This is a genomic window from Rhizobium sp. AG207R, assembly GCF_027109195.1.
GTDB classification, from domain to species: domain Bacteria; phylum Pseudomonadota; class Alphaproteobacteria; order Rhizobiales; family Rhizobiaceae; genus Rhizobium; species Rhizobium dioscoreae.
In genome coordinates this window covers 334,392-392,062 of sequence record NZ_JAEPVT010000002.1, presented here as the reverse complement: position 1 = coordinate 392,062, position 57,671 = coordinate 334,392, and the positions used below count along the sequence as shown (strand labels likewise).

Below are 57,671 nucleotides of genomic sequence, written 5' to 3'. Positions count from 1 at the left end.
TTCAACGATGCCAGCGACCGGTTGACGCCCGACGCCTTGAAGGCAGAGGCACATGCCATGACGGACGGACTGTTCGAGAAATGGATTCGCACGGCAGGTGCGATCATGATCCCTGGTGGGCAGCTGTCGCTGATCGCCCGGCCGGAGTCGATCGGCGAGATCATCGCCGCCTGCGGTCGCCGCTTCGGCGGCATTGAAATCACACCGATCCATCCCCGCGAAGGCGAGAGTGCGGTGCGCATCCTGGTGACGGCGATCAAGGGTTCGAGGGCGAGGCTGGCGCTGCGCGCACCTCTGATCATGCATGGCGAAGGGACGCATAAATTCACCGATTTCGTCGATGATATGAACAACGGCCGCGCTTCGTATCCGCGCCGATAGCCATTCGGCTGCCCTCAGCGTCAGAGCATCAAATACAATCCGCAATATTGCGTTTGCCATTTCCATGCATACATCACGGGCAACAAACATCATGAAACAGGGATGACGAATGGTTGGGTTCTTGAGACGCATGCTTCCGAAGCGCTTCCGCAAGGAGGAGGTGATCGTCCCCGTCGTCCGCCTGAGCGGCGTCATCTCTTCCGGGGGAGGGCCGCTGCGGCAATCGCTGAATCTGGCAGGCTCATCCCAGGCTCTTGAAAAAGCCTTCGGTATGAAGCCGGCGCCGGCTGTCGCCATTATCGTCAATTCGCCGGGCGGCTCTCCGGTGCAGTCGCGGATGATCTACAATCGTATCCGCGATCTGGCCGCCGAGAAAAACAAGAAGGTTCTGGTCTTCGTCGAGGACGTTGCGGCCTCCGGTGGCTACATGATTGCATTGGCCGGCGATGAAATCATTGCCGATGCCACCTCGATCGTCGGTTCGATCGGCGTCGTTTCCGGCGGGTTCGGATTTCCGGAGCTCCTGAAGAAGATCGGCGTCGAGCGCCGCGTCTATACCGCCGGCGAGAACAAGGTGATCCTCGATCCCTTCAAGCCGGAGAAGGAAAAGGACATTGAATATCTAAAGAGCCTGCAGCTGGAGATCCACAAGGTCTTCATCGAAATGGTGCTCGAGCGTCGTACAGGAAAACTCTCGGCTGACGAAACGGTGTTCTCCGGCCTGTTCTGGACCGGCAGCCGCGGGCTGGAGCTCGGCCTGATCGATGGTCTCGGCGACATGCGCCAGGAGCTGAGGAAGCGCTTCGGCGACAAGGTCAAGCCTATGTTGATCACCACGCCGCGCAGCCTTTTCGGCCGCAAGGCTCCGGGCATCTCGCTTGGGAGCATGGATGGCCTCGGCGCCGGGCTTGCATCCGGGCTTGCGGAAGCGGCAGAGGAAAGGGCATTGTGGAGCCGGTACGGATTGTAAGCGGGAGCGCTGGGTAATGCCCCAGATCATCTTCTTTGTCGTCGCCGTCGGCGGCCTCTGGCTGCTCTATCGGCGTTTCGTGCGCGATGCACAGAAGCTCGCCGAAAAATCCCATCGCGCCGAAACGGAACGCCGTACCGGCGCGATGGGAACCTTGGTCAAGGACCCGAAGACCGGCGAGTATCACGTGAAGCGCGAGGATGAATAAAACTCATATGCCTCGATGAGGTAGGCTGCAGCGCCGTTTGTGCTGCAAAGCCTTGACCCGTTCGTCCCGCCGTGGCACCTGTCCGCCAAACCATTCGCTAGCGGAAGAAATCAGTTCCCATGACTGCCAACGTGCCCGACCATATGAACCCGAAGCGCTCCTTTCAGGCGCTGATCCTGACGCTGCACAATTACTGGGCCGATAAGGGTTGCGCGGTTCTGCAGCCGTACGACATGGAGGTCGGCGCCGGCACGTTCCATCCGGCGACCACGCTGCGCTCGCTCGGTCCCAAGCCGTGGCGCGCTGCCTATGTCCAGCCGTCGCGCCGCCCGTCCGATGGCCGCTATGGCGAGAATCCGAACCGCCTGCAGCACTATTATCAGTATCAGGTCATCCTGAAGCCTAATCCGCCTAATCTGCAGGAGCTCTATCTCGGCTCGTTGAAGGCGATCGGCCTCGATCCGCTTCTGCACGATATCCGCTTCGTCGAGGACGATTGGGAAAGCCCGACGCTCGGCGCATGGGGCCTCGGCTGGGAATGCTGGTGCGATGGCATGGAAGTCTCACAGTTCACCTATTTCCAGCAGGTCTGCGGCATCGAATGCGCTCCCGTCGCCGGTGAGCTGACCTACGGCTTAGAGCGTCTTGCGACCTATGTTCAGGGCGTCGACAGCGTCTATGACCTGAACTTCAACGGCCTCGAAGGCGAAGACAAGATCACCTACGGCGATGTCTTTCTCCAGGCCGAGCAGGAATACTCCCGGCATAATTTCGAATATGCCAATACCGAGACGCTGCATCGCCATTTCATCGATGCCGAAAAGGAATGCCAGGCATTGCTGGCTGCCGGCGCCCCCGGCGACAGCGAAAACCATCGCCTGCACAAATGCGTCTTCCCGGCTTACGACCAGTGCATCAAGGCGAGCCACGTCTTCAACCTGCTCGACGCCCGTGGCGTCATCTCGGTGACGGAACGCCAGAGCTACATCCTGCGCGTGCGCACGCTCGCCAAGGCTTGCGGCGAAGCCTTCCTGCTGACGGATGCCGGCGGCGTCAACTGGAACCAGCAGGCCGCTTGAGGCAAGCTCCCCAGGATTGGGCATTGCGGCCCTATCTTGGCTCTGCGCTACCGTTAAAGCCGGGTGACATTGGCGTGAAATCTGCCTAGTGTCCCTTGGGTTGTAGTCGCCACGGGGGATTTCAGATGCTTATTCTTCTCGCGATCATAGTGCTGGCCGCGCTCTATGTCGTGTTCGCCTATAACGGGCTCGTCCGCGCACGTCAGGTGGCTGAGGAGGCCTGGTCAGGCATCGACGTGCAGTTGAAGCGCCGCGCCGACCTCATTCCCAATCTGGTCGAGACGGTCAAAGGCTATGCCGGGCATGAGCGCCAAACCTTGGAAGAGGTTGTTGAACTGCGGAACAAGGCGCAGGCGGTGCCAGCAGGGGATGTCGCGGCACGTGGTCAAGTGGAGGGCTTGTTGTCGCAGGCGCTTGGCCGGGTGATCGCGCTCGCCGAAGCCTATCCCGACCTCAAGGCCAATACCAACTTCCTGGAACTGCAGCGCTCACTCGAGGGCGTGGAAGGCGAGATCCAGATGTCCCGCCGCTATTACAATGGCGCTGCGCGCGATCTGAACGTCAAGGTCGAGACCTTCCCAAACAATCTCATCGCCGGCCCCTTCGGATTTACCAAGAAGGCCTATTTCGAGATCACCAACGAAGCCGACCGCGCCGTTCCTACGGTAAAGTTCTGAGATTCCCGCTATCGGTTTTTCATGCGAGGCGGTAAAGGATGCCGACCGCCGGCCATCGGCCGGCTTCCTGACTGACCAAAGAGAATGATGATGGGTAGAGCCAAACTCACGATTATCCCGCCGGGCAAGCCTTTGACCGGACGCGCCATGCCGCCCGGATCGAAGTCGATTACCAATCGCGCACTGCTGCTGGCTGGCCTTGCCAAGGGCACGAGCCGGCTGACCGGCGCGCTAAAGAGCGACGATACCCGCTATATGGCCGAAGCGTTGCGCGCCATGGACGTTGTCATCGACGAGCCCGACGACACGACCTTCATCGTGACCGGTAGCGGCAAGCTGAAGGCGCCTGCTGCCCCTCTCTTTCTCGGCAATGCCGGCACCGCGACGCGCTTCCTGACGGCCGCTGCTGCGCTGGTCGAGGGCAAGGTCGTCGTCGACGGCGACGCTCACATGCGCAAGCGGCCGATCGGCCCGCTCGTCGACGCGCTGCGCTCGCTCGGCATCGATGCCTCCACGGAAACCGGCTGCCCGCCTGTCACCATCAACGGCACCGGCCGCTTCGAAGCAAGCCGTGTGCAGATCGATGGCGGCCTGTCCAGCCAGTATGTCTCTGCGCTTCTGATGATGGCCGCCGGCGGCGACCGGCCCGTCGACGTCGAGCTGCTGGGCGAGGATATCGGCGCTCTCGGCTATATCGATCTGACTGTGGCCGCCATGCGCGCCTTCGGCGCCAGGGTCGAACGCGTCAGCCCGGTCGCCTGGCGGGTGGAGCCGACCGGTTATCACGCGGCGGACTTCCTCATCGAGCCGGACGCCTCGGCCGCGACCTATCTCTGGGCGGCGGAAGTGCTGACCGGCGGCAAGATCGATCTCGGCACGCCGGCAAGCGAATTTTCGCAGCCGGATGCGCGCGCCTATGAGGTGATTTCGCAATTCCCGCACCTGCCCGCCGTCATCGACGGATCGCAGATGCAGGACGCCATTCCGACGCTTGCTGTTCTCGCCGCCTTCAACGAGACGCCGGTGCGCTTCGTCGGCATCGCCAATCTCCGCGTCAAGGAATGCGACCGCGTCCGGGCGCTGTCGAGCGGCCTGTCGCGCATCGTGCCCGGCCTCGGCACGGAAGAGGGGGATGATCTGATCGTCGCCTCCGATCCGAGCCTTGCCGGCAAGCTGCTGCCGGCGGAGATCGACAGTTTCGCCGATCATCGCATTGCCATGAGCTTCGCGCTTGCCGGCCTGAAGATCGGCGGCATCACCATTCTCGACCCCGATTGCGTCGCCAAGACTTTCCCCTCCTATTGGAACGTGCTGGCTTCGCTGGGGGTCACCTACGAAGACTGACGCTCCGCCATCTCAAGGGAGGCTGAGCGCGGAATAATCATGACGCAAAGCGGCGCCGGCAGCAGCGGCGCCGCGGCCATCCTTTGGGGGAGTGATGACACGGCTTTGCGGATTCTTTCTGGCTCTGTGCCTGCTGCTCTGTGCGACGGCGGTAACGGCAGCCGAGCTCATCACCAATTTCGATCAGGCAATCGCGCTGCATCGCGACGGCTCCATGCGGGTCGTCGAAACGATCTCCGTAAATGCAGAGGGGCGTGATATCCGCCGCGGCATCTTCCGGGATTTCCCGCTGACGATGACAGATGCCAACGGCCGCGAAATCGAGGTGGATTTCAAGGTCGTCGCCGTCGAGCGTGACGGCGAGCCGGAGGATTGGCGTAGCGAGCGTATCAGCGGCGGCGAACGCATCTATATCGGCAAGGCCGATCGTATCCTGAACCCAGGCCCGCATATATTTCGCCTGACGTATGACACCAACAGGCAGATGCGCTATTTCGGCGATCACGACGAACTTTATTGGAACGTGACGGGCAATGGCTGGTTGTTCCCGATCATCAACGCGAAGGCAATCGTCACCTTGCCCGATGGCGTGCAGCCGCAGCAGCTTGCCTTCTTTACGGGGCCGCTCGGCGCTACGGGCAAGAACGCAAGTGCGAGCCAACAGGGCAATATTGTTACCTTCGCGACAACCAGGCCGCTCGCCACCGCCGAGGGCCTGACGATCGCCATCAAGCTGGCCAAAGGAGCGATCGCGCCGCCGAGCGACAGCCAGCAATGGGGCTGGTTCCTTCGGGATCATCTCGATACGATCATCGCCCTCGGCGGGTTGATCCTGCTGTTTGCCTATTACATGCGAAGCTGGATCGCAGTCGGGCGAGATCCGCCTGCAGGTGTCATGGTCCCGCGCTGGGATCCGCCTGACGGCATTTCGCCAGCGCTCGTGAACTATATCGATAACAGGGGCTTCGCCAGTTCCGGCTGGACGGCATTCTCTGCGACGGCAATCGACCTTGCCGTGCGCGGCTATGTCATTCTCGATGATCTGAAGGAAAAGGTCGTTGTCCGCCCGACCGGCAAGGCCGGCGGCGATCTCAGCGGCGGCGACAAGGTGCTGATGCAGGCCGTCGGACCATTTTCTCCACTCGTCATAGACAAGGAAAACGGCGAGGCGGTGCAGGGTTTGGGTGCGAAGTTTCGCAGCGCGATCGAGCGCGATCATCGCGGCGAGTATTACAAGGCCAACTCGCTCTATGTCGTGGTCGGTGTTGCTCTCTCGGTTTTGATCCTGGCATCCATCATCATCTTCGGGCGGTTGCATGAAAATGCGGTGCCGCTGATCGTCATGCCCGGTGTCCTGTCGATTTTCGTGACCATCTTTACCAATATCATCGGTCGACGATTTCGGCGTCGCAACGCCAGTCTCGGCCAGCGAATTCTTTCCGTTCTGATCTGCGCCTTCTTCGGCTTCGTGTTGGTATCCGTCGCGGTCAACGGCTTTGCCGCTGCGGTCATGCCACTGTGGGAAGCGGGCCTGCTGCCGCTAGTGGCGGGCATCGTCGGCATTTTTGCGCTCAACGTCGTCTTCTATTTCCTGATGGGCGCGCCGACACCGCTTGGACGCAAGATGATGGATGGCATCGCCGGCCTCCGGCAATATCTGACGCTCGCCGAACGAGACCGGATGAACATGCAGGGCGCGCCGCAGATGTCGCCGCAGCACTTCGAAAAACTGCTGCCCTATGCGGTCGCGCTCGGTGTCGAAAAGCCCTGGTCGAGCGCTTTCGAGACCTGGCTTGCGACCGCCGCAGGTGCAGCCGCGGCAGCCTACGCACCGGTCTGGTATTCCGGCGATTTCCGCCCTGGTAATATCGGCGGCACGATCGGCGACTTTTCCTCTTCCATGGCGTCGACCATAGCCTCGACGATTCCTGCACCGGCATCGAATTCATCCTCCGCTTTCGGCGGTGGAGGCGGCGATGGTGGATCTTCCGGTGGTGGAGGAGGCGGTGGAGGCGGAGGAGGGTGGTAAATTCGCCGTTTGCCTTGGTGACTTTTGCCGCCGGGCTTGCTAAGTCCGCCCGGATCATTTCTGCCTCAACGTAAAGACAGCTCCCATGCCCGATCTCCTTCTCGAACTCCGCTCCGAGGAAATTCCCGCCCGTATGCAGCGCAAGGCTGCCGGCGACCTGAAGAAGCTGGTGACCGATGCGCTGGTCGAGGCTGGTCTGTCCTATGAGGGCGCCAGGGAATATTGGACGCCGCGGCGCCTCACGCTCGACATTCGCGGGCTGACGGCGCGCTCCGCCGACGTGCGCGAGGAGCGCAAGGGTCCGCGCACCGATGCCAATGAAAAGGCGATCGAAGGCTTCCTGCGCGGCGCCGGCCTGTCCTCCATTGCCGAGGCACAGGTGCAAAGCGACCCGAAGAAGGGCGATTTCTACGTTGCGGTGATTTCCAAGCCCGGCCGCGCCGCGGAAGAGATTGTCGCTTCCGTGATGCCCGATATCATCCGCAACTTCCCTTGGCCGAAATCGATGCGCTGGGGTAAGGCATCAGTAAAGCCCGGCTCGCTGCGCTGGGTGCGCCCGCTGCAATCGATCGTCTGCGTCTACGGCACCGAGCATGAGGAAACCGTCGTCATCCCCTTCGAGATCGACGGCATCGTCGCCTCGAATGTGACCTATGGCCATCGCTTCCATGCGCCAGGCCCGATCACGGTCAAGCGCTTCGATGATTATGTCGCGAGCCTGGAAAAGGCTTATGTCGTTCTCGATGCCGAGCGCCGCAAGGACATCATCCTGCACGATGCCCGCGACATCGCCTTTGCCAACGGCCTGGAACTGGTCGAGGATGAAGGCCTGCTGGAGGAAGTTTCCGGCCTCGTCGAATGGCCGCAGGTGCTGATGGGCTCCTTCGAGGAGGATTATCTCTCGATCCCGTCGGAAATCATCCGCCTGACCATCAAGACCAATCAGAAGTGTTTCGTCACGCGGCCACCGGCCGGCGAGACGCTGTCCAACCGCTTCATTCTCGTCGCCAATATCCAGGCGACGGATGGCGGCAAGGAAATCATCCACGGCAACGGCAAGGTCGTGCGCGCTCGTCTGTCCGACGCGCTGCACTTTTGGAAGCGCGACCAGGGCGATCTGCCCGATCTCGAGATGCTGGAAGCCTCCGCCAAAAAGTTCGGCCTCGATCTAAAGAAGCCGCTCGATCAGCGCATGGCCAAGCTCGATGCCCTGAACGTCACCTTCCATGCCAAGCTTGGCAGCCAGGGCGAGCGCGTCGCCCGCATCCGCGCGCTGGCCGCTGACCTCGCCAAGATCACCGGCGCCGATGCCGCTCTGGTCGACCGCGCCGTCGTGCTCGCCAAGGCCGATCTGCGCACCGAAGCCGTCGGCGAATTCCCCGAGCTGCAAGGCGTCATGGGCCGCAAATACGCATCGCTACAGGGCGAGAGCGCTTCTGTGGCAACGGCTATCGAAGACCACTACAAGCCGCAAGGTCCGTCCGACCGTGTCCCCGAGGACAAGGTTGCGATCACGGTTGCGCTTGCCGACAAGCTGGATACGCTCGTCGGCTTCTGGGCGATCGATGAAAAGCCCACGGGCTCGAAGGACCCTTATGCACTGCGCCGCGCAGCCCTCGGTGTCGTCCGTATCCTATTGGAGCGCGGCGTGCGCCTGCCGCTGCTGGCGACCACCAGGGATGCCGATCTGCTTGCCTTCTTCCATGACCGCCTGAAGGTTTATCTGCGCGATCTCGGTGCTCGCCATGATCTCATCGACGCCGTGCTGACGCCGGAGGCCGACGATCTGCTGATGATCGCCCGCCGCGTCGAGGCGCTGACCGCTTTCATCACCTCCGAGGATGGCAAGAACCTGCTCGCCGGCACCAAGCGCGCCACGCAGCTTCTCGCCGCTGAGGAGAAGAAGGGCACCGTCGTTGCCGATGGCGTTTCGGAAGCCTTGCTGAAGCTCGATGCCGAAAAGGATCTCTTTGCTGCCGTGAAGGCCGCCTCCTCCGAGGCTTCCGCTGCGATCGCCAAGGAAGATTTTCGCTCGGCCATGGCAGCTCTTTCCAAGCTGCGCGCGCCCGTAGACCGCTTCTTCGAGGACGTACTCGTGAACGATGAAGACGCCGCCATTCGCGCTAACAGGCTGGCGCTGCTGCGCCTGATTCGCGAAGCAACCGGCACCGTCGCCGACTTCTCGAAGATCGCGGGATAAGACATGGGGGCGCGATGACCGGAAAGATCCTCGTCAGCGCCTGCCTCATGGGCCATGCCGTCCGCTATGACGGCCGCTCCAAGCCTCTTGTCCATCCGGCGATCGATCGCTGGCGGGAGGAGGGGCGGTTGGTGACCATCTGCCCGGAAATGTCCGCCGGCATGGCCGTTCCAAGACCTCCCGCCGAAATCGCAGGCGGTGCCACGGGCGAGGATGTGCTTGCCGGCACCGCACGGGTAATGGAAATCACCGGCGGCGATGTCACGGCGAAATTCCGTCAGGCGGCGGAAAATGCGCTGGCGCTCGCAACGGAAACCGGCTGTCGCTACGCTCTGCTGATCGACGGCAGCCCGTCCTGCGGCTCGGGCTTCATCTATGACGGTACATTTTCCGGCGGCAAGCAGAACGGCCGCGGCGTCACGGCGGCGCTGCTCAAGCAGGCCGGCATCGAGGTCTATTCCGATCGCGAGATCGACAGGTTGGTCGAGCGGTTGAAGGTCGCAGACTAACGCAGCAAAAGCTTTTCTCAAAAGAAAACCGCCGGATGCGAGACCGGCGGTTTCTCATTTTATGACCTGGCCCACTTAGGCGGCGCGACGATGATCCATGGCCGAGCGACCTTCGTTGACGCGGAAGCCACGGATGAGCGCGAGGAGATCTTCCGTGTCGGCGGCGAGCGTCTCGGCCGATGCGGTGGTTTCCTCAGCCATGGCGGCGTTCTGCTGCGTGGCGGCATCGAGCTGGTTCATCGAGGACGAGATCGAGCGCAGCGTCGTATCCTGCTCGGAGGCGCTGTGGGCGATCTTCGAGACGATCTCATTGGCTGCCTTGATCTGACCGGAGATGCGTTTCAGCGCTTCGCCTGCCTCACCGACAAGGCGAACGCCCTGGTCGACCTGACCGGAAGAGCGGGCGATCTGGTCCTTGATCTCCTTCGCGGCTGCGGCGGAGCGCTGGGCGAGTTCACGCACTTCCTGGGCGACGACCGCAAAGCCCTTGCCGGATTCGCCGGCACGAGCCGCTTCCACACCGGCGTTGAGCGCCAACAGGTTGGTCTGGAAGGCGATCTCGTCGATGACGCCGATGATCTTTCCGATTTCGGCCGAAGACTTCTCGATGCCGCTCATCGCTTCGATCGCCTGAGCAACCACGGCATCGCTGCGCGATGCTTCGGCGCTGACGGCATGGACGCGCTTGCTGGCCTCATCGGCGCCTTCCGCGGTCTGACGGACGGCGACAGTGAGTTCGTCGAGCGCTGCCGAGGTTTCTTCCAGGCTTGCGGCCTGTCGCTCGGTGCGCTGCGACAGCTCGTTGGAGGCGCGACGGATTTCTTCCTTGCTGAGGCCGATGTCGTTGCCCTTGGCGTTGACGCGACCCATGGCGGCTTCGAGGTGCGACAGTGCCTCATTGAAGTTGTTGCGAAGGCCGGCATAGCTGGCGCCGAGATCGCCGCAGCGCACCGTCAGATCGCCGCGAGCAAGCTCTTCGAGCGACTTGCCGATGACCGCAACGACGCGGGCCTGTTCGCGGGCCTCGTCCTGCTGCTGGCGCAGGTTCTGTTCGCGTTCGTTGCTGATTTCCAGCTCCTGTGCCGCCTGACGGTCGGCAAGCGCATGACGTTCGCGAACCTTTTCCTGCAGCGCCTGGGTCGCCTTCGCCATCAGGCCGATTTCATTGCGCATCTCGGTATGCGGGATGGCGGTCTTCACGTCTTCGTCCGCGACGGCCTTAAGGGCTGCATGGACGTCGGTCAGCGGCTTCGTGATGCCGCGGATGAAGTAGAAGGCGGCGCCGATACCGATCAGGAAGACGATGCCGCAGATCATGAGAGCACGCCACATCGTGGCATTGATCTGTGCCTCGAGGTCATCCATGTAGACACCGCAGCCGAGCACGATCTGCCAGGGAGCGAAAGCTGCCGAATAGCTGCCCTTCAGGAAGAACTCGCTGTCGGAGTGACCCGGCTTGTTCCAGTAATAGATGGTGCGGCCGCCGCCCTTGATGCCCTTCTCGACCATTTCCTTGCTGAAATGGGTGCCATTCTTGTCGACTTGGCCGGACATGTCCTTGCCGATATTGACGGGGCTCGGATGAATGCGCTGGATCACATTGTAATCGAAACCGAAGAGATAGCCTGCCGGCGCGAAGGTCACATGCGACAGAACCTTGAAGGCTTCGGCCTGGGCCGCCTCATGGGTCATCTCGCCGGATTTTTCGCGCTGATAATACTGGTTCAAAACCGAGATGCCGGATTCGACCTGCGTGCGCAGCATGTCGAAGCGGTCGTCGTAAATGGAATCGGCCTGGGACCGGATCTGGAAATAAGTGGCCACCGCGAAGGCGGCCATCAGGACGCCAAGCAGGGCAAACAATTGATGCGATATCTTGAGATTCTTCATGGTGCCTCCCACAGGGGTGAATACCGGTGCGGTTTCCTACCGCCTGTGCGATCGCCTGAGAGAATCCCAATACGCTTGCCGCCGCTTAAATGACATGCTGCTGTCCGGTGACAGTAAAATCGCTGTTTATGTCTAAAAAAGCTTTAATTGCTGGGTTTGGTTGTATTTAATTTCGAATTAAACCGCAGATATGCGCAATCATTGTAAGTAATACGTAATTATATTTGAAGATCACACAAGTGAAACTTAGGTTTTGTGAAGGATTATTTAATTCTGCCGAATATGAAAATGATATATTTCGAAGTATGAATATAGTCGGCATTTCGCACACGCCCAAACGCGGGAACGCCTTGTGAAGATTATTGGCGAAGCTGGAAGCCGGAGATATCGAGCGGCGCAGGTTCGCGAGCTGCGGAGGAATTGGACAAGGCCGCCGTCTGAGCGGTCATGTCGATGCCGTCGACGGGCTCACCGGCCGCAGCAAGCGCTTCTGGCGTCGGTTTGCTGACGAAGTTAACAGGCGAGCCGCCCATCCACGCTTCGGTGCGGACGACCCTTTTCTGACCATCGATATCACGCACGACCACGGATTGGGTGCCAGGCTCCAGCGCCGGCACGGTATATTCCTTTTCCGTGACCGGCGGCTTCAGCGGAGGGCATTCGGCACAGCTCTTGTCGATAATGCTGCCTTTGCCGCCGATCATCGTGCCGTTGATCGGCTGAATCGACGAAGCCATGGCGGAGCCGCCGGCTAGTACGCACGCCAAGGTCAGAAAAAAGGAACGCATAACCAAGAACTCCGCCTTGAGCAATTCCAGGAAAAGTGCGCAGCGGTTTTCCGTCCGGAATTGCGTAAAAACAAAGGGATAGAGCATTTTCGCGTTTCGAAGAAAAGCGCAATGGCTCTATAGTGACGAAGACATTAGTGTCGCTTTATTTCCATCCCGTCAGGAGATTAGGTAAAAATTTAATGGACTTGCAATTGCAGAGCCGCAGGGATGTTTACTTTTCGCGCTCCACTGCACGCCAGCCGATATCATTGCGATAGAAGCCGTTATCCCATTTCACCTTGCTGGCCAGGGCATAGGCGCGTTCCTTTGCTTCGCCCACTGTCTTGCCCGTTGCGGTAATATTCAGCACCCGACCACCGGTTGCAACCAGCGCCCCGTCCTTCAGGGCTGTGCCGGCATGGAACACCTTCTCGTTTTCACCATCCGCGGGCAGCGCTGTGATCGGCGTGTTCTTGGCATAGGAACCGGGATAGCCCTTCGAGGCCATGACGACGGTCAGCGCCGGGTCGTCGCTCCATTCGGCCGTCATCTGATCCAGGGTGCCGTTGGCGCAGGCATAAAGCAGCGGCAGCAGATCGCTCTTCAGCCGTATCATCAGCACCTGGCATTCGGGATCGCCGAAGCGGACATTGTATTCGATCAGTTCTGGCCCCTTGGCGGTGATCATCAGCCCGGCGAAGAAGACGCCGCTGAAGGGATGGCCGCTTTCCGCCATGCCGCGCATCGTCGGCTCGATGATTTCCTTCATGGTGCGCTCGACCATGTCTGGCGTCATCACGGGAGCAGGGGAGTACGCGCCCATGCCGCCAGTGTTCGGGCCGGTATCGCCATCGCCGACGCGCTTGTGGTCTTGGGCGGTCGCAAGCGCCAGCGCATGCTTGCCGTCGCAAAGGCAGAAGAAGCTTGCCTCCTCGCCGTCGAGATAGGCCTCGATCACCACTTCCGCCCCGGCCTCGCCGAAAGCGCCCTCGAAGCAATCGTCGATCGCAGCAAGCGCCTCGTCGATGGTCATGGCGACAGTGACGCCCTTGCCCGCCGCAAGACCGTCCGCCTTCACCACGATCGGCGCCCCTTGCGCGCGGACATAGGCTTTCGCCTTCGGTGCATTGTTGAAGCGCTGATAGGCCCCTGTGGGAATATCGTAGCGGGCGCAGATATCCTTCGTGAAACCCTTGGACCCTTCGAGCTGGGCTGCCGCCGCGGAAGGGCCGAAGACGGCTATGCCGGCGGCGCGCAGCGCATCGGCAATGCCGGCGACCAGAGGCGCTTCCGGGCCGACCACGACGAAGTCGATGGCCTTGTCCTTGCAGAAGGCGACAACGGCGTCATGATTGTCGATGTCGAGCGCCGCAAGCGTCGCGTGCTCGGCAATGCCGGGATTGCCGGGTGCGGCGTAGAATTCCGTCATCAGGGGCGATTGCGCCAGTTTCCAGGCCAGTGCGTGCTCGCGTCCGCCCGATCCGATCAACAGAACTCTCATGGCTTGCCCTTTCGTTGCGTCCTTTTGCGCGGTTAAGCGGGGTTGAGCCAAAGGTCAAGCGGCAAATCCTGTGGAGGCAGGGCCGGCAACATTGCCATGCCTTTTTATCCCGCTAAAGCGGAAACGGCTTTCGCCCTCCACGCCATCTCCGCGCCGGGATTAGCGTGTTGCGTGGCGAAAACCGCTTCTTATGTCCGCGGGATCATGCTTATGGTCCCATCACGCTCGTTCAGTTCAGAGAGACACATGGCCGCTGATATCCGTTCCCTTGCCGCAACCATCGCCGCCGAGATCAATGCCCGCCCGGATCAAGCCAAGGCCGCCATCGAACTCCTGGACGAAGGCGCGACCGTGCCCTTCATCGCGCGCTACCGCAAGGAAGTAACCGGTGGCCTCGACGATACCCAGCTTCGCACGCTCTCGGAACGTCTCGTCTATCTGCGTGAACTCGAGGCTCGCCGTGCGGCCATCATTGAATCCATCACCAGCCAGGGCAAGATGACCGACGAGTTGATGGCCAAGATCGGCACCGTCGCCACCAAGTCCGAGCTGGAAGACCTCTATCTGCCCTACAAGCCGAAGCGCCGCACGCGCGCCGAGATTGCCAGGGAGCGCGGCCTCGGCCCCTTGGCCGACACGATCCTCGGTGATCGCTCCAAGGATCCCACGGTGCTGGCCGAGGGCTTTATCACGGCCGATGTGCCTGACGTGAAGACGGCGCTGGAAGGCGCGCGCGATATCATCGCCGAAGGCATTGCTGAAAATGCCGATCTGCTCGGTAAGCTGCGCAATTATATGAAGACCCATGCCACGCTGAAGGCCGCTGTCGTCGACGGCAAGCAGGAGGCAGGCGCCAAGTTCTCCGACTATTTCGCCCATCAGGAGCGTTGGGCGACAGCGCCCGGTCATCGGGCGCTCGCCATGCTGCGCGGCTGGAACGAAGAGGTGCTGACGCTGACCATTGAGGTTGATACGGATGCCGTCTCGCCCAACAAGCCGGTCGAGCGCATGATAACTGCGGCCTATGATATCGGCGCCAGCCTGCCCGGCGACCGCTGGCTGACGGAAGTCGCAAGCTGGACCTGGCGCGTCAAACTTTCGATGTCGCTGTCGCTCGACCTGATGCGCGAACTGCGCGAACGTGCCGAAGAAGAAGCGATCCACGTCTTCGCCCGCAATTTGAAGGATCTGCTACTGGCAGCGCCGGCGGGTTCCCGCGCCACCATGGGCCTCGATCCCGGCATCCGCACCGGCGTCAAGGTCGCCGTGGTGGACGGTACGGGCAAGCTGCTAGAGACGACGACGGTCTATCCCTTTCCGCCGAAGAACGACGTGCGCGGCACACAGGCCGCACTTGCCTCGCTCATCCGCAAGCACAAGGTCGAACTGATCGCGATCGGCAACGGCACCGGCAGCCGCGAAACCGAAAAGCTGGTGGCCGACATGCTGGCCGAACTGCCGGCGCCGAAGCCGACCAAGGTCATCGTCTCCGAAGCCGGCGCATCGGTTTACTCTGCCTCGGAAACGGCTGCGCTTGAATTCCCCGGTCTCGACGTCTCGCTGCGCGGCGCCGTCTCCATCGCCCGCCGCCTGCAGGATCCGCTGGCCGAGTTGGTGAAGATCGAACCGAAGTCGATCGGCGTCGGCCAGTACCAGCACGATGTCGACCAGCAGAAGCTGTCGCGTTCGCTGGATGCCGTGGTCGAAGATGCGGTGAATGCCGTTGGTGTCGACCTGAACACGGCCTCGGCGCCGCTGCTTTCCCGTGTCTCCGGCCTCGGGCCATCGATCGCCGACGCCATCGTTAAGCATCGCGATGTCGAAGGCGCATTCGAGACACGGCGTGATCTCCTGAAGGTCGCCCGTCTCGGCCAGCGCACCTTTGAGCAATGCGCCGGCTTCCTGCGCATCCCGAATGGTAAGGAGCCGCTCGACGCTTCCTCGGTGCACCCGGAGGCCTATGGTGTGGCCAAGAAGATCGTCGCTGCCTGCGGCCGTGATCTCCGCACGCTGATGGGCGATACGGCAACGCTGAAGGCTATCGACCCCCGGCAATTCATCGACGACAAATTCGGCCTGCCGACCGTGCGTGACATCATCGCCGAGCTGGAAAAGCCGGGCCGAGACCCGCGTCCGAGCTTCAAGACCGCAACCTTTGCGGAGGGCGTCAACGAGATCAGCGACCTCAAGCCGGGAATGCTGCTGGAAGGAACCGTGACCAATGTCGCTGCCTTTGGCGCCTTCGTCGACATAGGCGTCCACCAGGACGGTTTGGTGCATGTCTCGCAGCTGGCGGACCGTTTCATCAAGGACCCGCATGAGGTCGTGAAGGCCGGCGACGTCGTCAAGGTCAGGGTCGTGGAAGTCGACGCAAAGCGTAAGCGAATCGGCCTCTCCATGCGCAAAAATGGCAGCACTGTGGCGGCCCCGTCCGGGCGGGATACACGCGAACAGGGTGGTGCGCGCAACGCTGGCGTTAAGGGAAATACCCGTCCCAAGGCCGAGCAGCAGGGTAGTTTTGGCGCCGCCTTGGCCGATGCACTCAAACGAAAATAAGGACTTAGCGGAACTTCGTGCAAGAATGTCACACTCTGGCAGCGTTGTTGCCAGAGTGCCAATGACTGTGGAAAGGTGCGCTTGCCACAACGCTGTGAGGCGTTAAAGTTGCCTTAATGTCATGTCATAACATTCGAGGCGTCCATGGCGTCGACCCTTTTTCCTCTCGTCCAGAAAATCATCCGTAAAGGTTCACTCAGGCTTACGCTCGCATCCGGCGAGACCCATGTGGTCGGCGACGGAACCGGAGAGACGGTAGCCGTCCGGTTTGCCGATCAGCAGGCTGAAGATGCCGTCGCGCGCGATCCGACGCTCAAGCTCGGCGAAATGTATATGGAAGGCCGCTTCATCCTGGAGCAGGGCGACATTTACGAATTCCTGTCGCTGGTGAAGCAGAATACCACCAATGAGGTCTTCGACTTCCGCATGGCGGCGCTGCTGATCGGTCGTATCGCCTGGCAGCAGATCAAGAGCCGCTCGCCGATCAATCGCAACAAGCACAATGTTGCGCATCACTACGATCTCTCAGCGAAGCTCTTCGACCTCTTCCTCGATGAGGACTGGCAATATTCCTGCGCCTATTTCAATCCGCCTGGCATCAGCCTGGATGAAGCGCAGGTCGCCAAGAAACGGCACATCGCTGCCAAACTGCTGGTCGAGCCCGGCCAGAAGGTATTGGAAATCGGCTCCGGCTGGGGCGGTATGGCCATGTATCTCGCCGAGGCCTATCCCGGCCTCGACGTGACCGGTATCACGCTCAGCGAAGAGCAGCTCAAGGTATCGCGTGAGCGGGCGGCCAAGCGTGGCCTCTCCGATCGCGTCCGCTTCGAACTGCAGGACTATCGCTACATGTCCGGCAAGAAATTCGACCGTATCGTCTCGGTTGGCATGTTCGAGCATGTCGGCATCGGCGATTACGGCAAGTTCTTCCGCAAGGTTTCGGAGCTGCTTGATGATAACGGCGTCATGCTGCTGCACTCCATTGCCCGCCCGAAGCCGAGCTTTGCCACCAACGCCTTCATCGAAAAGTATATTTTCCCCGGCGGCTACATTCCGTCGATCGGCGAGACCACGCCGCCGCTGGAAAAGGCCGGCTTGCTCACGCGGGATGTCGAGACCCTGCCGATGCACTATGCCTATACGCTAAGGCACTGGCGCAACCGCTTCGTGGCGCGCAAGGCCGATGCCGTCGCGCTTTACGACGAGAAGTTCTTCCGCATGTGGGAGTTCTATCTGGCCGGCTCCGAAATGGGCTTCCGCTGGGATGAGCTCTTCATCATGCAGCTCCAGATCACCAAGAACCAGTTCGCCGTCCCCGACAACCGCAATTACATCGCGGAACGCGAGGCGAAGCTGAAGGAATTCGAGGCGGGGCGCGCACCTTTGGAGAAGGTGACGTTCTGAGCCTCCGTCATCGCGCCGTTTGACGGGGCCGGACCGCGGAAAGCCACGGTTCGGCCTTTTCTATTCATGCCTGCACGTCATCAAAGTTGCTACTTGCCGACATGGACGGTGAAGGTGCCGTCTTGCACCGTACCATCCGTATTCAGTCCCGCAAGGCGCAGGGTGAATTGGTCGGTGCCCGAGAAACCGGGATTCGGCGTGTAGTAGACAATGTTCCCCTGGACCGTCTTGCCCGAGCACAGATAGGCATTGCTGTCTTTCGGGAACTTTGCCGCGACCGGGCCATGCTCGACGTCAACCTTGCCGTGGGCAGGCTGCTTGATGACGCCCGTATAGGGAAATCCCGCAAAGGTGCAGTCCTGTTTCACGAGCGAAGTACTCGTAATCTTCGTCTTCTTGCCGGGGGCGACGCTTCCCGAAAAATGACTTTGTTTCGCCCCGCCGATCGGAGTGCCGACGCAGCCGGAAAGCGCCACGCCGGCAGTCAGGATCAGACCTAAGGAGATCAGGGATATGTTCTTCATTCGTTTCTCATCTTTTGAAATTGGGGGCTATGAGATGGCAGGCACTTGGCAATTGCGACCATTACCCACGATTGAGTATCTATACAGAAATTAAATCAGCACGATAGGCCTGCGCATGTCGAATGGCATCCGGTTAGAGCAACCTGAATTTGATGTTCTGACTGGATTCGGCGTCTTGTGGTTAAGGGAGCGGTAACGCGATCCGCATAATTTGAGGCAACTCTCGGGTCCTCAGGCCCTTTGTATTGCGTATCATGGAGTTTCGTTGTGTTTGCAAAGTTAAGGTTCCTTTTCATTGGCGGCCTCTCCGCTATCGCCTACGCCGGCGCTGCTGAGGCGGGCGACGGCCAGCATTTGTGGTCGGGTGACTGGTACCTAAGCGTCGGTGCGGCCGGTTTCTCTGCACCGAAATTCGAAGGCGGCAAGCACAACAAGCTGCAATGGTCGCCGTTGGTATCCATCGGCCGGCAGGGTCCTGGCCCTCGCTTTTCCTCGCGCAACGACAATCCCTCCTTCGCCCTGATCGAAAGCGATGCATTCCGCGTCGGCATCGTCGGCAAGTTCGTACCGAGCCGCGACAGCAGCGATGGGCACGAGCTGAGGGGATTGAAGAAGGTCAAGTGGGGTGTGGAAGCTGGCGGCTTTGCCGAGGCCTATCCCACGGATTGGCTGCGCGCCCGCGTCGAAGTTCGCCAGGGCATTCGCGCCCATAGCGGCGTCGTCGCCGATGCCGCGGTGGATGCCTTTACCGACATCACACCGGAGCTTCGCGCTTCGGCCGGTCCACGCATGACGCTCGCCAGCAGCGACTATTTCGACACCTATTATGGCGTCAATGCGCGCGAATCGGCTGCCTCCGGCCTCAGCGGCTACAAGCCCGGCGGCGGCGTCAAATCGGTCGGTTTCGGCGGCGCACTGACCTGGAAGGCCTCGCAGAACTGGACCACCAGCACCTTCCTCGAATATACCCGGCTCACCGGCCCGGCTGCCGACAGCAGCCTCGTGCGCGAGCGTGGCGACCGTAACCAGCTGCTGATCGGGGTTTCCGCCAGCTACAAGTTCAATTTCACGATGAACTGAGCAACGGACGAGGTCATGTCTCGTTATGGCCTCGCCGCTTGACCTCGGGTGCCGGATATCACTACTACTCGCCTATGCAAAACACAGGCGACATCAACGGGCGCGTCGCTGACGCGCCATCCGGCAACTGGGTCTACCGCGTTCTGCCCCCGACGCTTTGGCCATACGCCCAGCTTGCACGCTGGGACAGGCCGATCGGCTGGCAGCTCCTGATGTGGCCATGTTTCTGGTCCGTCGCGCTTGCGGCCAATGCCTCCGTCGCCCTGGGACATGGCTCCCCCGGCTTCGTGGTGATCTACCATCTCTCCCTCTATTTCATCGGCGCCGTCGCGATGCGCGGTGCCGGCTGTACCTACAACGATCTGGTCGACCACGAGATCGACATGTCGGTGGCGCGCACCCGCTCGCGCCCGCTGCCCTCGGGCCGCGTAACGCGCCTTCAGGCCAAAGTGTTCATCGCATTGCAGGCTCTCGTCGGCTTGCTGGTGCTCCTGCAGTTCAATTGGTTTGCCGTCGTGCTCGGTGTCCTGTCGCTCGGCATCGTTGCGCTCTATCCCTTTGCAAAGCGCTTTACCGACTGGCCGCAATTCTTCCTTGGCCTTGCCTTTTCCTGGGGCGCCCTGATGGGCTGGGCCGGCCTCTTCAGCAGCCTGTCGCTTGCCCCGATCGTGCTCTATCTCGCCGCCATCCTCTGGACCATCGGTTACGATACGATCTACGCGCATCAGGACAAAGAGGATGATGAGCTGATTGGTGTGCGCTCGACCGCCCGGCTTTTCGGCGATCAGACGCGCCTCTGGCTGGTCGGGCTCTATGGGGCGACGCTGCTTCTGATGCTGCTATCCTTTGCGCTTGCAGGTACAAGCTGGCTGGCCTATCTCGGCCTGGCCGTCGCCGGCGGCATGTTCGCCTATCAGATCGCCGTGCTCGATATCAACGACGGCGCACAATGCCTGGCCCTCTTCAAATCAAACAATCGGGTCGGGCTGATCATCTTCGCCGGTCTTTTCCTGTCGTTCCTGTTTCTTGCTCCCTGAAGGAAGGGATGCGCCGCATCAGGTTCCAGAGGAGGGCGTCATGGCATGCGAAATCCGTCTGGCCTCAGAGGCGGACACCGAGGCGATCAGCGGCGTAATCCTGACCGCACTTCACGAGAGCAACGCACAGGACTATTCTCCCGATATCATCGCGCGCGTTGCCGAAAGCTTTAGTCCCGCTGGCGTGCGCAGGCTCATGAGCAGCAGAACGGTCTTCGTGGCGGTCGAAGATGGAAGCATTGTCGGCACCGCGAGCCTTGACCGCGCCGTCGTGCGCACGGTGTTCGTCTCTCCCTCCGCGCAGCGACGTGGCATTGGCGCCTACCTGATGGCGGCAATCGAACGGGCGGCGAGGGCAGGTGGCAATACCACCCTGTCCGTCCCCTCGTCGATCACTGCGCAGGGCTTTTACGAAAAGCTCGGCTTCCATGCTGTCGGCGAGAGTTTCCATGGCGATGAACGAACGATCATCATGGAGCGCTCGCTGATACCATAAGATTTCGGCCGCGGAATCGGTTTTCCCGCGGCCGGTTTCTGGCGATATTCGATTTCAAGCCTTATCGGCTTAATGTCTGGCGATGATCTCGCGACCCTGAATTTTCATCTTGATGCCGAGCTTGCCGGTCGTGCGGCGCACGAGGAAGCGTGGGCGGCGATTTGCGAAGTAGGAATGGCGGCGACGCGGCTGGCTGTCCTGCGAGCGGACACCGCCGAGATGTTCTTCCAGCGGACGGGCCACGCCGTCGGCTTCGATCATCAGCATCGGAATACGGAAGGCTTCCGACCAGGAGCGCCAGTCGGCGGCGATGTCGCTCAAATCGTGGGCCACGAGAAGGGGGATGCAGAGGTCCGGATCGGAGTGATGTAGTTCCAGCGTGACGGTGACTTCGCCGTCGCCGTGATCTATGGCGCGGGCGGCTACACCCTGGAATGCACGCTTGGGCAAGGCAACGGACAGCGGCAGGCCGCTGGACGGCAGGATCTTGCGCAGCACTGCGCCGCGCTCGTCGATCGTAATGGTGACATCACCTTCGGCACCTCGCATGGCGTAGCTGACCTGTTGCGGGAAGCGCGCCGGATCAAGCCGCAGTGTGGTTCCAGCCCAGTCGGGCTTCAGGACGGTATTAGTCATCGATTTTTCTACCCTTGCTTTACCTGAGAGCCGGTTGTTCCGGTCTTCTCTCGGAGAACTTTTGTCCTCTCGTTGTTGGGCAGATTAGGCGCCGTCCCTTCCAGACAGCTTAAAAATCGAGGTTAAGAAAACTTTGCGTCCTCAAATGGTTAGCAAACTCGAATGCATCAGGGTTTCCATAAGGTGAACACAGGGCAGGGTGGTGCGTCAGTATAGTGCACGCATAAGGTGAGCGCGTGTAAGTCTCAGGTAAGGTTTGTATGAAATAATGTCAGCCAGATTCGCCCCCTTTATTAGAGATCTATTGGGATTCTGCTGATGATTTCCACTTATCTTGGTTATACGATCGCAACCAGAGATATGGCGACCTCACTCAACCAGGTGGCGCAGCAGTCGCAAAACAAGCGTTTGATCGACTATTACAACGCCAATATCGGCAAAGTAACTGACGTCGACAGCTTCCTGAATGACTATCAATTATACAGTTACGCAATGGAAGCCTACGGGCTTTCCGACATGACTTATGCCAAGGCCTTTATGAAACAGGTCCTGACCAGCGACCTCAGCGACTCCAGCAGTTTCGCCAATAAGCTCACCGATCCGCGCTACAAAGAATTCGCTGCGGCGTTCAATTTCGGCACGAGCGCGACGGGTACGACGAATACGGCACAAACCAGCACGCAGGAAGACGACCTCATCGGGCTTTACCAACAGTCCTTTACGAATGAGGAGACGTCGGCGGCGACCGAAACGACCTATTACAGCCAGAATATCAGCTCGGTTAAGACGGTCGATGATCTCCTCGGTAATACCCGCCTGCGTAATTATGTGCTGCAGGCGTACGGTATCGACCCGACCTATGTGTCGAATTCGGCTCTGAAGCAGATGCTGACGAGCGATCTCAGCGATCCGAACAGCTACGTCAACCAGAATGGCGGTACCGCAGACAAGGCTCTGGTGGCGGAATTCAATTTCAATGCCGATGGCACGGTCAAGACATCGACGCCGGACGGCGACACGGCCTATTACGAGGCCAATATCGGCAGCGTCACCTCGGTCGATCAGCTGACGTCCAATCCGCAGCTGTTCCAATACGTCAAGACGGCATTCAATATCCCATCCTATATTACGGCGGATCAGTTCAATGCTTCGGCCAAGGATGCCAGCACCGCAAGTTCGAACGGGCTGACCGCCGTCATGGCGGAATTCAACTTCCAGAGCGACGGCACCGTCGCATCCGGTTCACAAGCACAGACATCTGACCAGATAAGCGCCACCACGGGAGGCTATACCGCGAACTATCCCGGAGGGCCGCAGACGCTCAGTCAGCAGGCCGATGTGATGAGCGCCTACAATTCCACCGTGCCTTCGTTCACGACGAGCGTCGGCGCAGCCGACAACGATCTCTATTACAAGAATCATATCGGCTCCATCACGTCGGTCGACCAGCTGACATCGGACACGCGCCTTTTCGATTACATCAAGACGGCTTACGGCATCGATCCGACGACGCCAGCCGTCGTCTTCAAGAACGCCTTCGGCGATTCGACGACCGCCGCCATCTTCGGTTTGACCGACGTCGTCTCCCAATTCAATTTCCAGTCGGACGGGACGCTTGCTTCCGGTCAGACGGCGCAGTCCCAGTCTGAGATCGACGCGGCCTCAAAGGCCTATATGAACAACTACCAGTCGTCGCAATCGACCCTGACCACGGATGCGGTCAACAACTACAAGAACCGCATCGCTGACGTGAAGACCATCAAGGATTTCTTTGCGAGCAATACGTCCGACAGTGATACCTCCAACGACAGTGCGCCGGAACTCTATCAGATGGCGCTGCGTGCCTATGGCATCGGCGAGAACGAAGTCACGAAGTCTCAGCTGACGAAGATTCTCGAAAGCGATCCTTACGATCCGAAGAGCTATGTCAACTCGCTCAAGGACTCTCGTTTTACCGCGCTTGCCAAGGCCTTCAATTTCGACAGTAAAGGCAATCTGAAGCCTCCGGTGCAGTCTTTGTCGCAAACGCAAATCAACAGCTATATCTCGGAATATTCCAGCCGCACCACGGCGGGGCTGTCGGGCGCCGAACTGACCAAAGCCACCAGCGATGCCAAGACCGCAGGCACCTATTTCGCCACCAATATCGTCAAGGTGACCAGCGTCACGGATCTCCTGGCCGACAGCAAGCTTACGAATTTCATCCTGACGGCCAATGGCATCGATCCGAAGACGGTCGATACGGCGACGCTGAAGAAGGCTTTCGCCTCCGATCCGTCCGATTCGAAGAGCTTCATCAACACGACCGATGGCGCCAAGTTCAAGAGCATCGTCGAGGCGTTCAATTTCGGCACCGACGGCAACCTGACCGACAGCAAGCTCGGCACCGCGCAAAACCAGGGCGCCCTTGCGGCGACCAATGATCTCTTTCTGCATCAAACGTTGGAAGATCAGCAAGGCGAGACCAATCCCGGCGTGCGACTGGCGCTCTACTTCCAGCGCAAGGCGCCCGATATCAACTCGATCTATGACATCATGGGCGATTCGGCGCTTTATGAGGTCATCACCACCACCTACAACCTGCCAAGCTCGATCTCCAATATGGATGTCGATACCCAGGCCAGCATGCTGAGCAAGTTCGTCAATGTGAGCGATCTGCAGGACCCGGATAAGGTCAATCAGCTGCTACAGCGATTCTCCGCGATGTATGACATGGAGAACAATACGACCTCCTCGACATCGCCGGCGCTATCGATTCTCACGGGCTCGTCGTCGAGCTCCGGCATCAGCGCCGATACGCTGCTTTCCATCGCGCAGCTGTCCTCGTCGCGGTAAAAGGTTCCCGCAAAAAATCTAACCTGTCTCCCCGTTGCGCTTCCGCGCGGCAGGGGCTTGCCATACCCTTGTTTTCGCAGGGTTTCTGAGCATATTCGGACGTGTTTTTCGGGTGTGGAATGGCAGCTTTCCACAACGGCAGGAAGGAACTTATTAACCATCCTTGCCCTATTCGATTTGAGAAGCCAACGGCAATATCAATGACTGGGTTGCAGGTCTCATGCGTCTTTCCCGAACGACACTTTCCAATGCCTCGCAAGGCGTCCAGCCGGAGGGGGATCTCGACCCGGAGCAGGCGGCCGAAGAGGCCCGCCGGGCCGAGCAGATCGCTGCTCGCCGCGCGTTTCTGGAAGAGAAGATTCGCAATGCCCGCGAAGCCAAGCGCAAGGCGGAAGAGCAGCGCCAAGCCGAGGAAAAGCGCCTTGCCGACGAGGTGAGGAAGCGCACCGCCGCTGCGCCACCGCCCGTTGTAGAGGCGTTGCAAGCCGCTGCGGTTACGAGCGAACAGGAAATGCCGGTTCTGCCGCAGGGGATCTCTGCGGAAGATCTCGCGTCTCCAGGTTGGCAGAATGCCTTCCTGATGGGGCCGAACGTGCGCTTTACCCGCACGCGTGAAAACGAAATCATCAGCCGCCGTCCGCCTGCCGAGCCGAAGCCCGAGATCCGGCCGCAAGCTTCCGCGCATGCCGCGATGCGGGTGATGGAGCCGCCTGTTGTGGCCGAAGCACCTGCTGCAGCCATTGTCGTCCCGCCCGTGCGGCAGGACGAGTTCCATCTGCCACCGCTCGAAGACATGCCGCTGGTGGTGGAAGGCTATATTCCGACAGTAATTCAGAATTCCCCGGCAACCGAGCCGGACGCATTGGAGATGACCGTTATCGCTACCGCATTCTCGAAAGCTCCCGCGATCGCGCTGGATGCTTCCCCTGTACAGTCAAGTGTTCCCGAGTCCGTAGCCGCGCCTGTGGTCGAGTCGCGTCTTGCCCATCTTTCCGATTTCGCTTTCTGGGACGCGATGCCGTTCGACGGCGAGTTCGTTTCTGCCCTCAGGGGTGAGCCGAAGCAGCCCGCGCCGTCCAGGCCGGAAGTCGATGCCGAATCGATCATCGCAAAGTTCCGCGTCGTCGAGTGCCGCCGCCCGGCAGCGGCCATCGAGCCGCAGCCCGTTGCCGTGCAGCCTCCGTCAGTAGAGGTCCCAGCACCAGTCGAAACCATTTCCAGCCAGCCGGCGGCAGATCTGAGCAACCCTGCCATGGACGAGCTCGCAGCGCTGGAGGCTGCCATTCTGGCTCCGGTCATCGAAGTTGTGGCAGCTTCTGAGGAAGCGCCGCAGCCGGAGCCGCAGCCTGTCGTTGAGGCCTCAGCCGAGACATTCGTTCCGCCTGCCTTCGTCACCGCCGTTTATGGTGCTGAAAGCGCTCCGGCCGTCGAAACGCGCCCCGCTCCCGTCATGGTCGTGGCACCGATGCCGGCGAAGGTCGCCGCTCCGGCTGCTGCTGAACCAGTTGCCAAGGCTATATCCACCATTCCCGCCGTCGAGGCCGCTGCTCAGCGTTTGATCGACGCGCCGCCTTCGCCGATCTCGCCGCGCCGTCCCGTCTCCCTGACGCCGCCCGAATGGCGCCCGATTGCCCGCACCGCCGATGGAGAATACGAGCTGCCGCCGCGTGAATTGCTGCAGGAGCCTGTTGCTCGTTCCGGTGTGATCATGACGCAGGAAACGCTTGAGCAGAATGCCGGCCTGCTGGAAAGCGTGCTGGAGGATTTCGGCGTCAAGGGCGAGATCATCCATGTTCGTCCAGGCCCGGTCGTCACCCTTTATGAATTCGAGCCGGCGCCCGGCGTCAAATCCTCGCGCGTCATCAACCTTGCGGACGATATCGCCCGTTCGATGTCGGCCCTCTCGGCTCGCGTTGCTGTCGTTCCGGGCCGCAACGTCATTGGCATCGAACTGCCGAACGTCAACCGCGAGACGGTTTATTTCCGCGAGATGATCGATTCGCCCGATTTCGAGAAGAGCGGCTACAAGCTGGCGCTCGGCCTCGGCAAGACGATCGGCGGCGAGCCTGTTATCGCAGAACTCGCGAAGATGCCGCATCTGCTCGTGGCCGGCACCACCGGCTCGGGCAAGTCCGTCGCCATCAACACCATGATCCTGTCGCTGCTCTATCGCATGACCCCGGAACAGTGCCGCCTGATTATGGTCGATCCGAAGATGCTGGAACTCTCCGTCTATGACGGCATTCCGCACCTGCTGACCCCGGTCGTGACCGATCCCAAGAAAGCCGTCATGGCGCTGAAATGGGCCGTGCGCGAAATGGAGGATCGCTACAAGAAGATGTCGCGCCTCGGCGTGCGCAACATCGACGGCTACAACAGCCGCGTTGCCTCCGCCAAGGAAAAGGGCGAGACGATCCACGTCATGGTTCAGACTGGCTTCGACAAGGGCACTGGTGCCCCGATCGAAGAGCAACAGGAAATGGACCTGACGCCGATGCCCTATATCGTGGTCATCGTCGACGAAATGGCCGATCTGATGATGGTTGCCGGCAAGGAGATCGAAGGTGCGATCCAGCGCCTGGCGCAGATGGCGCGTGCCGCAGGTATCCATCTGATCATGGCGACGCAGCGTCCGTCCGTCGACGTCATCACCGGCACGATCAAGGCGAACTTCCCGACGCGTATCTCCTTCCAGGTGACGTCGAAAATCGACAGCCGCACCATTCTCGGTGAGCAGGGGGCGGAACAGCTCCTCGGCCAGGGCGACATGCTGCACATGGCAGGCGGCGGCCGCATCTCCCGCGTCCACGGTCCCTTCGTCTCCGACGAGGAAGTCGAGAAGGTCGTGGCACATCTGAAGCTGCAGGGCCGTCCGGAATATCTCGACACGGTGACCGCCGACGAGGATGAGGAAGACGAGGAAGAAGACACAGCCGTCTTCGACAAGGGCGCGATTGCCTCGGAAGACGGCGACGATCTCTACGAGCAGGCGATCAAGGTGGTCATGCGCGACAAGAAGTGCTCGACCTCTTACATCCAGCGCCGCCTCGGCATCGGCTACAACCGCGCGGCATCGCTGGTCGAGCGCATGGAAAAGGACGGTCTCGTCGGCCCCGCCAACCATGTCGGCAAACGCGAGATCATCTCCGGCAACCGCAATGGTGGCGGCAATTCGGGCAATGAGGATTTCGATTGATATAGTTGGGGGATGACGCTTGCCGCGGTTGTTGCGGAGAGTGCGCACCCCCCTCTGTCCCTATCGGGACATCTCCCCCACAAGGGGGGAGATTGGCGGCCCGTAGCACTTTGTCGCCGCAAACGAACCTCCCGCCCGCAGAAACCAAAGCACGATGATTTGGCAAAGCGGTGCGACATACTCCCAACAATCTCCCCCCTTGTGGGGGAGATGTCACGTAAGTGACAGAGGGGGGTATCATAGGCTCGGCGCACTCAGAACCGACTTCTCGCTGTGCGGAGCATCAGCTCGATTTGTTATCAAACCCGCTCAAGCTTCACATGCGGCAGCGGCGGCAACTCGATACGGATCTCGTCATCGCGCTGCACACGGCCGCCCTGCACGACGATGCCCATGATGCCCGCCTTGCGGATCAGCCCACCATCGGCATCCTTGTCGAGCACCGCATGCAGCAGGCCTTTCTGAAAATTGTCGATCTGCTTGCAGGGATTGCGCAAGCCCGTCACCTCGACGATCGCTTCAGCGCCGATATGCAGGCGCGTGCCTTGCGGCAGAGAAAGCAGATCGATCCCTCGGGTGGCAATATTCTCGCCCATGTCGCCCGGCGAAACGGAGAAACCCTTTCCGGTGAGCTCGTCGAACAGTTCTTCCTGGATGAGGTGTATCTGGCGCAGATTCGGCTGGGTTGGATCGACCGCGACGCGAGAGCGGTGTTTCACCGTCACCCCCATATGCGCATCGCCTTCCACGCCAAGTCCGGCCAACAATTGAATATGATCCTTGGTCTGCTTGCTGAACTCGTGAACACCGCTGCTGCTAACTGACGTGACATATATCCGCTTGTCGCCCATGCCGAACCCTTCCATAAACGAGCTGGATCTTTATAAATTGGTATATACCAATTTCAAGGCAATAGATTGGTGATGGAAGAGAAAAATCGACAGGACAAAGGCGTAAGGGCCGCGGGAGGCTGGGCGGCCGTTGCCGCGAAGCTGAGAAATGCCATCGATGCGGGCACGCATGCGCCCGGCAGCCGGCTGCCGGGCGAGCGCGCTTTGTCCGAACAATTCGGTGTCTCCCGGGTGACGATGCGGCGCGCGATCGCAGAGCTGGAAGGGGAGGGCTTGTTGCGCGTGGCGCGCGGCAGCGGCGCCTATGTCCGTGCCGATATGCCCGTTCGTTTCCAGTTGGGCGACAAGGTACGGTTCACCAAGGATCTGACCGCGACGGATGCGAACCTCACGCGCAAGGTTGTCTCGGCCAGGGAAGTTCCGGCAATTGCCGATATCGCCACGCGGCTCAATCTTCAGCCGGGCGAGGCGGTGCTGGAAATGTGCCTGGTAGCCTATGCCGATGCGCTTCCCGTCTCGGTCGTGATGCGCAGCTGCTCGGCCAAGCGCTTCCCCGGTTTGGCAGAGAAATTCACCGTAATGGGCTCATTCACGGCGGCGCTGAAGGATTATGGCGTGGCCGACTATTGGCGACGCTCCACCGACATCACCGCGCGCATGCCGACTGAAGCGGAAGCCCGTCTGCTGCAGCAATCGCGCCTCGCGCCAGTGCTTGCCTATGCCGGCGAAGACATCGATGCCGATGGCAATGTGATTTCCTGCCAGATTGGCTGCTTTGCTTCGGAGCGGGTCGTCGTGACGGTTTGAGCCTCAGACCTTGAGGACCTTGCCCGGATTCATGATGCCTGCCGGATCGAAAGCCGTCTTGATCCGGCGCATCAGGTCGATTTCGATCTCCGAGCGGATGGAAGCAAGCTCGTCGCGCTTCAGCTGGCCGATGCCGTGCTCGGCCGAGATCGAGCCGCCATGCTGTAGCACCAGACCATGCACGATCTTGTTCATCTCGCGCCACCGGCCGATGAACTCCGCCTTGTCGGCGCCGACGGGCTGCGAGATGTTGTAGTGAATATTGCCGTCGCCCATATGGCCGAAGGCGCAGACACGCGCGCCCGGCATGGCACCGACAACGGCCTTTTCGGCTTCCGCCATGAATTGCGGGATTTGCGCCACCGGCACGGAAACATCGTGCTTGATCGAGCCGCCTTCCGGCTTCTGTGCGTCCGACATGCTCTCACGCATATGCCAGATGGCCTTCTGCTGCGCTTCCGAGCTGGCAATGGTCGCATCCTGGATCAGTCCGGCCTCATAGCCTTGCTCGAGCAGCGCCGTCATCATCCGCTCGGCGGTCTCAGCCGAATCCGAGGTGGAAATATCGATCAGGACATACCAGGGATGGGCTGTGTCGAGCGGGTCGCGCACGCCCGGAATATGCCGCGTGGTGAACTCGACGCCGATGCGCGGCATCAGCTCGAAACCAGTCAGTGCCGTGCCGCAGAGGCTGGAGGCATTCTTGAATAAAGTCAGCGCGTCATCGACCGATTGCAGGCCGGCAAAGGCCACCTGATGGCCAAGCGGCTGCGGGAAAAGCTTCAGCACCGCGCCGGTGATGACGCCGAGCGTGCCTTCCGCGCCGATAAAAAGATCGCGCAGGTCGTAGCCGGTATTGTCCTTCTTAAGACGGCGCAGGCCGTTCCAGATCTCGCCCGTGGGCAGCACGACTTCGAGGCCGAGGCAAAGCTGGCGCATGTTGCCATAGGCGAGAACGGCCGTACCCCCGGCATTGGTGGAAAGATTGCCGGCGACACGGCAGGAACCCTCGGAGCCAAGCGAAAGCGGAAACATGCGGCCATGCTCGGCCGCAGCCTTATGGACATCCGCGAGAATGCAGCCACCGTCGACGATCATGGTGTTGCCGACCGGATCGATATCGCGGATGCGGTTCATGCGCTCCAGCGACAGGATGATGTCGGAACCACCCTCGCGCGGCGTCTGCCCGCCGACAAGGCCGGTATTGCCGGTCTGGGGAACGATGGCCGTGCCGGTTTCACTAGCAAGCTTGAGGATGGCCGAAACCTCTTCCACCGAGCTGGGCTTCAGCAACATGGGCGAGGCGCCGTGATAGAGCCCGCGGTTTTCCACCAGATGCGGCGCAATTTCCGCCGGGTCACGTACGGCGTGTTTCTCGCCGACGATGGCGGCGAAGCGATCGAGAAGGTCGGAAGAGGGGACGGAGCTGCTCATGGCGTGTCCTTTGCCTGATGATGTCGGGCTGATTTATTCTCTGGGCGCGGCGGCGCGGCGCAGCCGGTCGTTGATGGCCTCACCGAGGCCCTCGTCGGGAATATGCGAAAAGGCAATGGTCGCAGCACCCGTAGCATCGGCGCGCTTCATGAAGTCAAAGAGGTTTGCTGCGGCTTCGGCGAGATCGCCGCTGACGCTCAGGTCCAGCACGGCAATGGCCTTTTCGCTGCCGGGAATATCTGGTGTCCCAAAGCGGATCAGCGCTTCGTTCGCGGAAACCTCAGTCGCGTCGAGGCGCACGGCTGCGCCCGGTGCATAATGCGAAGCCATCATCCCCGGAGCCTCGATGGCAGCCGAGGCTTTCTTCTTGCGCTTCAGCGCCTTGCCGGCCACCCGCTCGATCTCGCTGGCCGCCAGCCCGCCGGGCCGCAGCAGGCGCATCTCTTCATCTTCGACCTTGACGATGGTCGACTCCACGCCGACGACCGAGGCCCCGGCATCGAGGATGAGCGTGATCCGCTCCCCAAGGTCGTCATCGACATGATCGGCGCTTGTGGCGCTGATCTTGCCCGAAGTATTGGCGCTCGGCGCAGCAAGCGGTCTGTCGAAGGCGCGGATCAGATCGCCGGCAAAGCCTTGCGGCACGCGGATGCCGACCGTGTCGAGCCCGGCAGTCGCCAGCGGATGGATGCCGCTGTCGGGTTTGAGCGGTAGCACCAGCGTCAGCGGGCCGGGCCAGAAAGCTTCCGCCAATTTACGGGAGATAGGATCGAAGACCGCATAGCGTTCGGCCATGGCGAGATCGCTCATATGGCAGATCAGCGGATTGAAACGCGGACGACCCTTCGTCTCGTAGATCCGGGTAATCGCGGCGGGATTGGTGGCATCGGCGGCAAGACCATAGACCGTCTCCGTCGGCAGCCCGATCGGCAGACCCTCTGCGAGAGTCGCTGTCGCGACTTCGATCGCCGTTTGCGGATGTTCGAGAATGTCTATGTGTCGTGCCATGGCCTGCCTGCTTGCAGTTCAGGCCGTTTCTTATGCTCTTCGAGTTTTCGGATCAATCGTCAAAGCTGGCGAATAATGTCGCGAAGCTGCTCGTTGCGCGCGCCGAGGAGAAGAACATTGCGGATGGCGATCTGCGGATCGTGGGTATGGAACAGCACGCCGTTGCCTCTGACGTCGCGATTGATCGTCAGCTTCTTGTCTTCCGCTTGCCTGTCCGGATGGATGGCGACGGCGAAATACATCCGCGAATATTTGAGGCTGATGTCCTCGAAGAAATTCTCTTCCTGGCCGATGCGGGCAAAGAAATTGGCGATATAGAAAGCCCAGTTCACGTCCTCATAATGCGCGAACTGCGTCCGCGCCGCGGTGACGTGACAATAGCCGAGATGCGGCGTGTCCTTCAGCGTGTGGTGAAAGATGAGCTTCGGAAAGCGAATGGACTTGTGGAAGCTGTTGAGCCGGTCATGGGTCTTTTCGCCGGCATCCCTGAGCTTCTGTGCCGTGCGCACAGCCACCTGCTCATGGGTAAGATATTCCCGCTCTTCCGCCAGCCAATGTGGCCTGTTGCGGTTGATGCGGCCGGTGCGCAGGAATTCGCTGTAGCCCGTCGTCGATACCGGTGGCGCCGGTTCGGGCTCGGCGGGCTTCCCAGCGTCGAAATATCTGAGTTTGGCCATGCCGGATCTCGCTATAAAACTCTTCGCGACATGATGGACTATGGAGCTTGAGCCGAGCTTGATCGCGCGCTGGACCGAAGGCCCCCGATGGCGGCTCTGCGGCGCTCTCCGCCGCGCAACTAGTCTTCCGATTATCGGCCGTTTGCGGACCTGTCGCAATCAGGATAAAGCGTCATTGGTCGAACGCACATGCGATGCTCGCAGCATCTCCAATGCAAGCGCCCAAGCGATTGAATTGCCAGTCAATATTCTCACGGCACGCAACCGTCCCGGCGTCCCGTTTCGCCTGTCGTCAATTTCGGAGCCGATGTCGCATTGCAGCGCAGCGGCTGGCGGAGCCGGGAGCTATGATGCCATCAATCTCAAGGTGCCGTCCGCTAGGGAGACGGAGAATTGGGAAGCCGGTCAAAATCCGGCGCTGCCCCCGCAACGGTGGTGGAGTGAGGCATGGCGGATAAAGCCACTGGGTCGATCGACCTGGGAAGGTGCCATGGGGCTCTGGAAACAGGGCCGCTCCAGAGCCCGGAAACCAGCCTTGGGCACATAGGTTTACTGACCGCGGCGGGTGGTCGGGACATTGCTTTTGGCCGCTCCCAATCGGCCGTGCATGTCCTTTGCCCGCCTCCTGGTACTGCTAAGGATAGGCAAATGGACATCGGCAGCAAAGTTCTGCGGCAACTGAAGAACCACCGGACGGGTTTCAGTCTGGAGCAACCCTTCTACACCGATCCGGATTACTTCATGCTCGACATGGAGACGATCTACTATCGCGATTGGCTCTTCATCGGCCATGATTGCGAAGTGCCGCGTGCGGGCAATTACTTCACCGTCCAGATCGGCGATTATCCCGTCGTCATCGTCCGCGGCCGCGATCAGGTCATCCGCGCCTTCCACAATAGCTGTCGCCATCGCGGCTCACGCGTCTGCACGACGGAGCGCGGCTCCTCGGCAAAGCTCGTCTGCCCCTATCACCAGTGGACCTACGAACTTGACGGCTCGCTGCTCTTTGCCCGCCAGATGGCGGAGGATTTCGACAAGAGCCAGTATTCGCTGAAGCCGGTTCACTGCGAAAGCGTCGGCGGCTACATCTTCATCTGCCTCGCGCAGAACGCTCCCGATTTTGCCCCGGTTCGCGCGACGATCGAGCCCTACATGGCGCCGCACCGCATCAGCGAAGCCAAGGTCGCCTTCCAGAGCACCATTATCGAAAAGGGCAATTGGAAGCTCGTCTGGGAAAACAACCGCGAATGCTACCATTGCGCGGCCAATCACCCGGAACTTTGCCGCACCTTCCCGGAGGCTCCGACCGTCACCGGCGTGCAGGGCGCGATGAACGACCCCGTTATCGCTGAACACTGGCAGCGCTGCGAAGCTGCCGGCCTGCCGAGCGAGTTCAAGATCTCGCCGGATGGACAGTTCCGCGCCGCCCGCATGCCGCTGATCGAAGGGGCCGAGAGCTACACCATGTCCGGCCAGAATGCCGTCAGGCGGCCGCTTTCATCTGACGTGACGATCAACGGCATCGGCACCATGCTGCTGTTCCACTACCCGACGACGTGGAACCACATGCTCGGCGACCACGCGATTTCCTTCCGTGTCCTGCCGATCAGCGCCGAGGAAACCGCCGTCACCACGAAGTGGCTCGTCCATAAGGATGCCGTCGAAGGTGTCGACTACAATCTGGAAGAGCTGACCCACGTCTGGACCGAAACCAACGATCAGGACCGCCGCATCGTCGAGGAAAACGCCTTCGGCATCCGCTCGCCGGCCTATGAGCCCGGTCCCTATTCGGAGGTCCATGAAGGGGGAGTCATGCAGTTCGTCGAATGGTACACGACGTTCATGATCAACCGGCTGCAGGGCGACCAGGCTAAGCTGTCTGCGGTTGCCTGAGTATGAACATGACCGTCTCCTACCCGCATCGACACCTCGACCAGATGCAGCCCTGGAACGACAGGCAGCATGTGCTCGAATGCCTCTCGGCAACGCCCGAAGCGCCCGATGTGATGACCTTCACTTTCGGGTCCGACAAGGACAACTGGTTCCGCTATCTGCCGGGCCAGTTCGTGACGCTGGAGCTGCCGACGGCTCCGGAGCCGGTCATGCGCACCTATACGCTGTCGTCCACGCCGTCGCGGCCCTTCTCGGTCGCCGTGACGGTGAAAGCGCAGAAGGATAGCATCGGCACGCGCTGGATGTTCGAGAACCTGAAGCCCGGCATGCGCATCAAGGCTTTCGGCCCGCTCGGCGATTTCAGCCATATCCGCCATCCCGGCGAGAAATATCTCTTCGTCTCGGCCGGCTCCGGGATCACGCCGATGATGGCGATGACGCGGTATATGTCCGATATCGCACCATTGTCTGATATTACCTTTGTCAACTGTTCGCGCAGCCCGACGGATATCATCTTCCGTTCCGAGCTCGAATATCTCGCCCGCTTCATGCCGAACCTCAACCTCGGCTTCATCGTCGAGGGCTGCGGCCGCACCGATCTCTGGTCGGGTTTGAAGGGCCGCATCGACAAGGCGAAGATCGGTCTGCTGGCGCCGGATTTCATGGACCGGACGATCTTCTGCTGCGGCCCGGAAGTCTTCATGGACGCCGTGCGCTCCATGCTCGAAGCCCATGGCTTCGACATGTCGCGCTACCATCAGGAAAGCTTCCAGCCGGCCAATGCCGCGACACCGCTCGCAGAAGTTTCCGATGATGCATCGGGCGAGGCCGCAACCACGATCCGTTTCACCATGGCCGGCAAGGATGTCGTCTGCGCAGCGGGCCAGACCGTGCTTCAGGCAGCGCGCGGCGCCGGCGTGCGCATCGGTGCCGCCTGCGAATCCGGTCTTTGCGGGACATGCCGGGTCATGAAGCTCTCCGGCGAAGTCGAGATGAACCACAATGGCGGCATCCTCGATGACGAGATCGACGAGGGCTATATCCTCGCCTGCTGTTCGCGCCCGAAGACGGATGTGCAGATCGAGGCGTAGAACATTTCCAGGTGCGCAGCGGTTTTCCGTCCGGAATGCGTAAACAAACAAGAAGATAGAGCGTTTTCGCGATTCGAGGAAAAGCGAAGATACTCTAGAAATCCTGGTAATTCAGCTCGTTGATCTCGACCGGCTTCGATTGCGGGGTCGAGGCAGTGACGACTGGGTCGACGTCGGCCATGAGCGAAACGAGCGTCTGCCGCGGCCCGCTGCACATCTGTGCGAGCGCGATCGTCACGTCCGGCGCGGGCAGGGGTTTGGCCGGCAGGAGATCACCTTGCGGCCAGATTTTGGCAAGCTGAATCTTCGTCATCGGCACGACATTGACGTCGATATCGGTGAGCGTGCCCGGCACGCGATAGGGGCAGCTTTTCTCCGAGCAATTGTCTGAAGAAGCGAACTGCCAGATGGCATAATTGTCCCAGTTGCCGAGTGGAAAAGTGCCTTTGACATCAGGCTTGTAGCGCGCATACCACAAGGGCAGCCGCGACAGCAGCGGATAAGTGCCGCGATGGTCGGCTATGTATCGGGCCGTGTTGTGATTGACGTAGAGAATGGGGTAGCGCCCGGTCCTGACCTTGATGTGGGCGACGTAGATCTGCGCGTCATCCAGCGACATGAACTGCGTCGCGTCCATGCCGTCGATATCGAGCACCATCAATTCATCGGGCTGAGGATTGGCGTAGTCGAGAAAATGATTGGCCTGATCGATCGGATTGCCCGGGCGCCCCAGATGATAGGCGCCCCATAACAGGCCATTCGTCTTTGCCAGCATGCGGCGGGTTTGAAACAGTTCGCGGCTAACTGCGTATTTGCGCCACATCGTCCTGCAATGGGCCACCGTATCGCCGCCATGGTCGCCTGTGCAACTGAAGCTTTCAGGAAGTCCGTCGGACGCCTTGGAGATGAAGCCGGCTATCCGTTTGTCCTGCAGAAACGCGTTCCAGTCGATGGTGTTCAGCTCGTAAGCATCGACAATCAGGGCGTTTTTTGGATCGCCCCAGGGCTGGCTTTCGCCGGCCGAAGGCTTGGAGACCAGCCCCATCAGGGCCAGGATCGTCAGGAAGCAGTAAATGAGGAGGTTACTCTTTCGGTATCCTTTCATGAAATAATAATAAGGATTGCTGGTTAATCTTGGGTTAAGAAAGCAATCACTATAAGTTCATCGTGGAGCCCCTCGTAACTCCTTAAATCGGTAGGGATTTGAGGAACTAAATAACGCGCTGCCGCGTTCTTGCCGTCTATTCGGATATGCGACGAAGCAGGCGGCGAAACCTTGCTCGGGAAGCATTCCCGACATGAAACGCTACAGGCTTGAGTATCAGGTCGAACCAGGGAATGGAGATGAAAATGCTTGGTTTCCGTGCAAAAATCGCGACAGTCGCCTTAACGGCTGTCGTCGCCATGACGAGCTTCACACCGTCTTTCGCCATGCAGATGCCGGCCGCACCGATCGTAAAACAGTCCGCACCCACCCAGGCCGCGCCTGGTAATGTCGAAAAGGTGCAGTGGCGCCATGGCGGCTACTACCGCCGCGGCTGGTATGGCGGCTATCGTGGTTATCGAGGGTATCGTCATGGCTATCGCTATCATGACGGCTATTGGTTCCCGCTGGCTGCCTTCGGCGCAGGCGCGCTGATCGGCGGCGCGATCGCCAGCCAGCCGCGTTACTATGAGCCGGCTCCGGCTCCGTCCGCGGGTATCAACCCGCGCCATGTCGCCTGGTGCGAGTCACGCTATCGCTCCTATCGCGCCTACGACAATACCTTCCAGCCGAATTCCGGCCCGCGCCGTCAGTGCTATTCGCCGTATTTCTAAGCAGCGTTTCCAGAACGACCAATGCCAGCCGTCCGGTTTTTCGCCGGGCGGCTTTTTGCATGATTCGACGTCAGAGAATATTGACCCGCTTGAGTAGCCACCATGCCAGCAGCATGGAGGCGATGATGAAGCCAACCGCATATCCGGTGCCACTTGCACCGCTCGCCAGCGGCAACCCTGATGTGTTCATCCCGAAGAATCCGGTCACCAGCGTCGGCGGCAGCAGAAACGCGGTCATGATCGACAGGATGTAGAGATGCCGATTGATCTCGGAGGCAAGCTTCGAATCGATCTCTTCGTGCAGCAGCCTCGCCCGTTCCTGCAGTGCATAGACGTCGTGCTCGACCGCTTCGAGGCGTCCCGTCAGCCGGCCGGCGACATCCTCGAAGCCGAGCGGCATTTCCTCGTCGTCGGAGGCAGCGGCGTGGCGCATCAACGAGAGAACGGTCCGCAGATGGCGATGCAGGCGCACGATCGTCCTGCGGATGGGCGGCAGCTTGGCACGCTCGTCGCGCGACGTATTGCCGTGGACGAAATCCTCAATGCCATTCAGCTCTTCGCTGATTTCGATAACGACGGAGATCAGGGTTCGTTGGAACTCGACGACGATCAGCTCGAAAATATCAACGGGATTGGAAAATCGTGCGGCGTTTTTTTCGATCAGCACCCGGGTCCTGTCCAGGCTGCGCAGCGGCTGCAGCCGGGTTGTTATCAGCAGGCGATCGGTCAGTGCGAAATGCAGCCAGCCGATGTCGTGGGTGTTGTGGGCAAAGTCGCGCTGGAAGTCGACCAATGTGCCGAAAAGCATCTGTTCGTCGACCGTAATCGTTGCATGTGTCTCATGCGTGGTCAGCGCTATGCGGGCGGCTTCGTTCAGCCCCGGCGCATCCTCGAGGAAGGCCGGCACCCGGGCATCCACGAGATTGAGATGCAGCCAGAGAAAGCCGTCGTCGCCGAACAGCCTCGAACGATCGGTATCGTCAGGTAGGCGCTCCGGCTTGGTTTCGCCGGGACGGAGACGGTATGCCCAGATAAAGCCTGGTATGGTGTTGGCTGACGTGAGCGTGTTCATGGGGGCATCATTCGCATTGTCTGAACAGTTGCCTTAGTCTTCGTTCATGACGATTGTTTATGCAAGTCGCTGCTTTGGCGGAATAATCGCGGATATAGGCGGCGATGTCACGGCCGCTCGGCACGCGTAAGACGCATGTCACGTTCGGGTTCGCGAGACGATGGAAATCGATGCTTCCTGCAATTTGAGAAAATTGACGTTTACGTAAAAATAAACTAGCTATAACCACAAATGGCCGATGGTCCGGATGAGGCGGGCCATCGCTAGCATCGATCCGGAGGAAATCATCATGTACAAGGCGCCTGTCGAAGAAATCGCGTTCACCCTGAAACATGTCGTTGGCATGGAGCGCGCCATGGAAGAGGGCGTTCTCGGCGATCTCAGCACCGATCTTGTCGATGCCATCCTGTCGGAAGCCGGGCGTTTCGCCGGCGAAGAGGTGGAGCCGCTTGCCGAGAATGGCGATAAGCAAGGCGCAAGGCTGGCGGATGGCAAGGTGGTTCTTCCCGATGGCTGGGAGAAGCTCTACCGCGACTGGATCGCTGGCGGTTGGAATGGCCTGACCGCGCCCGAGGAGTTCGGTGGGCAGGGTCTGCCGCACATGCTGAACATCGCGACGCTGGAAATGTGGAATTCCGCCTCGATGGCCTTCGGCCTCGCGCCGACGCTGACCATGGGAGCGGTCGAAGCGCTGCGGGCTCACGGCAGCGAAGACCTCAAGAAGACATATCTGGCAAAGCTCGTCTCGGGCGAGTGGACGGGGACCATGAACCTGACGGAGCCGCATGCGGGTTCCGATGTCGGCGCTCTGCGCTCCCGCGCCGAACGCCGCGATGACGGCACCTATCGCATCTTCGGCCAGAAGATTTTCATCACCTGGGGCGATCACGAAGCGACCGAGAACATCATCCATCTCGTTCTCGCCCGCCTTCCGGATGCGCCGGCCGGCACGCGCGGCATTTCGCTGTTTCTCGTGCCGAAATTCCTTGTGAATGAGGATGGTTCGCTCGGCGCCCGCAACGATCTTTTCGTGCATTCGCTGGAACATAAGCTCGGCATCCATGGTTCACCGACCTGCACGATGATCTATGGCGATGGCAAATATGGTGCGGAAAAGGGCGCCGTCGGCTGGCTGGTGGGCGAGGAGAACAAGGGCCTCGCCTGCATGTTCACGATGATGAACAATGCCAGATTGGCTGTCGGCATTCAGGGCGTGGCGATTGCGGAAGCGGCAACCCAGAAGGCCATCGCCTATAGCCGGGAGCGCACCCAGGGCCGCGCGCCGGGCACGGCCGTATCAGGCATGAGCCCCATCATCGAGCATCCCGATGTCGCGCGTATGCTGCTGACGATGAAAGCCCTGACTCAAGGGGGGCGCGCGATCTGCTACGCCTGTGCACAGGCGATCGACATGTCGCATCGCGATCCCGAGAGGGCGAAATATTGGCAGGAGCGTGCAGCATTGCTGACGCCGATCGCCAAATCCTTTTCCACCGATGCCGGCGTCGATGCCGCATCGCTTGGCATACAGGTTCATGGCGGCATGGGCTTCATCGAGGAGACGGGGGCAGCACGCCTGCTGCGCGATGTGCGCATCGCACCGATCTACGAGGGCACCAACGGCATCCAGGCGATCGATCTGGTGACGCGCAAGCTGACAATCGGCAATGGCGATCATGTGCGCGGCGTCATTGCCGAACTGCGTGAGATTGCCGATAGTGTCGCGAAATCCAATCTCGAAGGCTTCGGTGAAACGGCGCCGCGGCTGCAGGCAGCCATTGCCGATCTCGAAAAGACGAGCGAATGGCTCCTGTCGAAACAGGCAGAAGGCGCCGTTGCCGAAGCTCTGGCGGGCGCCACGCCTTACCAGCGGCTTTTCGGCCTGGTGCTGACCGGCTCGTATCTTGCCAAGGGTGGCCTTGCCGATGCAGGCGACGGCGAAGGCATCAAGCGCATCGCACTCTGCCGGTTCGCTGCCGAAAATCTTCTGGCCGAGACCGCCGCTCTCTCTGATCGGGTCATCGCCGGCGCATCCAGCCTCGAAGCCGCCCGCGCCGCACTAGCCTGAGGAAAAGCCATGACCGACCACATCCTGATCGAACGCCCCGAGACTGCGCCGCAGGTCCAGATCATCCGCTTCAACCGGCCGGAAAAGAAGAATGCCATCACGCGCGCCATGTATCAGGCCATGACCGATGCGCTCAAGGCAGCGGAAGCTGCGCCGGACATCCGCGTCCACGTCTTTCTTGGCACGGAAGGCTGTTTTTCCGCCGGCAACGATCTGGCGGATTTCCTTGCCTTCGCCATGAGCGGCAATATGGGGCGCGAAGTCATTGATTTTCTCGTTGCACTGGCGAGCACAAAGAAGCCCGTCGTCTCTGGTGTCGATGGTCTGGCGATTGGTATTGGCACCACGATCCATCTGCATTGCGATTTAACAATTGCTTCGGATCGCAGCCTGTTCAAGACACCCTTCGTCGATCTTGCGCTGGTTCCGGAAGCGGCTTCAAGCCTGCTTGCTCCGCGCGTGATGGGACATCAGCGTGCTTTCGCCTTGCTTGCTCTCGGCGAAGGATTCTCCGCTTCCGAAGCGAAGGAGGCGGGCCTGATCTGGAAGATGGCGTCACCGGAAACGGTGGAGACCGAAACGCTGTCGCTGGCTGCAAAACTCGCCGCCAAGCCGCCCGAGGCTCTGCGGATTGCGCGTGACTTGATGCGAGGCCCAACCGATGCCGTCCTCGACCGCATCCAGGATGAAGCCGAACATTTCGCCGCCCAGCTGAAAAGCGCCGAGGCCCGCGCGGCTTTCGAAGCCTTCATGAAGCGGTGAAGCTCACCCGCCCTCGCAGGGCTATCGCATATGAGCGGAGATCGCCGCTGTCCCCCTTCTCCCCATCGGGGAGAAGGTGCCGCCAGGCGGATGAGGGGGTGCCCGCCAAGACCACCAAAATCCATGAATTCAAATCGATAACCCCCTCATCCGACCCTTCGGGCCACCTTCTCCCCAAGGGGAGAAGGAGTTTATGGTGCTCATCCGCCTCCATATGCGATAGCCCTGCCCGCCCTCGTGCTTCGAGACGGCCCTTCGGGCCTCCTCAGCATGAAGGCTAATCTCTGGCGCATCTCGATCGTGAGCGACTCCGCCCTCATGGTGAGGTGCGAAGCCCAGAGGGCGTAGCCTCGAACCACGAGGGCCGACCACCAAACTTCTGGCGAAGAGAGCTACTTCTCCAGCGCCGCAACGACTTCGACATGCGAGGTCCACAGGAACTGGTCGATCGGCGTCACCCGCGTAATGCGGTAGCCGCCCTCGACCAGGATAGCGAGATCGCGGGCGAGGGTCAGCGGATTGCAGGAGACGGCAACGATCTTCTTGACCTGGGAGCGCGCCAGTTCCTTGCTCTGGAATTCCGCGCCGGCGCGCGGCGGGTCGAAGACAACGGCATCGTAGACCTTCAATTCCTGCGCCATCAAGGGCCGGCGGAAAAGATCGCGGCGTTCCACGATGACTGGCTTCAGTCCCTGCGTGTTGCGGGCGGCATGATCCAAAGCGGCAAGCGGCTTGGCCTCACCTTCGACCGCATGCACCCGCCCGATCCGCGCCAGGCGAAGCGAGAATGTGCCGCTGCCGGCGAAGAGATCGGCGATACGCTTGGCCTTGCCGACGTGGATTGCAACCAGCTCCGCCATGGCGTCCTCGGCCTGCTTGGTCGCCTGTGTGAAGGCACCGGGCGGCGGCGCAACCTGAACGCCGCCGAAATCGATCATCGGCTTTACCGGCTCCACTAGGATCTCGCCGTTTAGCGAGACGCGGGCGATGCCGCGAAGCGACAGCACCGTTTCGATCGTGCTACGGCGCTGCTTGTCCGAAAGAGACTTGATGCCGTCGACGGCGAGATCGAGGCCCGTCTGCGTCTCCAATACGGAGATGCGGAAGGCTTCGGCATTGATGGCGATTGCCGCTGCAATCGTCTTGATGGCGGGCAGCCTGGCCATGATGCCGGCCGAGGCGATGGGACATTCCTCTATGGCGACGATGTGGTGGCTTTCGGCCTGATTGAAGCCGATCAGCATATCCTTTTCAGTCTTGCGCGCGGCGAAGACGACCCTGCGGCGCTCGCCCGGATGCGCGGCGACGATATCGTCCACTTCGGGCGTGAGGCCCTTGGAGCGCAGGGCATCGACCACGAGCTGACGCTTGAAGGCGCGATAGGGCGCATCGGCATAATGTTGCAGGGTGCAGCCGCCGCAGGCGCCGTTGACGCCATGTGGGCCGAAATGCCGACAGTGCGGCTCCTGGCGATCCGGTGAGGCCGTCGTAATCGACATCAACGTGCCTTGGCTTTTCACCCGCGCGATGGCGACGTTTTCGCCCGGTAGGGTGAAGGGCACGTAGATCGGGCCATCGGTGCCCTGCGCGATGCCGTCGCCCTGGGCGCCGAGCTTTTGAATGGTAACGGTTTCGGTGCTCATGGCTTGATCCCTGCGAGAAGAAACTCCTGATTGCCGTCGCCGCCTGCGATCGGCGAGGCGATGAGGCCGAGGCTTTGCCAACCCATGTCTTCGGTGAACCAGCGCTCGAGTTCGGCGGCCACAGCCGGAGCGGAGGAGGGGTCTTTCAAAAGCCCGGCCTTGCCGATCGCATCGCGGCCCGCCTCGAATTGCGGTTTTACGAGCAACGCCGCCCGCGCGCCGGGTTCGGCGAGCGCGAGCGCCGGCGCGAGAGCCAGCTTCAGCGAAATGAAGGAGACATCGGAAACGACGAAGGAGAAAGGTTCGCCGATATCTTCCGCCGTCAGCTTGCGCGCGTTCAGCCCCTCGATATTGGTCACGCGTGGATCGTCCGCTATGCGCGGGTGCATCTGGTCGTGGCCGACATCGATTGCCGTGACATGGGTAGCGCCGCGCTGAAGCAGCACTTCGGTAAAGCCGCCTGTCGATGCGCCAACATCGAGGCAATGCTGTCCGCGCGGATCGAGACCGAAATGATCGAGCGCCGCCACCAGCTTCAAGGCCGCGCGGGAAACATAATCCTGCGCCGGATCGTCGATGCTGATCTTGGCATTTTCGGAAAAAAGTGCTCCCGGCTTCGTCACGATCTTGCCGTTCACGGTGACCGTACCGCGCTGGACCGCATCGCGAGCGCGCGAGCGGCTGGCGAAGAGCGAAAGGGTGACAAGAAGCTGATCGAGGCGTTGCGGTTCGGACATGGGCTGTCCTTGCCGGGCAATGCATTATGTTGCAAGCCTTTTATGCTGTAATCGGCGTTGACGTCGGATAGCGGCCAGCCATAATCGCCGCGATCAATGGGCGAGGGGCATCATGTGGAAGATTGGTGGCTATGCTGCGCTGATGGCGATGTCAGCGGCTCCGGCTATGGCAAACGACACGATGGCCGAGCTGAAGACGGGCGGTCTCGCCTATGTCCGCACCGGCGATATCAGCATGGATCAGGAAAAGTTGTTCATTTCGCCAGAACAGGTCCGTGTCGATTACGTCTTTGAAAACACGTCCGACAAGGACGTCGAAAGCGTCGTCGCCTTTCCGATGCCCGATATCAAGGGCGACATCGACAGCATGGTTGATGCCGGAAATGTCGATTCCGACAATTTCCTCGGCTTCACCGTCACACAGGACGGCAAGGCCATCACGCCGATCCTGCAGCAGCGCGTATCGGTTGCCGGAGTCGACATGACCGACGAACTGAAGGCTCACGGCGTGCCGCTGCTGCCGCTCAGCAAGGCGGCGACGGATGCTGTCGCTAAATTGCCCGTCGATGTGCTCGAGGATTGGACAGCCCGCGGACTGATCGCCGATGATGAATACGACGCCGACGGCCAGGGCATGAAACATCATCCGACGCCGATGTGGACGCTGCACACGACCTATTGGTGGCGCACCAAGTTTCCGGCCAAGGCCAGGATCGGCGTGGAGCATCGCTACAAGCCGAGCGTCGGCGGAACCGTCGCCATCACCTTTGCCGGCGACGAAGATTACCAGAAGCAGCAGCTGCAGAACTATCGCGCCAAATATTGCCTCGATGAGGCCTTTTTGAAGACGGCCGTCAAGCTTGCCACAGCGGCCGATAAGGGTGGTCGCGGCTATACCGAAAGCTGGATCTCCTATGTGCTGACGACAGGTGCCAACTGGTCCGGCCCGATCAAGCATTTCGAGCTGACGGTCGATAAGGGCAGTCCCGAGAACTACATCAGCTTTTGCGGTACGAATGTGAAGAAGATCGGCGCGACGACGTTCCAGATGATAGCGCAGGATTTTTACCCGGAGCACGATCTGGAAATCCTGATCCTGGCTGCGGCAGCGGTGAACTAGTGCTGAGCTGAGCAGTCCGCGCAAATTAAATAAATTTAAAGCCGAAACCTCTACTCATGCCGAGGATTGCGGTGATCCGCTTCCAGATCACCGCCTGCCATGAAGGCTTCACGCGTTTGCGTCCCAATCATGCCCTCCCTGAATTCTTCGAGCATCGGCCGTACTCCCTCCCAATGACGGCCGGAGGATGCTCGCCAGGACCGGCGCTCAGGAGGCGCTCGCTCATGTTTGCGAAAAAACTCTCTTTGAATGGCAAGCTTGCCATTACATTTACGGCCCTGATCGCCATTTTTGCCTGTGTTTCCGCTTTCGTCTATGCAAAGCAGGACGTCTCGGCCGGAGCCGCCGACGAGCAGGCAAAATCGCAGCAGCTCGTCAGCCTGATCGATGATTCGCTGCAGGCCATGCTGGAACAGGCCGTCAACCTGCGCGGCTTCCTGCTTCTGCGCAGCGACAGCACCTATGGCGATATCTTCAACAATCGCGAGCGGATGCTGAAGAGCATCGCAGCCGCCAAGGAGGCGGCCGCCGATTCTCCGGATCTGCTGCAGGCGATCGACAACATGCAGAAAGCTGCTGATCTCTATTTCCATCAGCTCGCGGAGCCACAGGCCAGGGCGCGCAAGGAAACCGAGATGCCGCTCGATCAGATCGTCAAGATCGGCCAGAACGAAACCAAGGGTCAGCTTGACGGCTTCCGTGAAGCTGCCGCCAAGATCAAGAAGGCCGCACGCGCCAGGGCGAGCGACCTGGCAGCCATGCAGGACGATGCCAATGGCGATCTTCGCCTGACCCTCATTCTTGGCAGTATCTTCGCCTCGCTAGCCGCCGCTGTGCTTGCCTGGCTGCTCTCGCGCATTATCGTGCGCCCGATCGTCGGCATGACGGCGGCCATGGGCCGTCTGGCAAACGGCGAGCACGATATCGAAGTCCCGGCTGTCGGCCGCGGCGACGAAATCGGCCGTATGGCGGATGCCGTCCTCGTCTTCAAGGAGGCCGGCATCGAGAAGCTGCGTCTTGCTGGCGAGACCGAGCGCATGCGTGGTGATGCCGAACGTCAGCGCCTGATGAATGACGAGCAGAAGGCGCGTGAAGAAGGCGAAATCCGCTTCGCCATGGAAGCGCTCGCCGGCGGCCTCTCGGCTCTATCGTCGGGTAATGTCGCAACCCGCCTTAACAACAGCTTTGCACCGCAATTCGACAGCGTTCGCGCTGATTTCAACAATGCAGTCGAGAAGCTGGAGGCCGCCCTGCAGTCTGTCGGCTCCAATGCCCGCGCCATCAATGCAGGTGCTGACGAAATCCGTGCGGCCGCCGATGATCTGGCGCATCGCACCGAGCAGCAGGCTGCCGCTGTCGAGGAGACTGCCGCAGCACTGGAACAGGTCACGACGACCGTTCGTGACTCTGCCAAGCGCGCCGAGGATGTTGGCCATCTCGTCGAACGCGCCCGCCTCGGTGCGGAGCGATCGGGCGAAGTGGTTCGCAAAGCCGTCGCGGCCATGCAGCAGATTGAAAGATCCTCGGGCGAGATCAGCAACATCATCAGCGTCATCGACGACATCGCGTTCCAGACCAATCTTCTGGCGCTGAATGCCGGCGTCGAGGCAGCACGTGCCGGAGATGCCGGCAAGGGCTTTGCCGTCGTCGCCCAGGAAGTGCGCGAGCTTGCACAGCGTTCGGCCAATGCCGCCAAGGAAATCAAGTCGCTCATCACGACATCGAGCGATCAGGTCAATACGGGTGTGTCGCTGGTCGGCGAGACCGGCAAGGCGCTGGAATTGATCGTATCCGAAGTGCAAGAGATCAACCGCCATGTCGGCGCGATCGTGACGGCGACCCGCGAGCAGTCGACCGGCCTGCAGGAGATCAACACGGCCGTCAACAATATGGACCAGGGCACCCAGAAGAATGCCGCGATGGTCGAGGAGCAGACGGCGGCAAGCCATGCGCTCGCCCGCGAAGCAGCTGCACTCAACGAGCTGCTGCAGCAATTCCGTCTCGGCAATTCCGTGCAGGCTGCACCTGCTCGGGTAATGCCCGCCCGGCCCATATCGGCAACGCCGGCACGGCCAGTCGCGGCAACGGCGCATTCGAAGCCGGCCATGTCTCCGGCCCGCGCTCTCGGGCGTACGGTCGCCAAGGCCTTTGCCGGTAAGGCAACGGCTTCCGCCGCCGCACCCCAGGACGATTGGGAAGAATTCTGATTAAGCAACCCTCCCTTTGATGGCAGAGCTATCGCCCGTATGCGATAGCCCAGCCCACAAGGGGAGGTAAAGCTATCCAGCAGCTTCGACGATGCGGCCGTGGCCGAGCGTGCGGAAGACCGTTTGCACGATGCCGGCACGGTCGAGACCGGCCCGGGCATTCATGGCTTCAGGCTTTGCCTGTTCCATCCAGATATCGGGCATGACGAGCGAACGGATTTTCAGGCCGTTGTCCAGCAGGCCCTCATTGGCAAGGAACTGCATGACCTGGCTGCCGAAGCCGCCGACCGAACCTTCCTCGATGGTGATCAGCATCTCGTGATGGGCGGCAAGCTGGCGGATGAGGTCGTGATCGAGCGGCTTGGCGAAGCGCGCGTCCGCAACTGTCGTCGAAAGACCGGCGGCATCGAGATCCTCGGCGGCTGCAAGACTATCGGCGAGACGCGTGCCGAAGGAGAGTAGGGCGACCTTCGTGCCCTGCTTGATGACGCGACCCTTGCCGATTTCGAGGATCTGGCCGCGTTCCGGCAGATCGACGCCGACGCCTTCACCGCGCGGATAGCGGAAGGAGATCGGACCCAGATCATAGGCGGCAGCGGTGCGCACCATGTGCTTCAGCTCCGCCTCGTCTGCCGCGGCCATGACGACGAAGCCCGGCAGAGTCGCGAGGAAAGCGGTGTCGAAGGAGCCCGCATGCGTCGGGCCATCGGCACCGACGAAGCCGGCGCGGTCGATCGGGAAACGGACCGGCAGCCCTTGAATGGCCACATCATGCACCACCTGGTCATAGGCGCGCTGCAGGAAGGTGGAATAAAGGGCGGCGAAGGGCTTATAACCTTCTGCAGCGAGGCCGGCGGCGAAAGTCACGGCATGCTGCTCGGCAATTCCGACATCGAAACAGCGCTTCGGGAAGAACTCCTGCAGCTTGTCGAGGCCGGTGCCGTTCGGCATGGCGGCGGTGATACCGACGATTTTGTCGTCGAGCGTCGCTTCCTGCACCAAAGCGTCCGCAAACACGCTTGTGTAGCTCGGCGCATTCGGCTTCACTTTCGTCTGAGCGCCGGTGATGACGTCGAACTTGTTGACGCCATGATATTTGTCGGCAGCCGCTTCGGCTGGGGGATAGCCCTTGCCCTTCTGCGTCACGACATGGATCAGCACCGGTCCCTGTGCATTGTCGCGCACATTGCGCAGCACGGGCAGCAGATGTTCGAAGGAATGGCCGTCGATCGGACCGATATGGTAGAAGCCCATCTCCTCGAACATGGTGCCGCCGGTTACATAGCCCCGTGCGTGTTCGACTGCCCGCGTGATGGCGCGGTCGACCTTCTTGCCGAGATAAGCGGTCAGTTTCTTTCCAAAATCCCGGAAGCCCATATAGGTGCGGCCGGAGGCGAGGCGGGCGAGATAGGCGCTCATCGCTCCCGTCGGCGGGGCAATCGACATGTCATTGTCGTTGAGAATGACGATCAGCCGGGCATCGAGCGCGCCGGCATTGTTCAGCGCCTCATAAGCCATGCCGGCTGACATGGCACCGTCGCCGATGACGGCGATCACCCGGCGGTCGCTGTTTTCGAGCTCGGCGGCAACAGCCATGCCGAGGCCGGCGGAAATGGAAGTCGAGGAATGCGCTGCGCCGAAAGGATCGTACTCGCTTTCGGCCCGGCGCGTGAAGCCGGAAAGACCGTTTTCCTGGCGCAGCGTGCGAATGCGGTCGCGACGCCCAGTCAGGATCTTGTGCGGATAACACTGATGCCCGACATCGAAGATCAAACGATCGTTCGGCGTATCGAAGACGCTGTGGATGGCAATGGTCAATTCGACCACGCCGAGGCCGGCACCAAGATGTCCGCCGGTGCGCGATACCGCGTCGATCATCTCGTCGCGGACTTCGCGGGCGAGCTGCGGCAGTTCCCGGTCCTCCAGCTTTCGCAGGTCGGAGGGATATTGGACCCGGTCGAGCAGGGGCGTCTCTGGCATTTGTGTCAAGGCTGATGCCTCTTTCTTGCTATTCTTGGGCGGTTGTCCGCCTTTACGTCAAAACAGATTGCGACAAAAGGCGCCGAATTCAAGGTGCTCCCGAACAAGAAACATGTGGGAGTGTTATGAACCCGTTAGCCCTCCGGCAGGGGAATGAACTCTTCCTCGTCGCCCGGCACGATATCGAAGCGGCCCGTGCGCCATTCTTCTTTGGCTTTTTCGATACGCTCCTTCGAGGACGAGACGAAATTCCACCAGATATAGCGCTTCGAATTAAGCGCTGCACCGCCAAAAAGCATGAGATGACAGCCTTTTTCGCCGGCCCCCAGCGTTATCGCGTCACCGGGGCGGAAGACGAGAAGCTGATCCTGTTCGAAACGGTCGCCGGCGACGACGAGCGAACCAGAGAGAATATAGACCGCGCGCTCTTCATGGGCTGCTCCGAAAGGAAACGTCGTGTTCGGCTGCAGCTGAAGATCGACATAGAGAGTGTCCGAGAAGGATTTCACCGGCGATTCCAGGCCCTCGAAATTACCGATCACCACGCGCCCGCTCACGCCGCCATCGGCGATGACAGGCAGCTCGTCCTTTTCCGTGTGGGTGAAGGAGGGATCGATCTCCTCCTTGTCGTCGGGCAGCGCCAGCCATGTCTGCAGGCCGGACATGGAAAATGGATGGTCGCGCAGGTTCTCCGGCGTGCGCTCGGAATGCACGATGCCGCGCCCGGCCGTCATCAGGTTGATGTCGCCGGGACGGATCACCTTGGCCGTGCCGAGGCTGTCCATATGGCGGATCTCGCCGTCGAAGAGGTAGGTGACGGTGGAAAGGCCAATATGCGGATGTGGGCGCACATCGAGCGCTTGGCCCGGCCGCAAAATGGCTGGCCCCATGCGGTCGAAGAAGATGAACGGTCCCACCAGCCGGCGCCGGCTGCTCGGAAGCGCGCGCCGCACGGAGAAGCCGCCGAGGTCGCTGGTGCGCGGGATAATCAGATTCTCGATCGCATCGCAGGCGAAGGCGTCACCCGCCTGCGGATCGTTTCCTGGGAAGAAGGACATGAAGGCTCTCCTTTCGGTTGGGGCTCAACCTAGCGAGAAAGGTTGGGAAACTCAAATTCCGCTGTCCAGGCGTTTATAAGGATTGTTTCAAAGGGTTGTTTAACATTGCGCGCTATGTGAACAGCGGGGTAATTTTGGAGACGAATAAGCATGGACATGCGCGGAAGCAAAGTACTGTTTGCCTTTCTCTTGGGAGGAATGCTGGCCGCATGCACCACGACGGGTGACCGGCCTGAGCAGCAGTTTGCTAAAAAAGCTGCCGATCCGACGGCAATTGAACCTGCGGTTGCTGCGTTTCGAGATATTTGCTTTGCTTCTAGCGCGCCCTATACGCAGGCTCGGGCGGCTGCAGCCCGCTATGGGGTTAAGTCGTTTCAAACCAAGCAAGGTTCGAGTTTGATTTCTGGCAAGTATACATATTTCGAGGGGGCAACGGACGATCGATCGCTGATTGTTATCATCAATCCAGACGGACTATGTGATACGAAGTATCGCCGTCATCCAGGGATGGCAGACGATGAGACGATCGAACGCCAATTCGCAGACGTCATCAAAACAAAATATCCGGATGCGTTCAAAATTGGCGATAGAGGCAGAGAGTATCACGTATCCATAAACGGAAAGCGGACCAGCTTCGGGTTTTCGCTCAACCACGATGGTTACATACAGTTCATGTCGCCTTGACGAAATCGTTCATCCGCATCAAAGCGCCTGCGCGAGACTCATGGCGATTCCGGTAGGCGCGTGCAGCCGCCCGCTTCACGCGCCATCCAGCGCTTCCGTGCCCTGCGGCTTGCCGGCGCGATCGAGTCTGATCTTCTCGATGCGGTTTTCCGCAGCCGAGAGCAGAGCCTCGCAATGCTTCTTCAGTGCTTCGCCGCGCTCGTAGATGGCGATAGATTCATCCAGCGCCACATCGCCGCGTTCGAGCCGGGCAACGATGCTTTCCAGCTCCGCCACGGCCTTCTCGAAGGAATAGCCTGATACATCTGCCTTGGCGTTCTCGCTCATCGTCAACCTTTCATCATGCGTAGAATATGCATCCCCGCCGACTCGGCGAGACCTTCCAGATCATAGCCGCCTTCGAGCAGGCTGACGACCCGGTTCTTGGCGCTGCGGTCGGCAACCTCGAGCAGTCGCCCCGTCGCCCAGTCGAAATCCTCGCCCGTCAAGTTCAGCTGCGCCAGGGGATCGCGGTGATGGGCATCGAAGCCCGCCGAGATGATGATGAGGTCGGGCCGGAAGTCGGTGAGCGCCGGCAGCACGCGGGACTTGAAGGCCTCGCGGAAATGATCGCCGCCAGTATTGGGCGAAAGCGGCGCATTGACGATGGTGTTGTGCGCGCCGCGTTCGTCCTTCTTGCCCGTGCCGGGATAGAGCGGCATCTGGTGGGTGGAACAGAAGAGCACGGACGGATCGTCCCAAAAAATGTCCTGCGTGCCATTGCCGTGATGCACGTCCCAGTCGACGATGGCGACGCGCTCGGCACCATGAGCCTTTTGCGCATGGCGGGCGGCGATCGCGGCATTGTTGAAGAAGCAGAAACCCATGGCCTTGGTCTTCTCGGCATGGTGGCCGGGCGGCCGGGCCGCGACGAAGACATTGTCGGCCGCACCGGAGAAGACGTCGTCGACCGCCGCCATGGCGCCGCCGACGCCATGCATGATCGCCTGCAGCGTCTTCGGGCTGGCATAGGTATCCGCCTCGATCTGGTTGATCTCGCCCTCGTCACCTCTGTCCGGCATCGAACGCAGCACGAAATCCAGATGCTCCTCGGGATGCGCAAGCAGGATCGCATCCTCATGCGCGGGCGGCGCCTTTCGCCGGTCCAGCCTCTCGAAATTTGGATGCTCCAGCGCAATGTTCAGCGAGCGAAGCCGGTCCGGTCGCTCCGGATGGCCAGGAGGAACGATGTGTTCAAGAAAGATCGGATGTTCGTAAAGACGTGTGCTCATGGGGCCAATCTATAAACGAGGTATGACGCCTATTACAGGACATGGACAATGTCACTACAATGTCAACAATCCATCTTAACCACTTTGAAGTGGCGCCGTTTACTTATCGAGGCGCGGTGTTAAGCTTTCATTAAGGTCAGTACGGCGTCGGCCAGGGTTGTTGCGTGATGGCGAGAGTAGAACGATCCGATGTCATCGAGGTAAGGGTGCCGCCGCGTGATGTCGACCGGCACGGCCAGATGTTTATCGCCTCCTACATCTCGCAAGCCGAGACCGCACTCTCCAACTTTTGGCGCACGCGGCCGCTGGTCGACGACGAGCCTCTCTATATCGCCAAGAAGGCATCGTGCTCGCTGCACCGCGCCCTGCACTATGACGACCTTGCCCGTTACTCGATCAGCGTCAACAAGATTGGCGGCAAGTCGATCGGTTTCGTTGTCGCGGTTGAAACTGGCAACGAATTGGCAGCGGAGGTGGAAATCCTCTGGCTCGCGGTGCGTGGCGATGAGCATGACCCGGTGCCACTGCCGGAAGACACGCGCGACTGGCTCTACAAATATCTGGCTTAGTCTCGATTTAGCTCCGCTGCGGCAGAAGCGGATAGCCGACCATGACAGCGCGGCCGACCAGGGCTGCGACGACGGCCTTGATGACATCGCCCGGCACGAAGCCCAGGGACCCGATAAACGCCTTGCTGAAACCGATATTGATGGCGAGCCAGGCAATGCCGAACGCGTACAGCACCACCACCCCACCGATAACAGCAGCGATGAAGAAGCCGACACCTTGAACCAGGCCGCTCTGTTCCGGCTTGACCAGTCGTTCGGAGAGATAGCCGGTGATGAAGGCAGCGAAGATCCAGCCGACGAAGAAGCCGGCTGTCGGGCCGGCAAAGACGGCAAGGCCGCCGCGGCCGCCGGAAAGGACCGGCAGGCCGATCGAAACAAGCACCACTACCAGCAGCACCGCGATCGTCCCGCGCTTGGCGCCGAGGACGACGCCGGCGAGCATGACGCCGAGCGACTGGGCGGTGATCGGAACCGGAATGATGCCGATGGGGATCGGCGGCAACAGGCCGAGCGCCACGATGATGGCGGCAAACAGCGCCGAGAGGACGAGATCGCGGGTGTTCATGGCGGCTCCTTCCGAAAAAGACCTATGTTCATTGACGCCGAATGCCCCGCGCGTCAATCGCCGCCGCAATATTGTCCGCATCGCGCAGCGTCAGGATGATGAGCGGCGCGAGCGTGGTTGCCAGGCGAACCTTGATCCCGCGCGCCTGATGCGCTTCACGGATCGCGCGGTAGCGATCGAGGATTTCAGGCACGAAACGGATCACCAGGCCGATCGCAAGCCCGATATCGGCCGCTCTGAGCAGGCCGAGCTTTTCAAGCGGCATGGCAAGTGCCGTGATCTCGTCGATGAAGGCGGCCATCGATGTCGTTGCCGTCACCGTGGCGGCAAACAGCGCGAGCGCCGTCAGCCGCAGCGCCGTGACGATGGCGGCGTGGAGCGGGCCGACCAGTGCCGCAAAGATCGCCAGGACAGCGATCGAGATCAGGATCGGCCGAAGCCGCTTCATCGCCTCTCCGACCGGCAAACCGCTGCGAAGGTAGAGGGTGGCGCCGACAAGATTTGCACAGGCAAGCAGCATGATGGAGTGCGTTAGGAACAGCAACACGCCGAATGCGGTCAAAGCCAGCAGCTTTACGCGCGGCGAAAGCCGGTGCAGCCAGGTATCGACATCGACATGCAGCGTCTGCATCAGCCAGCCATCTCCCTGTAGCGAGCGATCGCTTCCTCTGCCGGAGCGTCGGCGACGAGCCGGCCTTGATCGAACAAAAGCACCCGCTCGAAACCCTCGAGCAGTGGCAGATCGTGGCTGATGACGATGACACTTTCCGGCAGCCCCATCATGGTCTTCTGCACCAGCGCCCGGTTCTTGAGGTCGAGTTGGTTCGTCGGCTCGTCCAGAATGAGGATATCCGGGCCAGTCACCAGCACCGAGCAAAGGGCAGCCATCTGTAATTCGCCCCCGGAGAGCTCATGTGCCCGCCGCGCGCCGAGATGACCGACGCCGAAGCGGCCAAGAATGCCCTCGACCGCCGCATCGATCTGCGCCTTGTCATATCCGCGCGCCTTGAGGCCGAAGGCGATGTCGTCGCGCACAATGGGCAGGATGATCTGGTTTTGCGGCGACTGGAAGATATAACCGACCTTGCCGAGCACCTTGGCAGCATCGCCGACCGTGTCGAGCCCATCAACCACGACGCGCCCCGTTGTCGGCTTGACGAGCCCGTTGATCAGCCGCGCGAAGGTCGTCTTGCCGGAACCGTTGAGGCCGATCACCCCGATGCGGCGCTCCTGAAGCGTGAGATTCAGAGGAAACAGCGCAGTGCGCTTGCCATAATCGACGCCAGCGGTTTCGAAGCGGATGTCCAAGCGGCTTTCCTGTTCGGTAGTGTGATCGCGGAGCTATAGCGCATTGCATCGAATTATCAAATCGACGCCTCTTTGAAAGTATGGGAATTTATGCCTATGATCCCGTAATGACGAATCTGCTCTCGAATCGTGACGCCCGCCGCGTGTTCCTTGCCAAGCAAGGTCTTGCCAATCCGCCGAACCGCGCCTTGACCAAGGCGGGGCTGCTGCAGCTCATCCACGACATCGGCTTCGTGCAGGTGGACAGTATCGCCACCGTCGAGCGCGCCCATCACCAGATCCTGTTTTCGCGCAACCAGACCTATCGGCGTGAACATCTGACCGAACTCTTGGAGAAGGACGGTGCACTCTTCGAGAACTGGACGCATGATGCCTCCATCCTGCCGAGCGCCTTCTTCGTCTATTGGAAGCACCGCTTCCGCCGCGAGGATGAGGCAATCATCGCACGCTGGCGCAAATGGCGCGGGGAGGGCTTCGAGGCGGCTTTCGAGGAAACCTACGAGCGCGTGCTGAAGAACGGCGCGATCACCGCCCGCGAGGTCAAGGCGGAGGATCATGTCTCCGGCGGCTGGTGGAATTGGCACCCAAACAAGACGGCGCTCGAATATTTCTGGCGCACCGGCAAGTTCGCCATCGCCGGCCGCACTAATTTTCAAAAGGTCTACGACCTCGTCGAACGTGTCCTTCCGGCCCATTTCCATGAGCCCGAAGTGGAGCATGACGAATTTGTCGACTGGGCTTGCCGAAGCGCGCTGCAGCGCCTCGGCTTTGCCACCTCGGGCGAAATCGCCGCCTTCTGGGATCTGGTCACGCCACAGGAAGCCAAGAGCTGGGTCGAGACTCATCGAGACGAATTGACCGAAGTACTGATCGAGCCCGCCGCCGGCGGCAAGCCGCGCTCGTCCTTCGCCTTCCTCAATTTCCATGACACGCTCGACAGTCATGCCGAGGCACCGGCGCGCATCCGCGTGCTGAGCCCCTTCGATCCGACTCTGCGCGATCGCAATCGGACCGAACGTCTCTTCGGCTTCTTCTACCGCATCGAGATTTTCGTGCCCGAACCGAAGCGCGAATACGGCTACTACGTCTTCCCATTGCTGGAGGGCGACCGGTTGATCGGACGGATCGACATGAAGGCCGACCGCAAGGCGGGGACGCTCGATGTCAAACGCCTGTGGCTGGAGCCGGGCGTCAAGGCATCGGCCGGCCGGTTGGAGAAGCTGGAAGCGGAGCTGGAACGTGTTGCCCGTTTCACCGGCGTCGAGAAGGTCGTGCTTCTCGACGGCTGGCGGGGATGACCGACAGTTCTTTTTCAGGAAATCGGCGCTGAGTGGCATCAGGGAGACTGCCGCTCATTTTGGGATCGAGATCGCATGAACACCGTTCGGATTTTCGATGGGCATAATGATGCGGTCCAGTTCATGCTGGATTACAAGCCTGACGGCCGTGATTTTTTGGCCCGGTCCGAGGCTGGGCATCTCGATCTTCCGCGAGCACTCGAAGGAGGCTTAGCCGGCGGATTGTTTGCGATGTACGCCGCGCCGGAGCATGAGCCGGTAGATGATCTGACGATCACCCAAAATGGCTACGAAGTTCGCTATGCCGAAGCTTTGCATCAGGACCATGCCCGCCGGCAAATCGACGGGCAGCTTGCGGCGATAAGGAAGCTGATTGGACGCTCGGGCGATAAAATCCGTGTGGCAACGAGCGTAAGGGAGATCAAGGCGGCTGAATATGACGGCGCATTCGCCATCGTACTCCATATGGAAGGCGCCGACGCCATCGGCCCCAATCTCGCCTATCTGGATAGCCTCTATGATGCCGGCCTTCGATCCCTGGGCATTGTATGGAGCCGTCCGAATATCTTCGGCTATGGCGTACCGTTCGCCTATCCGAGATCGCCCGATACGGGACCTGGGCTGACGGATTTGGGAAAGAATCTGGTCCGAAGATGCAATGAACTCGGGATCATGATCGATGTTTCCCATCTGAACGAGCGCGGATTTTGGGATGTCGCCGCATTGAGCACCGCTCCGCTTGTGGCCACGCACACCTGCGCCCATACCATATGTCCATCGACCCGGAACCTGACCGATCGGCAATTGGACGCGATCCGCGATACGGGTGGCGTCGTTGGGTTGAATCTTGCCGTCAACGATATCCGCGCGGATGCCAATCTTGACGAGGATACCCCGCTCGAAGCGGTCGTTCGCCAGATCGACTATCTCAGCGCCCGCATCGGCGCGGATGGGGTCGCGCTTGGATCGGATTTCGATGGCGCCGTCATGCCTCGTGAGATCGGAGACGCAAGCGGCTTGCCGCGGCTCGTGGAGGCCATGCGCCAAAGCGGATTCGATGAATTAACCCTGCGAAAATTCGCCTATGACAATTGGCTTCGCCTATTCGATGCCACATGGCCGGAGCGATCGTAAGCTTTGCCACCTCCCCCTTGAAGGGACATAACTAACAGAGTCCAATAGGCAGAAGAACACCCGAAGAGGAGAGTTCGTTGTCGTCGCTAATTCTAAAAGGCCGCCGCAATGTTAGGCTCCGCCCGCCATGTGCCGAGGACGCCGATGTGCGCTTCGCTTTAGGTACGAATGCCGAGATCGCGGAGATGTATGGCGTTAACAAGGAGGACATCGAGCCCATCACTCGGGGGGCGCAACGCGATGGGTTCAGGGCCTTGCCGATCACCCTCATGCCTGGGTTATCGAAATCGACGGCGTCTTTGCCGGCATAATCCGATTGGACAACGTCAATCGCCAGGACCGGCGCGCGACGATGGCAATCGGGATCTATAATCCGGCGTTGCTTGGTAAGGGTTTTGGCACGGAAGCGATCACGCTTCTGCTGGATCATGCCTTCGGCGAGATGAGACTGCATCGCATCGGAATACGCGTGCTCGCCTACAACAAGCGCGCCATCCGCGCCTATGAAAAATGCGGCTTCATCGTCGAAGGCAGGGAGCGGGAAACCGCTTACGTCAATGGCCGCTGGCATGACGACATCATGATGGGCCTGTTGGATCGCGAGTTTTCATCACCTCGCTTTTGAGGGGGGCGGTCACACGGAGCGCGCGGGTGGGGGTGACAATTGTTTGGCTACGGAGATCGACGCAATCACCCCACCCCGGAGCTTCGCTCCGACCCTCCCCCACAAGGGCAGGGCTATCGCATATGGAGGCGGATGAGCACCATAAGCTCCTTCTCCCCTTGGGGAGAAGGTGGCCCGAAGGGTCGGATGAGGGGGTTATCGATTTGAATTCATGGATTTTTGTGGTCTTGGCGGGCACCCCCTCATCCGCCTGGCGGCACCTTCTCCCCGCTGGGGAGAAGGGGACGGCGGCGATCTCCGCTCATATGCGATAGCCCTGCCCTCAAGGGGAGGGTAAAAATCAGCAGATCTCTGTCTTGGCAATCTTGATGCCGAACCCTTCCAAGCCGACATAGTGCCGTTCGCGGCTAGTGAGCAGCTTGATCGAGCTGACGCCGAGATCCTTCAGGATCTGCGCGCCAAGGCCGATTTCCAGCCATTCGCTGTCGCGCGCCTGTGCCTCGGCGTGGCTCTCGCGCTCGGCCTGACGCGCCTTGCGACCATTGTCGAAATGACCGACACCGACGGAGCCTTCGCGCAAATAGACGATGACGCCCCGGCCTTCCTCGGCGATCTTCTTCATGTAGAAATCGACCGGACGGCGCTTGCCGAACAGATCCTCGGCGACAT

The 57,671-nt window shown here is 60.5% G+C and carries 50 protein-coding genes and 1 riboswitch (2 of these 51 cut by a window edge); of the genes, 29 read left to right on the top strand and 21 right to left on the bottom strand.

The features are described from left to right. From JJQ51_RS05875 to JJQ51_RS05835, 9 genes are all read left to right on the top strand, one after another. A protein-coding gene (locus JJQ51_RS05875) for a tRNA1(Val) (adenine(37)-N6)-methyltransferase (RefSeq protein ID WP_113353861.1) crosses the window boundary here: on the top strand, positions 1–381 show its end. Its footprint begins 396 nt before the window's first position; 381 of the gene's 777 nt are visible here — the last part of the coding sequence; its start codon lies off the left edge, out of view; it ends in the stop codon at positions 379–381. A 109-nt stretch (positions 382–490) separates the two neighbouring features. Further along, a complete protein-coding gene (locus tag JJQ51_RS05870) occupies positions 491–1,351 on the top strand; it encodes a S49 family peptidase (protein ID WP_113353862.1) in 861 nt (286 codons plus the stop codon). A gap of 16 nt (positions 1,352–1,367) precedes the next feature. Next, positions 1,368–1,559, top strand: a complete 192-nt coding sequence (locus tag JJQ51_RS05865) for an NfeD family protein (protein ID WP_113353863.1) — start codon at positions 1,368–1,370, stop codon at positions 1,557–1,559. 119 nt (positions 1,560–1,678) lie between these two features. Further along, a complete protein-coding gene (locus tag JJQ51_RS05860; RefSeq protein ID WP_113353864.1) occupies positions 1,679–2,638 on the top strand; it encodes a glycine--tRNA ligase subunit alpha in 960 nt (319 codons plus the stop codon). Between the two features lie 125 nt (positions 2,639–2,763). Further along, positions 2,764–3,315 carry a LemA family protein gene (locus JJQ51_RS05855; RefSeq protein ID WP_113353865.1) on the top strand — a complete coding sequence of 184 codons (552 nt, stop codon included), beginning with the start codon at positions 2,764–2,766 and terminating at the stop codon, positions 3,313–3,315. Positions 3,316–3,402: 87 nt separating this feature from the next. Beyond that, positions 3,403–4,659, top strand: coding sequence for a 3-phosphoshikimate 1-carboxyvinyltransferase (locus tag JJQ51_RS05850; protein WP_173004581.1), 1,257 nt, complete (start codon positions 3,403–3,405; stop codon positions 4,657–4,659). A gap of 91 nt (positions 4,660–4,750) precedes the next feature. After that, positions 4,751–6,688, top strand: a complete 1,938-nt coding sequence (locus tag JJQ51_RS05845) for a DUF2207 domain-containing protein (protein ID WP_371864859.1) — start codon at positions 4,751–4,753, stop codon at positions 6,686–6,688. An 85-nt stretch (positions 6,689–6,773) separates the two neighbouring features. Continuing rightward, a complete protein-coding gene (glyS, locus tag JJQ51_RS05840) occupies positions 6,774–8,888 on the top strand; it encodes a glycine--tRNA ligase subunit beta (protein ID WP_113330465.1) in 2,115 nt (704 codons plus the stop codon). 14 nt (positions 8,889–8,902) lie between these two features. Further along, entirely contained in the window at positions 8,903–9,397 is a 495-nt protein-coding gene (locus JJQ51_RS05835; RefSeq protein ID WP_113330466.1) for a DUF523 domain-containing protein, read from the top strand. A gap of 75 nt (positions 9,398–9,472) precedes the next feature. Here the strand turns inward: JJQ51_RS05835 and JJQ51_RS05830 are convergent, their stop codons facing one another. From JJQ51_RS05830 to purD, 3 genes are all read right to left on the bottom strand, one after another. Beyond that, positions 9,473–11,287: a methyl-accepting chemotaxis protein gene (locus tag JJQ51_RS05830; protein ID WP_113353868.1), complete on the bottom strand. Its 1,815-nt coding sequence runs from the start codon at positions 11,285–11,287 to the stop codon at positions 9,473–9,475. A 359-nt stretch (positions 11,288–11,646) separates the two neighbouring features. After that, complete coding sequence (locus JJQ51_RS05825) at positions 11,647–12,075, bottom strand: plant virulence effector HPE1-like domain-containing protein (RefSeq protein ID WP_113354076.1); 429 nt, start codon at positions 12,073–12,075, stop codon at positions 11,647–11,649. A 214-nt stretch (positions 12,076–12,289) separates the two neighbouring features. Further along, positions 12,290–13,558: a phosphoribosylamine--glycine ligase gene (gene purD / locus JJQ51_RS05820; protein WP_269244417.1), complete on the bottom strand. Its 1,269-nt coding sequence runs from the start codon at positions 13,556–13,558 to the stop codon at positions 12,290–12,292. A gap of 246 nt (positions 13,559–13,804) precedes the next feature. On the opposite strand from purD, the gene JJQ51_RS05815 reads away from it, so the two are divergent. Together JJQ51_RS05815 and JJQ51_RS05810 are read left to right on the top strand one after the other, a co-directional pair. Further along, a complete protein-coding gene (locus JJQ51_RS05815) occupies positions 13,805–16,114 on the top strand; it encodes a Tex family protein (RefSeq protein WP_269244416.1) in 2,310 nt (769 codons plus the stop codon). 144 nt (positions 16,115–16,258) lie between these two features. Next, complete coding sequence (locus JJQ51_RS05810) at positions 16,259–17,518, top strand: SAM-dependent methyltransferase (protein ID WP_145322687.1); 1,260 nt, start codon at positions 16,259–16,261, stop codon at positions 17,516–17,518. Between the two features lie 89 nt (positions 17,519–17,607). On the opposite strand, the gene JJQ51_RS05805 is transcribed toward JJQ51_RS05810, so the two are convergent. Continuing rightward, complete coding sequence (locus tag JJQ51_RS05805; RefSeq protein WP_152095499.1) at positions 17,608–18,042, bottom strand: hypothetical protein; 435 nt, start codon at positions 18,040–18,042, stop codon at positions 17,608–17,610. A gap of 294 nt (positions 18,043–18,336) precedes the next feature. On the opposite strand from JJQ51_RS05805, the gene JJQ51_RS05800 reads away from it, so the two are divergent. The 3 genes from JJQ51_RS05800 (at position 18,337) to JJQ51_RS05790 (ending at position 20,655) form a co-directional block, all read left to right on the top strand. Continuing rightward, positions 18,337–19,122 (top strand): MipA/OmpV family protein, encoded by a 786-nt coding sequence (locus JJQ51_RS05800; RefSeq protein WP_371864869.1) that lies wholly within the window; start codon positions 18,337–18,339, stop codon positions 19,120–19,122. Between the two features lie 74 nt (positions 19,123–19,196). Continuing rightward, positions 19,197–20,159, top strand: coding sequence for a 4-hydroxybenzoate octaprenyltransferase (gene ubiA, locus JJQ51_RS05795; RefSeq protein ID WP_152095498.1), 963 nt, complete (start codon positions 19,197–19,199; stop codon positions 20,157–20,159). 40 nt (positions 20,160–20,199) lie between these two features. Continuing rightward, positions 20,200–20,655 (top strand): GNAT family N-acetyltransferase, encoded by a 456-nt coding sequence (locus JJQ51_RS05790; protein ID WP_152095497.1) that lies wholly within the window; start codon positions 20,200–20,202, stop codon positions 20,653–20,655. A gap of 69 nt (positions 20,656–20,724) precedes the next feature. Here the strand turns inward: JJQ51_RS05790 and JJQ51_RS05785 are convergent, their stop codons facing one another. Continuing rightward, the gene (locus JJQ51_RS05785; RefSeq protein WP_069613709.1) at positions 20,725–21,291 is read right to left on the bottom strand and encodes a DUF6101 family protein; all 567 of its coding nucleotides are present in this window, start codon (positions 21,289–21,291) and stop codon (positions 20,725–20,727) included. Between the two features lie 318 nt (positions 21,292–21,609). Here JJQ51_RS05785 and JJQ51_RS05780 point away from each other — a divergent pair, with 318 nt between their 5' ends. Both JJQ51_RS05780 and JJQ51_RS05775 read left to right on the top strand, forming a co-directional pair. After that, the gene (locus JJQ51_RS05780; protein ID WP_152095496.1) at positions 21,610–24,126 is read left to right on the top strand and encodes a DUF1217 domain-containing protein; all 2,517 of its coding nucleotides are present in this window, start codon (positions 21,610–21,612) and stop codon (positions 24,124–24,126) included. 511 nt (positions 24,127–24,637) lie between these two features. Next, positions 24,638–27,322, top strand: a complete 2,685-nt coding sequence (locus JJQ51_RS05775; protein WP_442967289.1) for a DNA translocase FtsK — start codon at positions 24,638–24,640, stop codon at positions 27,320–27,322. Positions 27,323–27,621: 299 nt separating this feature from the next. On the opposite strand, the gene JJQ51_RS05770 is transcribed toward JJQ51_RS05775, so the two are convergent. Continuing rightward, entirely contained in the window at positions 27,622–28,173 is a 552-nt protein-coding gene (locus tag JJQ51_RS05770) for an MOSC domain-containing protein (protein ID WP_113353877.1), read from the bottom strand. A 72-nt stretch (positions 28,174–28,245) separates the two neighbouring features. Between JJQ51_RS05770 and phnF the strand changes: the two genes are divergently transcribed. Then, complete coding sequence (phnF, locus tag JJQ51_RS05765) at positions 28,246–28,980, top strand: phosphonate metabolism transcriptional regulator PhnF (protein WP_113353878.1); 735 nt, start codon at positions 28,246–28,248, stop codon at positions 28,978–28,980. Between the two features lie 3 nt (positions 28,981–28,983). Here phnF and JJQ51_RS05760 read toward each other — a convergent pair whose 3' ends face one another. From JJQ51_RS05760 to JJQ51_RS05750, 3 genes are read right to left on the bottom strand one after another with little or no spacing between them, the layout of a single operon-like run. After that, positions 28,984–30,414, bottom strand: coding sequence for an FAD-binding oxidoreductase (locus JJQ51_RS05760; RefSeq protein WP_113353879.1), 1,431 nt, complete (start codon positions 30,412–30,414; stop codon positions 28,984–28,986). Positions 30,415–30,447: 33 nt separating this feature from the next. Next, positions 30,448–31,422 (bottom strand): L-threonylcarbamoyladenylate synthase, encoded by a 975-nt coding sequence (locus JJQ51_RS05755; protein ID WP_113353880.1) that lies wholly within the window; start codon positions 31,420–31,422, stop codon positions 30,448–30,450. A gap of 59 nt (positions 31,423–31,481) precedes the next feature. Continuing rightward, positions 31,482–32,099, bottom strand: coding sequence for a DUF6656 family protein (locus JJQ51_RS05750; protein WP_113353881.1), 618 nt, complete (start codon positions 32,097–32,099; stop codon positions 31,482–31,484). A gap of 348 nt (positions 32,100–32,447) precedes the next feature. Next, positions 32,448–32,651: riboswitch (cobalamin riboswitch) on the top strand. 96 nt (positions 32,652–32,747) lie between these two features. Between JJQ51_RS05750 and JJQ51_RS05745 the strand changes: the two genes are divergently transcribed. Next, positions 32,748–33,992, top strand: a complete 1,245-nt coding sequence (locus JJQ51_RS05745) for an aromatic ring-hydroxylating oxygenase subunit alpha (protein ID WP_113353882.1) — start codon at positions 32,748–32,750, stop codon at positions 33,990–33,992. 2 nt (positions 33,993–33,994) lie between these two features. Next, positions 33,995–35,083 (top strand): hybrid-cluster NAD(P)-dependent oxidoreductase, encoded by a 1,089-nt coding sequence (locus JJQ51_RS05740; protein ID WP_269244415.1) that lies wholly within the window; start codon positions 33,995–33,997, stop codon positions 35,081–35,083. A gap of 94 nt (positions 35,084–35,177) precedes the next feature. Here JJQ51_RS05740 and JJQ51_RS05735 read toward each other — a convergent pair whose 3' ends face one another. Further along, the gene (locus JJQ51_RS05735; RefSeq protein ID WP_269244414.1) at positions 35,178–36,188 is read right to left on the bottom strand and encodes a glycoside hydrolase family 25 protein; all 1,011 of its coding nucleotides are present in this window, start codon (positions 36,186–36,188) and stop codon (positions 35,178–35,180) included. Positions 36,189–36,433: 245 nt separating this feature from the next. On the opposite strand from JJQ51_RS05735, the gene JJQ51_RS05730 reads away from it, so the two are divergent. Continuing rightward, the gene (locus JJQ51_RS05730) at positions 36,434–36,901 is read left to right on the top strand and encodes a BA14K family protein (protein ID WP_269244413.1); all 468 of its coding nucleotides are present in this window, start codon (positions 36,434–36,436) and stop codon (positions 36,899–36,901) included. Positions 36,902–36,971: 70 nt separating this feature from the next. Here JJQ51_RS05730 and JJQ51_RS05725 read toward each other — a convergent pair whose 3' ends face one another. After that, positions 36,972–37,973: a transporter gene (locus JJQ51_RS05725; protein ID WP_113330486.1), complete on the bottom strand. Its 1,002-nt coding sequence runs from the start codon at positions 37,971–37,973 to the stop codon at positions 36,972–36,974. 289 nt (positions 37,974–38,262) lie between these two features. Here JJQ51_RS05725 and JJQ51_RS05720 point away from each other — a divergent pair, with 289 nt between their 5' ends. Beyond that, positions 38,263–40,041, top strand: a complete 1,779-nt coding sequence (locus JJQ51_RS05720; RefSeq protein WP_113330489.1) for an acyl-CoA dehydrogenase — start codon at positions 38,263–38,265, stop codon at positions 40,039–40,041. Between the two features lie 9 nt (positions 40,042–40,050). Further along, complete coding sequence (locus JJQ51_RS05715) at positions 40,051–40,803, top strand: crotonase/enoyl-CoA hydratase family protein (RefSeq protein ID WP_113330487.1); 753 nt, start codon at positions 40,051–40,053, stop codon at positions 40,801–40,803. A 392-nt stretch (positions 40,804–41,195) separates the two neighbouring features. Here the strand turns inward: JJQ51_RS05715 and JJQ51_RS05710 are convergent, their stop codons facing one another. Both JJQ51_RS05710 and JJQ51_RS05705 read right to left on the bottom strand, forming a co-directional pair. Beyond that, complete coding sequence (locus tag JJQ51_RS05710) at positions 41,196–42,446, bottom strand: class I SAM-dependent RNA methyltransferase (RefSeq protein ID WP_269244412.1); 1,251 nt, start codon at positions 42,444–42,446, stop codon at positions 41,196–41,198. After that, complete coding sequence (locus JJQ51_RS05705) at positions 42,443–43,183, bottom strand: TlyA family RNA methyltransferase (protein WP_269244411.1); 741 nt, start codon at positions 43,181–43,183, stop codon at positions 42,443–42,445. Before JJQ51_RS05705 ends, JJQ51_RS05710 begins: the two co-directional genes overlap by 4 nt. Positions 43,184–43,295: 112 nt before the next feature. On the opposite strand from JJQ51_RS05705, the gene JJQ51_RS05700 reads away from it, so the two are divergent. Both JJQ51_RS05700 and JJQ51_RS05695 read left to right on the top strand, forming a co-directional pair. Beyond that, positions 43,296–44,303 (top strand): DUF4424 domain-containing protein, encoded by a 1,008-nt coding sequence (locus tag JJQ51_RS05700; protein WP_269244410.1) that lies wholly within the window; start codon positions 43,296–43,298, stop codon positions 44,301–44,303. Positions 44,304–44,527: 224 nt separating this feature from the next. Next, positions 44,528–46,510: a methyl-accepting chemotaxis protein gene (locus JJQ51_RS05695; protein WP_269244409.1), complete on the top strand. Its 1,983-nt coding sequence runs from the start codon at positions 44,528–44,530 to the stop codon at positions 46,508–46,510. A 72-nt stretch (positions 46,511–46,582) separates the two neighbouring features. On the opposite strand, the gene dxs is transcribed toward JJQ51_RS05695, so the two are convergent. After that, positions 46,583–48,499 carry a 1-deoxy-D-xylulose-5-phosphate synthase gene (gene dxs / locus JJQ51_RS05690; RefSeq protein ID WP_113353892.1) on the bottom strand — a complete coding sequence of 639 codons (1,917 nt, stop codon included), beginning with the start codon at positions 48,497–48,499 and terminating at the stop codon, positions 46,583–46,585. A gap of 125 nt (positions 48,500–48,624) precedes the next feature. Continuing rightward, entirely contained in the window at positions 48,625–49,548 is a 924-nt protein-coding gene (locus tag JJQ51_RS05685) for a pirin family protein (protein WP_152095963.1), read from the bottom strand. A 150-nt stretch (positions 49,549–49,698) separates the two neighbouring features. Here JJQ51_RS05685 and JJQ51_RS05680 point away from each other — a divergent pair, with 150 nt between their 5' ends. Then, complete coding sequence (locus JJQ51_RS05680) at positions 49,699–50,232, top strand: hypothetical protein (RefSeq protein ID WP_113353893.1); 534 nt, start codon at positions 49,699–49,701, stop codon at positions 50,230–50,232. A gap of 75 nt (positions 50,233–50,307) precedes the next feature. Here the strand turns inward: JJQ51_RS05680 and JJQ51_RS05675 are convergent, their stop codons facing one another. Next, the gene (locus JJQ51_RS05675) at positions 50,308–50,559 is read right to left on the bottom strand and encodes an exodeoxyribonuclease VII small subunit (RefSeq protein WP_069613731.1); all 252 of its coding nucleotides are present in this window, start codon (positions 50,557–50,559) and stop codon (positions 50,308–50,310) included. A 2-nt stretch (positions 50,560–50,561) separates the two neighbouring features. Then, positions 50,562–51,503 (bottom strand): histone deacetylase family protein, encoded by a 942-nt coding sequence (locus tag JJQ51_RS05670; protein WP_113353895.1) that lies wholly within the window; start codon positions 51,501–51,503, stop codon positions 50,562–50,564. A 167-nt stretch (positions 51,504–51,670) separates the two neighbouring features. Between JJQ51_RS05670 and JJQ51_RS05665 the strand changes: the two genes are divergently transcribed. Then, positions 51,671–52,072 (top strand): acyl-CoA thioesterase, encoded by a 402-nt coding sequence (locus JJQ51_RS05665; RefSeq protein WP_113353896.1) that lies wholly within the window; start codon positions 51,671–51,673, stop codon positions 52,070–52,072. Between the two features lie 7 nt (positions 52,073–52,079). Here the strand turns inward: JJQ51_RS05665 and JJQ51_RS05660 are convergent, their stop codons facing one another. From JJQ51_RS05660 to JJQ51_RS05650, 3 genes are read right to left on the bottom strand one after another with little or no spacing between them, the layout of a single operon-like run. Beyond that, a complete protein-coding gene (locus JJQ51_RS05660; RefSeq protein ID WP_069613734.1) occupies positions 52,080–52,637 on the bottom strand; it encodes a biotin transporter BioY in 558 nt (185 codons plus the stop codon). 28 nt (positions 52,638–52,665) lie between these two features. Beyond that, positions 52,666–53,268 (bottom strand): energy-coupling factor transporter transmembrane component T family protein, encoded by a 603-nt coding sequence (locus JJQ51_RS05655; RefSeq protein ID WP_152093614.1) that lies wholly within the window; start codon positions 53,266–53,268, stop codon positions 52,666–52,668. Further along, positions 53,268–53,945 carry an energy-coupling factor ABC transporter ATP-binding protein gene (locus JJQ51_RS05650; protein WP_152093613.1) on the bottom strand — a complete coding sequence of 226 codons (678 nt, stop codon included), beginning with the start codon at positions 53,943–53,945 and terminating at the stop codon, positions 53,268–53,270. The genes JJQ51_RS05655 and JJQ51_RS05650 overlap by 1 nt, the downstream gene beginning before the upstream one ends. Before the next feature lie 107 nt (positions 53,946–54,052). On the opposite strand from JJQ51_RS05650, the gene JJQ51_RS05645 reads away from it, so the two are divergent. The 3 genes from JJQ51_RS05645 (at position 54,053) to JJQ51_RS05635 (ending at position 57,002) form a co-directional block, all read left to right on the top strand. Further along, positions 54,053–55,243 (top strand): winged helix-turn-helix domain-containing protein, encoded by a 1,191-nt coding sequence (locus JJQ51_RS05645; protein WP_152093612.1) that lies wholly within the window; start codon positions 54,053–54,055, stop codon positions 55,241–55,243. A gap of 75 nt (positions 55,244–55,318) precedes the next feature. Beyond that, complete coding sequence (locus JJQ51_RS05640) at positions 55,319–56,377, top strand: dipeptidase (RefSeq protein WP_269244408.1); 1,059 nt, start codon at positions 55,319–55,321, stop codon at positions 56,375–56,377. Positions 56,378–56,657: 280 nt separating this feature from the next. After that, complete coding sequence (locus JJQ51_RS05635; RefSeq protein ID WP_331275824.1) at positions 56,658–57,002, top strand: GNAT family N-acetyltransferase; 345 nt, start codon at positions 56,658–56,660, stop codon at positions 57,000–57,002. 340 nt (positions 57,003–57,342) lie between these two features. Here JJQ51_RS05635 and ribB read toward each other — a convergent pair whose 3' ends face one another. Beyond that, positions 57,343–57,671, bottom strand: the end of a protein-coding gene (gene ribB, locus JJQ51_RS05630) for a 3,4-dihydroxy-2-butanone-4-phosphate synthase (RefSeq protein ID WP_069613738.1). The gene runs 775 nt beyond the window's last position; only the last 329 of its 1,104 coding nucleotides appear in the window; the start codon falls outside the window, past its right edge — the gene reads right to left on this strand; it ends in the stop codon at positions 57,343–57,345.

Coding starts and splice junctions, on each gene's coding strand:
- JJQ51_RS05870 (WP_113353862.1), top strand. CDS start 491: ATGGTTGGGTTCTTGAGACGCATGCTTCCGAAGCGCTTCCGCAAGGAG.
- JJQ51_RS05865 (WP_113353863.1), top strand. CDS start 1,368: ATGCCCCAGATCATCTTCTTTGTCGTCGCCGTCGGCGGCCTCTGGCTG.
- JJQ51_RS05860 (WP_113353864.1), top strand. CDS start 1,679: ATGACTGCCAACGTGCCCGACCATATGAACCCGAAGCGCTCCTTTCAG.
- JJQ51_RS05855 (WP_113353865.1), top strand. CDS start 2,764: ATGCTTATTCTTCTCGCGATCATAGTGCTGGCCGCGCTCTATGTCGTG.
- JJQ51_RS05850 (WP_173004581.1), top strand. CDS start 3,403: ATGATGGGTAGAGCCAAACTCACGATTATCCCGCCGGGCAAGCCTTTG.
- glyS (WP_113330465.1), top strand. CDS start 6,774: ATGCCCGATCTCCTTCTCGAACTCCGCTCCGAGGAAATTCCCGCCCGT.
- JJQ51_RS05835 (WP_113330466.1), top strand. CDS start 8,903: ATGACCGGAAAGATCCTCGTCAGCGCCTGCCTCATGGGCCATGCCGTC.
- JJQ51_RS05830 (WP_113353868.1), bottom strand. CDS start 11,287: ATGAAGAATCTCAAGATATCGCATCAATTGTTTGCCCTGCTTGGCGTC.
- JJQ51_RS05825 (WP_113354076.1), bottom strand. CDS start 12,075: ATGCGTTCCTTTTTTCTGACCTTGGCGTGCGTACTAGCCGGCGGCTCC.
- purD (WP_269244417.1), bottom strand. CDS start 13,558: ATGAGAGTTCTGTTGATCGGATCGGGCGGACGCGAGCACGCACTGGCC.
- JJQ51_RS05815 (WP_269244416.1), top strand. CDS start 13,805: ATGGCCGCTGATATCCGTTCCCTTGCCGCAACCATCGCCGCCGAGATC.
- JJQ51_RS05810 (WP_145322687.1), top strand. CDS start 16,259: ATGGCGTCGACCCTTTTTCCTCTCGTCCAGAAAATCATCCGTAAAGGT.
- JJQ51_RS05805 (WP_152095499.1), bottom strand. CDS start 18,042: ATGAAGAACATATCCCTGATCTCCTTAGGTCTGATCCTGACTGCCGGC.
- ubiA (WP_152095498.1), top strand. CDS start 19,197: ATGCAAAACACAGGCGACATCAACGGGCGCGTCGCTGACGCGCCATCC.
- JJQ51_RS05790 (WP_152095497.1), top strand. CDS start 20,200: ATGGCATGCGAAATCCGTCTGGCCTCAGAGGCGGACACCGAGGCGATC.
- JJQ51_RS05785 (WP_069613709.1), bottom strand. CDS start 21,291: ATGACTAATACCGTCCTGAAGCCCGACTGGGCTGGAACCACACTGCGG.
- JJQ51_RS05780 (WP_152095496.1), top strand. CDS start 21,610: ATGATTTCCACTTATCTTGGTTATACGATCGCAACCAGAGATATGGCG.
- JJQ51_RS05775 (WP_442967289.1), top strand. CDS start 24,638: ATGCCGGTTCTGCCGCAGGGGATCTCTGCGGAAGATCTCGCGTCTCCA.
- JJQ51_RS05770 (WP_113353877.1), bottom strand. CDS start 28,173: ATGGGCGACAAGCGGATATATGTCACGTCAGTTAGCAGCAGCGGTGTT.
- phnF (WP_113353878.1), top strand. CDS start 28,246: ATGGAAGAGAAAAATCGACAGGACAAAGGCGTAAGGGCCGCGGGAGGC.
- JJQ51_RS05760 (WP_113353879.1), bottom strand. CDS start 30,414: ATGAGCAGCTCCGTCCCCTCTTCCGACCTTCTCGATCGCTTCGCCGCC.
- JJQ51_RS05755 (WP_113353880.1), bottom strand. CDS start 31,422: ATGGCACGACACATAGACATTCTCGAACATCCGCAAACGGCGATCGAA.
- JJQ51_RS05750 (WP_113353881.1), bottom strand. CDS start 32,099: ATGGCCAAACTCAGATATTTCGACGCTGGGAAGCCCGCCGAGCCCGAA.
- JJQ51_RS05745 (WP_113353882.1), top strand. CDS start 32,748: ATGGACATCGGCAGCAAAGTTCTGCGGCAACTGAAGAACCACCGGACG.
- JJQ51_RS05740 (WP_269244415.1), top strand. CDS start 33,995: ATGAACATGACCGTCTCCTACCCGCATCGACACCTCGACCAGATGCAG.
- JJQ51_RS05735 (WP_269244414.1), bottom strand. CDS start 36,188: ATGAAAGGATACCGAAAGAGTAACCTCCTCATTTACTGCTTCCTGACG.
- JJQ51_RS05730 (WP_269244413.1), top strand. CDS start 36,434: ATGCTTGGTTTCCGTGCAAAAATCGCGACAGTCGCCTTAACGGCTGTC.
- JJQ51_RS05725 (WP_113330486.1), bottom strand. CDS start 37,973: ATGAACACGCTCACGTCAGCCAACACCATACCAGGCTTTATCTGGGCA.
- JJQ51_RS05720 (WP_113330489.1), top strand. CDS start 38,263: ATGTACAAGGCGCCTGTCGAAGAAATCGCGTTCACCCTGAAACATGTC.
- JJQ51_RS05715 (WP_113330487.1), top strand. CDS start 40,051: ATGACCGACCACATCCTGATCGAACGCCCCGAGACTGCGCCGCAGGTC.
- JJQ51_RS05710 (WP_269244412.1), bottom strand. CDS start 42,446: ATGAGCACCGAAACCGTTACCATTCAAAAGCTCGGCGCCCAGGGCGAC.
- JJQ51_RS05705 (WP_269244411.1), bottom strand. CDS start 43,183: ATGTCCGAACCGCAACGCCTCGATCAGCTTCTTGTCACCCTTTCGCTC.
- JJQ51_RS05700 (WP_269244410.1), top strand. CDS start 43,296: ATGTGGAAGATTGGTGGCTATGCTGCGCTGATGGCGATGTCAGCGGCT.
- JJQ51_RS05695 (WP_269244409.1), top strand. CDS start 44,528: ATGTTTGCGAAAAAACTCTCTTTGAATGGCAAGCTTGCCATTACATTT.
- JJQ51_RS05685 (WP_152095963.1), bottom strand. CDS start 49,548: ATGTCCTTCTTCCCAGGAAACGATCCGCAGGCGGGTGACGCCTTCGCC.
- JJQ51_RS05680 (WP_113353893.1), top strand. CDS start 49,699: ATGGACATGCGCGGAAGCAAAGTACTGTTTGCCTTTCTCTTGGGAGGA.
- JJQ51_RS05675 (WP_069613731.1), bottom strand. CDS start 50,559: ATGAGCGAGAACGCCAAGGCAGATGTATCAGGCTATTCCTTCGAGAAG.
- JJQ51_RS05670 (WP_113353895.1), bottom strand. CDS start 51,503: ATGAGCACACGTCTTTACGAACATCCGATCTTTCTTGAACACATCGTT.
- JJQ51_RS05665 (WP_113353896.1), top strand. CDS start 51,671: ATGGCGAGAGTAGAACGATCCGATGTCATCGAGGTAAGGGTGCCGCCG.
- JJQ51_RS05660 (WP_069613734.1), bottom strand. CDS start 52,637: ATGAACACCCGCGATCTCGTCCTCTCGGCGCTGTTTGCCGCCATCATC.
- JJQ51_RS05655 (WP_152093614.1), bottom strand. CDS start 53,268: ATGCAGACGCTGCATGTCGATGTCGATACCTGGCTGCACCGGCTTTCG.
- JJQ51_RS05645 (WP_152093612.1), top strand. CDS start 54,053: ATGACGAATCTGCTCTCGAATCGTGACGCCCGCCGCGTGTTCCTTGCC.
- JJQ51_RS05640 (WP_269244408.1), top strand. CDS start 55,319: ATGAACACCGTTCGGATTTTCGATGGGCATAATGATGCGGTCCAGTTC.